This is a genomic window from Pseudomonas sp. 910_21 (assembly GCF_052850735.1).
This window is the reverse complement of the sequence record NZ_VXCY01000002.1, coordinates 227069-283887: the sequence shown is the minus strand read 5'-3', so window position 1 is coordinate 283887 and position 56819 is coordinate 227069. Positions and strand designations below refer to the sequence as shown.

58 protein-coding genes and 1 tRNA gene (2 of these 59 running past the window's edge) are annotated in these 56819 nt (G+C 60.4%); 25 read left to right on the top strand and 34 right to left on the bottom strand.

Translation table 11 applies throughout. From position 1 onward, the window contains the following. The 7 genes from hscB to trmJ form a co-directional block, all read right to left on the bottom strand. Positions 1–265, bottom strand: partial view of a co-chaperone HscB gene (gene hscB / locus FW796_RS06380; protein WP_011063215.1) — the 5' portion only. 257 nt of this gene lie to the left of the window's left edge; 265 of the gene's 522 nt are visible here — the first part of the coding sequence; the start codon lies at positions 263–265; its stop codon lies beyond the left edge, outside the window. Between the two features lie 8 nt (positions 266–273). Beyond that, positions 274–597 (bottom strand): iron-sulfur cluster assembly protein IscA, encoded by a 324-nt coding sequence (gene iscA / locus FW796_RS06375; protein WP_007929524.1) that lies wholly within the window; start codon positions 595–597, stop codon positions 274–276. A 42-nt stretch (positions 598–639) separates the two neighbouring features. Beyond that, positions 640–1026: a Fe-S cluster assembly scaffold IscU gene (gene iscU / locus FW796_RS06370; RefSeq protein WP_007929523.1), complete on the bottom strand. Its 387-nt coding sequence runs from the start codon at positions 1024–1026 to the stop codon at positions 640–642. A gap of 96 nt (positions 1027–1122) precedes the next feature. After that, positions 1123–2337, bottom strand: a complete 1215-nt coding sequence (locus FW796_RS06365; protein ID WP_123328769.1) for an IscS subfamily cysteine desulfurase — start codon at positions 2335–2337, stop codon at positions 1123–1125. A 50-nt stretch (positions 2338–2387) separates the two neighbouring features. Continuing rightward, entirely contained in the window at positions 2388–2879 is a 492-nt protein-coding gene (iscR, locus tag FW796_RS06360; protein WP_011063217.1) for a Fe-S cluster assembly transcriptional regulator IscR, read from the bottom strand. Positions 2880–3116: 237 nt separating this feature from the next. Beyond that, positions 3117–3893 (bottom strand): serine O-acetyltransferase, encoded by a 777-nt coding sequence (gene cysE, locus FW796_RS06355; RefSeq protein WP_346633954.1) that lies wholly within the window; start codon positions 3891–3893, stop codon positions 3117–3119. Continuing rightward, complete coding sequence (gene trmJ, locus FW796_RS06350; protein ID WP_123724706.1) at positions 3893–4666, bottom strand: tRNA (cytosine(32)/uridine(32)-2'-O)-methyltransferase TrmJ; 774 nt, start codon at positions 4664–4666, stop codon at positions 3893–3895. Before trmJ ends, cysE begins: the two co-directional genes overlap by 1 nt. A gap of 246 nt (positions 4667–4912) precedes the next feature. Here trmJ and suhB point away from each other — a divergent pair, with 246 nt between their 5' ends. Then, positions 4913–5728, top strand: a complete 816-nt coding sequence (suhB, locus tag FW796_RS06345; protein ID WP_011063220.1) for a type III secretion system regulator SuhB — start codon at positions 4913–4915, stop codon at positions 5726–5728. 132 nt (positions 5729–5860) lie between these two features. On the opposite strand, the gene FW796_RS06340 is transcribed toward suhB, so the two are convergent. The 6 genes from FW796_RS06340 to queA all read right to left on the bottom strand — a co-directional run bounded on the left by FW796_RS06340 (position 5861) and on the right by queA (position 11973). Further along, positions 5861–6415 carry a glycine zipper 2TM domain-containing protein gene (locus FW796_RS06340; protein ID WP_102880808.1) on the bottom strand — a complete coding sequence of 185 codons (555 nt, stop codon included), beginning with the start codon at positions 6413–6415 and terminating at the stop codon, positions 5861–5863. 122 nt (positions 6416–6537) lie between these two features. Next, a complete protein-coding gene (gene secF / locus FW796_RS06335; RefSeq protein WP_041119737.1) occupies positions 6538–7452 on the bottom strand; it encodes a protein translocase subunit SecF in 915 nt (304 codons plus the stop codon). Positions 7453–7461: 9 nt separating this feature from the next. Then, on the bottom strand, positions 7462–9330 hold the full coding sequence (gene secD / locus FW796_RS06330) for a protein translocase subunit SecD (protein WP_346633953.1): 1869 nt from the start codon (positions 9328–9330) through the stop codon (positions 7462–7464). A 62-nt stretch (positions 9331–9392) separates the two neighbouring features. Next, positions 9393–9731, bottom strand: a complete 339-nt coding sequence (gene yajC, locus FW796_RS06325; RefSeq protein ID WP_015636884.1) for a preprotein translocase subunit YajC — start codon at positions 9729–9731, stop codon at positions 9393–9395. 47 nt (positions 9732–9778) lie between these two features. Further along, entirely contained in the window at positions 9779–10894 is a 1116-nt protein-coding gene (gene tgt, locus FW796_RS06320) for a tRNA guanosine(34) transglycosylase Tgt (RefSeq protein ID WP_161799191.1), read from the bottom strand. A 14-nt stretch (positions 10895–10908) separates the two neighbouring features. Further along, positions 10909–11973, bottom strand: a complete 1065-nt coding sequence (queA, locus tag FW796_RS06315) for a tRNA preQ1(34) S-adenosylmethionine ribosyltransferase-isomerase QueA (protein ID WP_102860388.1) — start codon at positions 11971–11973, stop codon at positions 10909–10911. A gap of 108 nt (positions 11974–12081) precedes the next feature. On the opposite strand from queA, the gene FW796_RS06310 reads away from it, so the two are divergent. Continuing rightward, positions 12082–12166: transfer RNA gene (locus FW796_RS06310), tRNA-Leu, on the top strand. 87 nt (positions 12167–12253) lie between these two features. Here the strand turns inward: FW796_RS06310 and FW796_RS06305 are convergent. Then, the gene (locus tag FW796_RS06305; protein WP_446439153.1) at positions 12254–12721 is read right to left on the bottom strand and encodes a hypothetical protein; all 468 of its coding nucleotides are present in this window, start codon (positions 12719–12721) and stop codon (positions 12254–12256) included. 103 nt (positions 12722–12824) lie between these two features. Next, entirely contained in the window at positions 12825–13709 is an 885-nt protein-coding gene (locus FW796_RS06300; protein WP_346633944.1) for a LysR substrate-binding domain-containing protein, read from the bottom strand. A gap of 104 nt (positions 13710–13813) precedes the next feature. Here FW796_RS06300 and FW796_RS06295 point away from each other — a divergent pair, with 104 nt between their 5' ends. The 8 genes from FW796_RS06295 (at position 13814) to ppk2 (ending at position 23815) form a co-directional block, all read left to right on the top strand. Further along, a complete protein-coding gene (locus FW796_RS06295) occupies positions 13814–15058 on the top strand; it encodes an MFS transporter (protein ID WP_346633943.1) in 1245 nt (414 codons plus the stop codon). A gap of 141 nt (positions 15059–15199) precedes the next feature. Beyond that, a complete protein-coding gene (locus tag FW796_RS06290) occupies positions 15200–16201 on the top strand; it encodes a taurine catabolism dioxygenase TauD (protein WP_446439152.1) in 1002 nt (333 codons plus the stop codon). Positions 16202–16256: 55 nt separating this feature from the next. After that, positions 16257–17432: a pyridoxal phosphate-dependent aminotransferase gene (locus FW796_RS06285; RefSeq protein WP_346633941.1), complete on the top strand. Its 1176-nt coding sequence runs from the start codon at positions 16257–16259 to the stop codon at positions 17430–17432. 46 nt (positions 17433–17478) lie between these two features. Next, a complete protein-coding gene (locus FW796_RS06280) occupies positions 17479–19383 on the top strand; it encodes an FAD/NAD(P)-binding protein (RefSeq protein WP_446439151.1) in 1905 nt (634 codons plus the stop codon). A gap of 28 nt (positions 19384–19411) precedes the next feature. Continuing rightward, a complete protein-coding gene (locus tag FW796_RS06275; RefSeq protein WP_346633939.1) occupies positions 19412–20002 on the top strand; it encodes a cysteine hydrolase family protein in 591 nt (196 codons plus the stop codon). Positions 20003–20015: 13 nt separating this feature from the next. After that, positions 20016–20441: a cupin domain-containing protein gene (locus FW796_RS06270; RefSeq protein WP_446439150.1), complete on the top strand. Its 426-nt coding sequence runs from the start codon at positions 20016–20018 to the stop codon at positions 20439–20441. A 30-nt stretch (positions 20442–20471) separates the two neighbouring features. Further along, a complete protein-coding gene (locus tag FW796_RS06265; RefSeq protein ID WP_446439149.1) occupies positions 20472–22487 on the top strand; it encodes an aconitase family protein in 2016 nt (671 codons plus the stop codon). A gap of 437 nt (positions 22488–22924) precedes the next feature. Next, entirely contained in the window at positions 22925–23815 is an 891-nt protein-coding gene (gene ppk2, locus FW796_RS06260; RefSeq protein ID WP_446439305.1) for a polyphosphate kinase 2, read from the top strand. Positions 23816–23928: 113 nt separating this feature from the next. Here ppk2 and FW796_RS06255 read toward each other — a convergent pair whose 3' ends face one another. From FW796_RS06255 to FW796_RS06240, 4 genes are all read right to left on the bottom strand, one after another. Beyond that, a complete protein-coding gene (locus tag FW796_RS06255) occupies positions 23929–24834 on the bottom strand; it encodes a DMT family transporter (RefSeq protein ID WP_346633936.1) in 906 nt (301 codons plus the stop codon). After that, the gene (gene ectB, locus FW796_RS06250; RefSeq protein ID WP_346633995.1) at positions 24824–26146 is read right to left on the bottom strand and encodes a diaminobutyrate--2-oxoglutarate transaminase; all 1323 of its coding nucleotides are present in this window, start codon (positions 26144–26146) and stop codon (positions 24824–24826) included. Before ectB ends, FW796_RS06255 begins: the two co-directional genes overlap by 11 nt. Positions 26147–26211: 65 nt before the next feature. Beyond that, positions 26212–27555, bottom strand: a complete 1344-nt coding sequence (locus tag FW796_RS06245; RefSeq protein ID WP_402884984.1) for a SidA/IucD/PvdA family monooxygenase — start codon at positions 27553–27555, stop codon at positions 26212–26214. Between the two features lie 127 nt (positions 27556–27682). Continuing rightward, positions 27683–28306: a glutathione S-transferase family protein gene (locus FW796_RS06240; RefSeq protein ID WP_123724719.1), complete on the bottom strand. Its 624-nt coding sequence runs from the start codon at positions 28304–28306 to the stop codon at positions 27683–27685. Positions 28307–28390: 84 nt separating this feature from the next. Here FW796_RS06240 and FW796_RS06235 point away from each other — a divergent pair, with 84 nt between their 5' ends. Both FW796_RS06235 and FW796_RS06230 read left to right on the top strand, forming a co-directional pair. Then, positions 28391–29236, top strand: coding sequence for a helix-turn-helix domain-containing protein (locus tag FW796_RS06235; RefSeq protein ID WP_346633934.1), 846 nt, complete (start codon positions 28391–28393; stop codon positions 29234–29236). 51 nt (positions 29237–29287) lie between these two features. After that, positions 29288–30025 (top strand): hypothetical protein, encoded by a 738-nt coding sequence (locus FW796_RS06230; protein WP_404937599.1) that lies wholly within the window; start codon positions 29288–29290, stop codon positions 30023–30025. Positions 30026–30138: 113 nt separating this feature from the next. Here the strand turns inward: FW796_RS06230 and FW796_RS06225 are convergent, their stop codons facing one another. Beyond that, on the bottom strand, positions 30139–31479 hold the full coding sequence (locus FW796_RS06225) for a sensor histidine kinase (RefSeq protein WP_404937600.1): 1341 nt from the start codon (positions 31477–31479) through the stop codon (positions 30139–30141). Next, entirely contained in the window at positions 31476–32186 is a 711-nt protein-coding gene (locus tag FW796_RS06220; RefSeq protein WP_346633931.1) for a response regulator, read from the bottom strand. Before FW796_RS06220 ends, FW796_RS06225 begins: the two co-directional genes overlap by 4 nt. A 224-nt stretch (positions 32187–32410) precedes the next feature. Between FW796_RS06220 and FW796_RS06215 the strand changes: the two genes are divergently transcribed. Beyond that, on the top strand, positions 32411–32683 hold the full coding sequence (locus FW796_RS06215) for a hypothetical protein (RefSeq protein WP_346633930.1): 273 nt from the start codon (positions 32411–32413) through the stop codon (positions 32681–32683). 133 nt (positions 32684–32816) lie between these two features. On the opposite strand, the gene FW796_RS06210 is transcribed toward FW796_RS06215, so the two are convergent. Continuing rightward, positions 32817–33977 (bottom strand): MFS transporter, encoded by a 1161-nt coding sequence (locus FW796_RS06210; RefSeq protein ID WP_446439148.1) that lies wholly within the window; start codon positions 33975–33977, stop codon positions 32817–32819. 101 nt (positions 33978–34078) lie between these two features. Between FW796_RS06210 and gcvA the strand changes: the two genes are divergently transcribed. The 4 genes from gcvA (at position 34079) to FW796_RS06190 (ending at position 38279) form a co-directional block, all read left to right on the top strand. After that, entirely contained in the window at positions 34079–35008 is a 930-nt protein-coding gene (gene gcvA, locus FW796_RS06205) for a transcriptional regulator GcvA (protein WP_446439147.1), read from the top strand. A gap of 125 nt (positions 35009–35133) precedes the next feature. Beyond that, the gene (locus FW796_RS06200) at positions 35134–35742 is read left to right on the top strand and encodes a LysE family translocator (RefSeq protein WP_446439146.1); all 609 of its coding nucleotides are present in this window, start codon (positions 35134–35136) and stop codon (positions 35740–35742) included. 103 nt (positions 35743–35845) lie between these two features. Continuing rightward, complete coding sequence (locus FW796_RS06195) at positions 35846–37774, top strand: alkaline phosphatase D family protein (RefSeq protein WP_446439304.1); 1929 nt, start codon at positions 35846–35848, stop codon at positions 37772–37774. Positions 37775–37811: 37 nt separating this feature from the next. Beyond that, positions 37812–38279: a hypothetical protein gene (locus tag FW796_RS06190; protein WP_346633926.1), complete on the top strand. Its 468-nt coding sequence runs from the start codon at positions 37812–37814 to the stop codon at positions 38277–38279. 171 nt (positions 38280–38450) lie between these two features. Here FW796_RS06190 and FW796_RS06185 read toward each other — a convergent pair whose 3' ends face one another. From FW796_RS06185 to FW796_RS06175, 3 genes are all read right to left on the bottom strand, one after another. Further along, entirely contained in the window at positions 38451–39020 is a 570-nt protein-coding gene (locus FW796_RS06185; protein WP_404937605.1) for a hypothetical protein, read from the bottom strand. Between the two features lie 135 nt (positions 39021–39155). Next, positions 39156–41204 carry a c-type cytochrome gene (locus FW796_RS06180; RefSeq protein WP_446439145.1) on the bottom strand — a complete coding sequence of 683 codons (2049 nt, stop codon included), beginning with the start codon at positions 41202–41204 and terminating at the stop codon, positions 39156–39158. A gap of 214 nt (positions 41205–41418) precedes the next feature. Further along, a complete protein-coding gene (locus tag FW796_RS06175) occupies positions 41419–42084 on the bottom strand; it encodes an ArsR/SmtB family transcription factor (RefSeq protein WP_346633923.1) in 666 nt (221 codons plus the stop codon). Positions 42085–42191: 107 nt separating this feature from the next. Between FW796_RS06175 and FW796_RS06170 the strand changes: the two genes are divergently transcribed. Then, a complete protein-coding gene (locus FW796_RS06170) occupies positions 42192–42701 on the top strand; it encodes a DUF2938 domain-containing protein (protein ID WP_346633922.1) in 510 nt (169 codons plus the stop codon). 22 nt (positions 42702–42723) lie between these two features. Here FW796_RS06170 and vapC read toward each other — a convergent pair whose 3' ends face one another. Both vapC and vapB read right to left on the bottom strand, forming a co-directional pair. Next, positions 42724–43122: a type II toxin-antitoxin system tRNA(fMet)-specific endonuclease VapC gene (vapC, locus tag FW796_RS06165; protein ID WP_446439144.1), complete on the bottom strand. Its 399-nt coding sequence runs from the start codon at positions 43120–43122 to the stop codon at positions 42724–42726. Beyond that, complete coding sequence (gene vapB / locus FW796_RS06160) at positions 43122–43355, bottom strand: type II toxin-antitoxin system VapB family antitoxin (protein ID WP_102860368.1); 234 nt, start codon at positions 43353–43355, stop codon at positions 43122–43124. Before vapB ends, vapC begins: the two co-directional genes overlap by 1 nt. 181 nt (positions 43356–43536) lie before the next feature. Between vapB and FW796_RS06155 the strand changes: the two genes are divergently transcribed. Both FW796_RS06155 and FW796_RS06150 read left to right on the top strand, forming a co-directional pair. Continuing rightward, positions 43537–44118 (top strand): DedA family protein, encoded by a 582-nt coding sequence (locus FW796_RS06155; protein ID WP_346633920.1) that lies wholly within the window; start codon positions 43537–43539, stop codon positions 44116–44118. Positions 44119–44238: 120 nt separating this feature from the next. Further along, positions 44239–45486, top strand: a complete 1248-nt coding sequence (locus tag FW796_RS06150) for a 2-aminoadipate transaminase (RefSeq protein WP_346633919.1) — start codon at positions 44239–44241, stop codon at positions 45484–45486. A 24-nt stretch (positions 45487–45510) separates the two neighbouring features. Here the strand turns inward: FW796_RS06150 and FW796_RS06145 are convergent, their stop codons facing one another. The 7 genes from FW796_RS06145 to FW796_RS06115 all read right to left on the bottom strand — a co-directional run bounded on the left by FW796_RS06145 (position 45511) and on the right by FW796_RS06115 (position 52042). Continuing rightward, positions 45511–46095 carry a hypothetical protein gene (locus FW796_RS06145; RefSeq protein ID WP_346633918.1) on the bottom strand — a complete coding sequence of 195 codons (585 nt, stop codon included), beginning with the start codon at positions 46093–46095 and terminating at the stop codon, positions 45511–45513. 4 nt (positions 46096–46099) lie between these two features. After that, complete coding sequence (locus tag FW796_RS06140) at positions 46100–46540, bottom strand: DUF3592 domain-containing protein (protein ID WP_346633917.1); 441 nt, start codon at positions 46538–46540, stop codon at positions 46100–46102. Between the two features lie 124 nt (positions 46541–46664). Beyond that, positions 46665–47495 (bottom strand): amidohydrolase family protein, encoded by an 831-nt coding sequence (locus FW796_RS06135; RefSeq protein ID WP_346633916.1) that lies wholly within the window; start codon positions 47493–47495, stop codon positions 46665–46667. Between the two features lie 169 nt (positions 47496–47664). Continuing rightward, the gene (wecB, locus tag FW796_RS06130; protein ID WP_346633915.1) at positions 47665–48792 is read right to left on the bottom strand and encodes a non-hydrolyzing UDP-N-acetylglucosamine 2-epimerase; all 1128 of its coding nucleotides are present in this window, start codon (positions 48790–48792) and stop codon (positions 47665–47667) included. After that, on the bottom strand, positions 48785–49795 hold the full coding sequence (locus tag FW796_RS06125) for a polysaccharide biosynthesis protein (RefSeq protein ID WP_072450892.1): 1011 nt from the start codon (positions 49793–49795) through the stop codon (positions 48785–48787). Before FW796_RS06125 ends, wecB begins: the two co-directional genes overlap by 8 nt. Before the next feature lie 18 nt (positions 49796–49813). After that, positions 49814–50671 (bottom strand): dTDP-4-dehydrorhamnose reductase family protein, encoded by an 858-nt coding sequence (locus FW796_RS06120; RefSeq protein WP_346633914.1) that lies wholly within the window; start codon positions 50669–50671, stop codon positions 49814–49816. A gap of 159 nt (positions 50672–50830) precedes the next feature. Further along, complete coding sequence (locus tag FW796_RS06115) at positions 50831–52042, bottom strand: glycosyltransferase family 4 protein (protein ID WP_346633993.1); 1212 nt, start codon at positions 52040–52042, stop codon at positions 50831–50833. 567 nt (positions 52043–52609) lie between these two features. Here FW796_RS06115 and wbpA point away from each other — a divergent pair. The 5 genes from wbpA to FW796_RS06090 form a co-directional block, all read left to right on the top strand. Beyond that, entirely contained in the window at positions 52610–53923 is a 1314-nt protein-coding gene (gene wbpA, locus FW796_RS06110; protein WP_346633913.1) for a UDP-N-acetyl-D-glucosamine 6-dehydrogenase, read from the top strand. A 110-nt stretch (positions 53924–54033) separates the two neighbouring features. After that, positions 54034–54981 carry a Gfo/Idh/MocA family protein gene (locus FW796_RS06105; protein WP_346633912.1) on the top strand — a complete coding sequence of 316 codons (948 nt, stop codon included), beginning with the start codon at positions 54034–54036 and terminating at the stop codon, positions 54979–54981. A gap of 5 nt (positions 54982–54986) precedes the next feature. Further along, positions 54987–55571: a UDP-2-acetamido-3-amino-2,3-dideoxy-D-glucuronate N-acetyltransferase gene (gene wbpD / locus FW796_RS06100; RefSeq protein ID WP_346633911.1), complete on the top strand. Its 585-nt coding sequence runs from the start codon at positions 54987–54989 to the stop codon at positions 55569–55571. Continuing rightward, positions 55572–56663, top strand: a complete 1092-nt coding sequence (locus tag FW796_RS06095) for a DegT/DnrJ/EryC1/StrS family aminotransferase (RefSeq protein WP_346633910.1) — start codon at positions 55572–55574, stop codon at positions 56661–56663. Positions 56664–56676: 13 nt separating this feature from the next. Beyond that, positions 56677–56819, top strand: partial view of an NAD-dependent epimerase/dehydratase family protein gene (locus FW796_RS06090; RefSeq protein ID WP_346633909.1) — the 5' portion only. The gene runs 832 nt beyond the window's last position; only the first 143 of its 975 coding nucleotides appear in the window; the start codon lies at positions 56677–56679; its stop codon lies off the right edge, out of view.

Here is a 56819-nt window from a genome sequence, read left to right as displayed (position 1 = left end):
GCACCGTGACCTCCAGCGGCAACTCACCACCATTCAAGGCCAGGAGATAACGGGCGCGCTTGGGCGGACTCTTGAGGGTCTGGTAAGCCTCGTTGAGGCTTGCCGACTGCTCCAGGGCCAGACGCTGCTCGCGCTCGGAAGCATCGGCAAAACGGTCTGGATGAACCCCACGCGCCAACTCACGGTAGCGCGCGGCCAACTGCTCGAGATCCAGGCGGAAACTCGGTTGCAGCTCAAATAAAGCGAAATGACAAGGAGTACCCACAAGAAGCCTCAGATGTTGAAGCTTTCGCCGCAGCCACATTCACCGCGCACGTTGGGGTTGTTGAACTTGAAGCCTTCGTTCAACCCTTCCTTGACGAAATCAAGCTCGGTGCCGTCCAGATAGGTCAGGCTTTTCGGGTCGATAATCACTTTCTCGCCGTGACTTTCGAACACCTGATCGTCCTCGCCGATCTCGTCGACGAACTCCAGCACATAGGCAAGGCCGGAACAGCCTGTGGTGCGAACACCCAGACGAATCCCATCACCCTTGCCGCGCCCATTGAGGGAGCGTCGCACGTGTTGAGCAGCCGCTTCTGTCATGCTGATAGCCATCGTGACTCCTTACTTGTCGCCAAATCTGTGAAAGCCGATCGATCAGATCAGGCCTTTCTTCTGCTTGTAGTCGCGAACGGCGGCCTTGATGGCGTCTTCGGCGAGAACCGAGCAGTGGATCTTCACTGGAGGCAGGGCCAGCTCTTCAGCCAGCTGGGTGTTCTTGATGGTTTCGGCCTCATCCAGCGTCTTGCCCTTCATCCACTCAGTGGCCAGGGAGCTGGAAGCAATGGCGGAACCGCAGCCATAAGTCTTGAACTTGGCGTCTTCGATGATGCCCTGCTCATTGACCTTGATCTGCAGGCGCATCACGTCGCCGCAGGCAGGAGCGCCGACCATGCCGGTGCCGACATCCGGATCTTCCGCATTCATCTTGCCGACGTTGCGCGGGTTCTCGTAGTGGTCGATGACCTTTTCGCTGTAAGCCATGATTCTTAATCCTCACTCATCAGAGAGTCGCTCTTGGGGTTCCGTACACCGCCGTTGCCGACACGCTCTACAGAACCCGTTTGCGGCGACTTATATTCAGTGTGCCGCCCACTCGATCTTCGAGATATCGACACCATCTTTGAACATGTCCCACAGCGGCGACAGAGCGCGCAGCTTGGTAACGGCCTCGCAGACTTTCTGCGCGGCATAATCGATTTCTTCTTCGGTGGTGAAACGGCCGAAGGTGAAGCGGATCGAGCTGTGTGCCAGTTCGTCGTTGCGGCCCAGGGCGCGCAGTACGTATGAAGGCTCCAGGGATGCCGAGGTGCAAGCCGAACCGGACGATACTGCCAGGTCCTTGAGGGCCATGATCAGCGACTCGCCTTCAACGTAGTTGAAGCTCAGGTTCAGGTTGTGCGGTACGCGGGCGGTCATGCTGCCGTTGATGTACAGCTCTTCCAAGTGCTCGACCTGCTGGTAGAAACGGTCGCTCAAGGCTTTGATGCGAACGTTCTCGGCAGCCATGTCTTCCTTGGCAACGCGGAAGGCTTCACCCATGCCGACGATCTGGTGAGTGGCCAGGGTGCCGGAACGCATGCCGCGCTCATGACCGCCGCCGTGCATGGTGGCTTCCAGGCGCACACGCGGCTTGCGGCTGACGTACAGCGCGCCAATGCCTTTAGGGCCGTAGGTTTTGTGGGCAGAGAAAGACATCAGGTCGACTTTCAGCGCCTGCAGGTCGATCTCGACCTTGCCGGTGGACTGAGCACCATCAACGTGGAACAGGATGCCTTTGGAACGGGTCAGCTCGCCGATGGCGGCAATGTCGTTCACGGTGCCGATTTCGTTGTTCACGTGCATGATCGACACCAGGATGGTGTCGTCGCGCAGGGCGGCTTCAACCATGGCCGGGGTGATCAGGCCGTCTTCACCGGGCTCGATGTAGGTGACTTCGAAGCCTTCACGCTCAAGTTGGCGCATGGTGTCCAGGACAGCCTTGTGCTCGATCTTCGAGGTGATCAGGTGCTTGCCCTTGGTGTGATAGAAATGCGCGACACCCTTGATTGCCAGGTTGTCGGACTCGGTAGCACCGGAAGTCCAGACGATTTCACGCGGGTCGGCGTTCACCAGGTCAGCCACTTGGCGACGGGCATTTTCCACCGACTCTTCAGCCTTCCAGCCGAACACGTGAGAGCGGGACGCCGGGTTACCGAAGTTTCCGTCGACCAGCAGGCATTCACTCATCTTTTGCGCGACACGCGGATCAACCGGGGTGGTCGCTGAGTAATCAAGGTAAATCGGCAATTTCATGGACTCTCTCCTAAATCAGGCTGGCTGGCGTACCGCTAGCTCTTTGGCTGTCATTCGACGGCGGACGCTTCAATCTTGTCCAGGCGCGGCGCCTTGCCATTACAGCGGCGCTGGTCCTGACGCTGGGCTACTTCTTGTACCTCACGGCGAGTAACAAGATCAGCCAAGCTGATACCGCTCAGAAATTCGTGAATCTGCAGGCTCAAATCGCACCACAGGTGATGGGTCAGGCAGGTGTCGCCGGCATGGCAGTCACCCAGCCCCTGGCATTTGGTTGCATCGACCGATTCGTTCACCGCATCGATCACCTGAGCCACCTGGATCCCCTGCATGTCACGGGACAGCTGGTAGCCGCCACCAGGACCCCGGACGCTGGACACCAGATTACTGCGGCGCAGTTTGGCGAAAAGCTGTTCGAGGTAGGACAGGGAGATGCCTTGGCGCTCAGAGATATCGGCCAGGGAGACCGGGCCATGTTGCGCGTGCAACGCCAGATCAAGCATGGCGGTCACGGCGTATCGGCCTTTAGTAGTCAGTCGCATGGACAAGTACCACGGAGTTTCGGAATGGAGGCGAGTATGCAATACCCGAGTAATCGAGTCAACTATAAGACCAACTACTTTAGTCGGGTTTACCCGCAAAAGAGCGCGCGAATCATAGCAAAGTCTGCGACGTAATGGCACAGCAGGATGGCAGTAACTGACCCACGGGGCGTTTACCGGCCATCGCGACCATTTCGCCAGCGAGCCAGCCCCTGCAAGGAGCCGGCTTGCAGGACTTCAGCCGACCTGGCTGCCGTCCTTGCCCTTGACTTCAGCGAAGTCCTCTTCACGCAATTGGGGCAGATCCTTGGCGCAGTAGTCACTGCCCAGATCCTTCAGCGCGCCGCACATATCCTCCAGGCGACCATCAACTGCCTGTAAGTGATCCAGCAACTGCCCAATCGCCCGAGCCACCGGATCCGGCATGTCCTCGCCGACTCCGTAGGCATCGAAACCGAGCTTTTCCGCCATGGCCTTGCGCTTGGCTGTCTGCTCGTCGCTGGACTTCATGATGATCCGCCCAGGAATGCCCACCACCGTCGCTCCGGCCGGCACCGCCTTGGTCACCACCGCATTGGAACCGACCTTAGCCCCCGCTCCCACAGTGAAGGGCCCCAGCACCTTGGCACCCGCCCCCACCACCACACCGTCTTCCAGGGTCGGATGGCGCTTACCCTTGTTCCAGCTGGTGCCACCCAGGGTCACCCCCTGATAGAGGGTCACGTCATCGCCGATCTCAGCGGTTTCGCCAATGACAATGCCCATGCCATGGTCGATAAAGAAGCGACGGCCGACTTTGGCTCCCGGATGAATTTCGATCCCGGTCAACCAACGACCGAAGTTCGACACCAGCCGGGCCAGCCATTTCCAGCCCATGCCCCACAAGGCACCGGACAAACGATGAATCCAGATCGCGTGCATGCCCGGGTAGCAGGTCAACACCTCGAAGGCATTGCGCGCCGCCGGGTCACGATGGAATACGCTTTGGATATCTTCACGAAGACGCTCGAACATCACTGATCCTTCCGCTTCTGTAGCTCTCCACGGGCCGCTTTCTGGGTTTCCGTGAGAATGCCACGCAATATATTCATTTCCGCCCGACTGACCGAGCTGCGACCGTATAACCGACGCAGGCGCGCCATCAAGTGCCGCGGCTTTTCCGGATCGAGGAAGTCGATGGCCACCAGCGTCTGCTGCAGATGCTCATAGAACCGCTCCAACTCATCCATGGTCGCCAGTTCTTCACTGCGCGGCGAAGCCACTTCATCCTTCTCTACCTTGGTTGGCCGGCCTTGGGCCGCCAGCCAGGACATGCGCACTTCATAAGTCAGCACCTGCACCGCCGTAGCCAGGTTCAGCGAGCTGAACTCCGGATCCGACGGGATATGCACGTGGAAATGACATCGCTGCAGCTCATCATTGGTCAGGCCGGAATCTTCACGACCAAACACCAGGGCGATCTGCGCACCCTGCCCGGCTTCCTCTACCACCTTGAGGCCGGACTCACGCGGATCAAGCAAGGGCCAGGGAATGCGCCGGTCGCGAGCACTGGTGCCAAACACCAGCGTGCAACCCGCCAATGCATCCTCAAGGGTGGCGACCACCTGGGCATTGGCCAGGATATCGGTGGCGCCGGAAGCCCGCGCATCCGCCTCGTGGGACGGAAATACCCGAGGCTCCACCAGCACCAGCCGCGACAAGCCCATGTTCTTCATGGCACGCGCAGCCCCGCCGATATTGCCCGGATGACTGGTATTGACCAGGACGACACGAATGTTCTGCAGCAAGGGATGCGCTCTCGGACACGGTAAGGGGGAGCAAATCTTACAGAACAGGCAAGACTCCCGCCTCAAAAATAACCACCCGAAAGATTCCGACATTCTATAAAGGCGCCCAGCAAGCGACACAAACACTCGCCACCGGAGAACGCCACACAGCGGATCAATGCAATCAAAAGCGAACACCGACCTTCATCTGCAAAAGTTTTCTGCTAGAATGCTCGGCTTTCTTTAACAACCTTAGGTGACCTATCCATGCAGCCAATGCTGAATATCGCGCTGCGCGCCGCCCGCAGCGCCAGTGAATTGATTTTCCGCTCCATCGAGCGCCTGGATACCATCAAGGTCGACGAAAAAGACGCCAAAGACTACGTATCCGAAGTTGATCGCGCTGCCGAGCAGAAGATCATCGACGCGCTACGCAAGGCCTACCCGACCCACGCCATCCTCGGCGAAGAAACCGGCCTGCACGCCGGCAGCGGCGAAGGCGAAGACTACCTGTGGATCATCGACCCACTGGACGGCACCACCAACTTCCTGCGCGGCATCCCGCACTTTGCCGTGAGCATCGCCTGCAAATACCGTGGTCGCCTGGAACACGCTGTGGTCCTGGACCCGGTTCGTCAGGAAGAATTCACCGCCAGTCGTGGCCGTGGCGCCCAGCTGAACGGTCGCCGCCTGCGCGTCAGCGGCCGCACCAGCCTCGACGGCGCCCTGCTGGGCACCGGCTTCCCTTTCCGTGACGACCAGATGGACAACCTGGACAACTACCTGGGCATGTTCCGCGCCCTGGTAGGCCAGACCGCCGGCATCCGTCGCGCCGGTGCTGCAAGCCTGGACCTGGCCTACGTGGCTGCCGGTCGTTTCGACGCCTTCTGGGAATCGGGTCTGTCCGAATGGGACATGGCAGCAGGCGCCCTGCTGATCCAAGAAGCCGGCGGCCTGGTGAGCGACTTCACCGGCGGTCACGACTTCCTGGAAAAAGGCCACGTGGTGGCTGGCAACACCAAATGCTTCAAAGCGGTCCTGACCGCCATCCAGCCGCACCTGCCGGCTTCGCTGAAGCGCTAAACGCCAGCGACAAAAAAGCACCCCGAGGGGTGCTTTTTTTATGTCCGCAAAACCCGACCTGTAGGAGCCGGCTTGCCGGCGAAGGCGATCTCAAAGCCCATTCGCCGGTAAGCCAACCCCTACAAGCGAGGGTTATTGGCCAGGTTGATTCTGGTTCTGACCCAGAATCAGGCGACCCTCTTTATCCACCGGAATCTGATTGCCCGGATCACGATCCATGCGCACCTGGCCTTGCTTGCCGCCCAGGTCGTACTTCACGTCATAACCCACGACCTTCTCACTGATGTCATTGACCGTGTTACAGCGAGTCTGGGTGGTGGTGTAGGTGTCACGCTCCTGCATGCCTTCCTGCACCTTGTTGCCGGCATAGCCACCGCCAACGGCACCCGCCACGGTGGCGATCTTCTTGCCATTACCACCACCAATCATGCTACCCAGCAGACCACCGCCCACCGCACCCGCCACGGTACCCAGGATCTGATGCTCATCCTTGACCGGGCGCTGGCGAGTCACGGCGACGTCCTTGCAGACTTCACGAGGGGTCTTGATCTGTTGTTTGACCGGCTGTACGGCCAGCACTTGCGCATACTCAGGGCCGCTTTTAACCAGGCTGTAGGTGGCAACAGCACCCCCGGCGGTGACACCGACAGCACCCAATACCGCACCAACCAGCAACGACTTGTTCACGTGAACCTCCTGACCATACAAACGGGACTTAGCCCGCGCTTCTCCCAGCGTTGGAGCAATAAAAAAGGCGCGAGTTCAACACTCGCGCCTTTTTAACTGACAGCCGGAAAAGGGCTAGATCCTCACGGACGGTCGTCCACTTCCTTCTCGGTATTGGCCGGAGGAATCAGATCCTCGCTGTTCAGGTTCAGCCAGATCAACACCACGTTGGCGATATAGATCGACGAGTAGGTACCCGCCAACACACCGACAAACAGAGCGATGGAGAAGCCCCACAGGTTGTCGCCGCCGAAGAACAACAGAGCCACGATCGCCAGCAAGGTGGAGATCGAGGTGGCCATGGTGCGCAGCAGGGTCTGGGTGGTCGAGATGTTGATGTTCTCGATCAGACTGGCCTTGCGCAACACACGGAAGTTCTCACGCACCCGGTCGAATACCACGATGGTGTCGTTGAGGGAGTAACCAATGATCGCCAGCACTGCCGCCAGCACCGTCAGGTCGAAGGTGATCTGGAAGAACGAGAGGATACCCACCGTCACGATCACGTCGTGGATCAGCGAAACGATGGCGCCCACCGCGAACTTCCACTGAAAGCGGAAGGCCAGGTAGATCAGGATGCCACCCAGGGCCATGAGCATGCCGAGACCGCCCTGGTCCCGCAGCTCTTCACCCACTTGCGGGCCGACGAACTCGACGCGCTTGACCTGCGCCGGGTTGTCACCGCCAACCTTCTGCAGCGCTTCGGCCACCTGATGACCCAGTTGCGGGTCCTCACCCGGCATCCGCACCAGCAGGTCGGTGGTAGCACCGAAGCTCTGCACGATAGCCTCGTGATAACCGGCATCGTTCAGCTGCGAACGCACCTTCATCACGTCCGCCGGACGCTCGTAGGTCAGCTCGATGAGCGTACCGCCGGTGAAGTCCAGACCGTAGTTCAAGCCTTTGTGGAACCAGCTGAACAATGCCAGGACGGTGAGCAGCACAGTGACGCCGAACGCAACGTTGCGCACGCCCATGAAGTTAATAGTACGTAACATGGCAGCCCCTTAAATCCACAACTTCTTGAAGTCACGACCGCCGAAGATCAGGTTGACCATCGCACGGGTCAGCCAGATGGCCGTGAACATCGAGGTAAAGATCCCGAGGGACATGGTCACCGCAAAGCCTTTGACCGGACCGGTACCCATGGCGAACAGAATGCCACCCACCAGCAAGGTGGTCAGGTTGGAGTCCAGGATCGCGGTGAATGCCCGGCCGAAGCCTTCGTTGATTGCCCGCTGCACAGTCATGCCCGCGGCGATCTCTTCACGTATCCGCGAGAAGATCAGTACGTTGGCGTCCACCGCCATACCCATGGTCAAGACGATACCGGCGATACCCGGCAGGGTCAGCGTTGCCCCCAGCAGAGACATCAGGGCCAGCAGCAGCACCATGTTCAATGCCAGTGCCACAGTGGCGATGACACCGAAGAAACGGTAGATGGCGATGATGAACAGCGACACGAACAGCATGCCCCACAGCGACGCATCGATACCCTTGGTGATGTTGTCAGCACCCAGGCTTGGACCGATTGTGCGCTCTTCGGCGAAGTACATCGGAGCCGCCAGACCACCGGCACGCAGCAGCAGCGCCAGCTCGGAAGATTCGCCCTGGCCGTTCAGGCCAGTGATCCGGAACTGGCTGCCCAGCGGCGACTGAATGGTCGCCAGGCTGATGATCTTCTTCTCTTCCTTGAAGGTCTGCACCGGCACGTCTTTCTCAACACCGTTCACCACTTGCTTGGTGTAGGTGGTGGTCGGCTTCTGCTCGATGAAGATCACCGCCATGCTGCGACCGACGTTGGTGCGGGTCGAACGGTTCATCAGCTCGCCACCGTGACCATCAAGCTTGATGTTCACCTGTGGACGGCCGTGTTCATCGTAACCGGCCTGGGCATCGGTCACCTGGTCACCCGTGATGATCAGGCCGCGCTCGATCTGCGCGGGAGGACGGTTGCCCTCACGGAATTCGAAAGACTCGGAAGTCGCCTTGGAAGCACCCGGCTCGGCGGCCAGACGGAATTCCAGGTTGGCGGTCTTGCCCAGGATCCGCTTGGCTTCAGCAGTGTCCTGCACGCCCGGCAGCTCAACCACGATACGGTTGGCACCCTGACGCTGAACCAGAGGCTCGGCCACACCCAGCTCGTTGACCCGGTTACGCACGGTGGTCAAGTTCTGCTTGATGGAGTATTCGCGGATTTCCGCCAGCTTGGCCGGGGTCATCGCCAGACGCAGCACCGGTTGGCCATTGAGGTCGGCCGGTACGATATCGAAATCGTTGAAGTTCTTGCGGATCAGCGAACGAGCCTGTTCACGGCTGTCTTCATCGCTGAAGCCCAGCTGGATGGCGCCGTTGAGCTGCGGCAGGCTGCGATAGCGCAGACGCTCTTTGCGCAGCAGGCTCTTGACGTCGCCTTCATAGACTTTCAGGCGGGCGTCGAGGGCTTTGTCCATGTCCACTTCCAGCAGGAAGTGCACACCACCGGACAAGTCCAGACCCAGTTTCATCGGGTGCGCACCGAGGTTGCGCAGCCATTGCGGGGTGGTTTGCGCCAGGTTCAACGCCACCACATAGTCATCGCCCAGCGCCTTGCGCACTACATCCTTGGCCGGAAGCTGGTCTTCCTTGTTGATCAAGCGCAGCAGGCCGCCCTTGCCGTTGGCAGCAATGGAAGAAGCCTTGACGTTGATACCGGCGTCGGTGAGCGCTTTGCTCGCACGATCCAGATCCGCCTGAGTGACCTGCAACGCAGTGCTCGCACCGCTGACCTGAATGGCCGGATCATCAGGGTATAGATTGGGAGCGGAATAAATAAAACCGATCGCCAGCACCGCCAGGATCAGTAGGTACTTCCACAGAGGATATTTGTTCAGCATCACGCCGCCCGTTTATGACGCGGGGCGCCTTGCGCGCCCCGTCGATTGGTAAAAGATGAAACTTAGATGGCTTTCAGCGTGCCTTTTGGCAGCGTGGCAGCGATCGCGCCCTTCTGGAACTTCAGTTCAACGGAGTCCGACACTTCCAGAACCACGAAGTCGTCGGTCACCTTGTTGATCTTGCCGGCGATACCGCCAGTGGTCACAACTTCGTCGCCTTTCTGCAGGCTGCCCAGCAGGTTTTTCTGCTCTTTGGCGCGCTTGGCCTGTGGACGCCAGATCATCAGATAGAAGATGGCCAGGAAACCGATCAGGAAAATCCACTCGAAACCAGTGCCAGCAGGACCGGCAGCGGCAGGTGCAGCGGCGTCCGCATACGCGGCAGGGATCAAAAAGCTCATTTAACACTCCGATAATTGCAAAATTAGTGGCTTAACGTCTTTAGAACTTATTCTAAAGGCGGCACGGGCAACCCGCGTTTGGCATAGAAGGAATCGACAAAGGCGGCCAATGTACCTTGTTGAATAGCCTCGCGCAAACCAGCCATAAGACGCTGGTAATGGCGCAAATTATGGATGGTATTGAGCATACTCCCGAGCATTTCCCCGCACTTGTCCAAGTGATGCAGATAAGCACGGGAGAAGTTCTGACAGGTGTAGCAATCACAAGTTGGGTCCAGCGGCGAATCATCATGGCGATGGAACGCGTTACGGATTTTCAGCACGCCTGTATCGATGAACAGATGCCCATTGCGGGCATTGCGGGTTGGCATCACGCAATCGAACATGTCCACACCGCGGCGCACACCCTCAACCAGATCTTCCGGCTTGCCAACTCCCATAAGGTAACGAGGTTTGTCGGCAGGCATCTGGCCCGGCAGGTAGTCCAGGACCTTGATCATTTCATGCTTGGGCTCGCCCACCGACAGGCCGCCGATGGCCAGGCCGTCGAAGCCGATCTTGTCCAGGCCTTCCAGGGAACGCATGCGCAGGTCCTGGTGCATGCCGCCCTGGACGATACCGAACAGCGCCGCCGTGTTGTCGCCATGGGCGTTCTTGGAACGCTGGGCCCAGCGCAGGGACAGCTCCATGGAAATCCGCGCCACGTCTTCATCGGCCGGATACGGGGTGCACTCGTCGAAGATCATCACGATGTCCGAACCCAGGTCGCGCTGCACTTGCATCGACTCTTCCGGGCCCATGAACACCTTGGCACCGTCCACCGGCGAGGCGAAGGTCACGCCCTCTTCCTTGATCTTGCGCATGGCGCCCAGGCTGAACACCTGGAAACCGCCGGAGTCGGTGAGGATCGGGCCGTTCCACTGCATGAAGTCATGCAGGTCACCGTGAGCCTTGATCACCTCGGTGCCCGGGCGCAGCCACAGGTGGAACGTGTTGCCGAGGATGATCTCGGCGCCGGTGGCGACGATATCCCGCGGCAGCATGCCCTTGACCGTGCCGTAGGTGCCCACCGGCATGAAGGCCGGGGTTTCCACCGTACCGCGGGGGAAGGTCAGGCGACCGCGACGAGCCTTGCCATCAGTGGCCAGGAGCTCGAAGGACATACGACAGGTGCGACTCATACAGTTTCCTCGGGGGCCAGATCCTTGGGAGCGGTTGGCGCGGGATTACGGGTGATGAACATCGCATCACCGTAGCTGAAAAAGCGGTATCCATTTTCCACCGCGGCGCGATAGGCGGCCATGGTCTCGGGATAACCGGCGAACGCCGAAACCAGCATCAACAGCGTGGATTCCGGCAGATGGAAGTTGGTCACCAGGGCATCGACCACATGGAACGGCCGGCCCGGGTAGATAAAGATATCGGTGTCGCCGCTGAACGGCTTGAGCACGCCATCGCGCGCGGCACTTTCCAGGGAACGCACACTGGTGGTGCCCACCGCCACCACCCGACCACCGCGAGCACGGCATGCGGCAACCGCATCCACCACGTCCTGGCCGACTTCCAGCCACTCGTGATGCATATGGTGATCTTCGATGCGCTCGACCCGCACCGGCTGGAAAGTGCCGGCGCCGACATGCAGGGTCACGAACGCTGTCTCCACGCCCTTGGCAGCAATGGCCTCCAGCAGCGGCTGGTCGAAATGCAGCCCCGCCGTGGGCGCCGCAACAGCCCCCAGACGCTGGGCGTACACGGTCTGATAACGCTCACGGTCCGCGCCCTCATCCGGGCGGTCTATATAAGGAGGCAACGGCATGTGCCCGACCCGATCCAGCAGCGGCAGCACCTCCTCGGCGAAGCCCAGCTCGAACAGCGTGTCGTGGCGCGCCAGCATCTCGGCCTCGCCACCGCCGTCGATCAGGATCTTCGACCCAGGCTTGGGCGACTTGCTGGAGCGCACATGGGCCAGCACCCGATGGCTGTCCAGCACCCGCTCGATGAGGATCTCCAGCTTGCCGCCGGAGGCCTTCTGGCCAAACAGACGGGCCGGAATCACCCGGGTATTGTTGAACACCATCAGATCGCCCGGACGCAAATGCTCCAGCAGATCGGTGAATTGACGGTGGGCCAAGGCGCCGGTTGGCCCATCCAGGGTCAACAGACGGCTGCCGCGACGCTCGGCCAAAGGATGGCGGGCGATCAGCGAATCAGGAAGCTCGAAGGTAAAGTCAGCAACGCGCATGATGGGGTTCGTCTAGCAGGGCCGGAAAGTTTAGCGGAATAACTAAAAATTGACCACGAAAGCCGATTGACCAACGGTAACCGCCTCTCTATACTTCGCCGCCATTGAGCCCTGATGGCGGAATTGGTAGACGCGGCGGATTCAAAATCCGTTTTCGCAAGAAGTGGGAGTTCGAGTCTCCCTCGGGGCACCAAGTACATATCTCAAGATGCCGCTCAATGCATCTTGAACCCAAAAAAACCGGCCACTTGAGCCGGTTTTTTTGTGCCTGTCCGAATCCTCATTCGATCTGAATCGCCCCCTTGGTTCCAGCATCGCTATCCATCCAGACGTCTTCATTCTTCAGGCGTCGATCACCTTGAATGGTGAACAGCAGCGTGCCCTGGCGAAATTGCAGGGCGCCATCCGTGCGTTTGGCTTTGACCTCTTTGCCGTTCACCCACACATGCTCTTTGGCATCGATACGAATGGTGGCCACTGTCGCGCCAGTAGCGCTTTTGGCCGTCCACTGTCCGGCGTAGGGGGTCTGTTCCTTGGCGCTGTCAGCAGCGGCGGCGGGTGTGTAAGGGTCGGCAAATCCGGCCTGGGCGTTTTCCGCCTTGCTCTTGTGGATGTCGCACCCCTGAAGCTCGGTCATCTGGGTACAGCCCGACTGCTCAAGCTGCTGGCGATACTTTTCATTGATGGCGTGGGCCGGTGACTGGGTAAACAGCAAAACAACCAGTGCCGGCCAAACGAACTTGTTCATCGTGCGCTCTCTGCTGATCGAATCTCTGTACTCAACAATAGCCCCGCTGCAAACCCTTGCTCCGCGATATCCGCTCGGCAAGGCCGCGCTCAAAGCATCCCCGTCAGTAAACGATCTCACTGCGGATGGCCTGTATCACGATGTTCGATAGCCGTTCGGTCAGCGGGTCTGGGGTTGCCTCTCGGCGATGCAGCGTGAGGGCGATTGAGGGCAAGGCTGGCAAGCCGCGGTCGCCGGCCTGCAGAAGCTCGGTGCCTGGTTGCAGGCCCAGGGCCGTGCGGATGGTGTAGCCCAAGCCGGCTTCGGTTGCCGCGGATAGGCCATTGAGGCTGGAGCTGGTGAACGACAGCAACCAGGGAATCCCGTCACGGTTGAGGGCTTCAGTGGCCATCGAGTGAAATGGACAAGGCGCGTCGAACGCAATGATCGGCAACGGCGTTCCCGACTCGACGCGCCAGTCGAGGTATTGATGCGATGAGCCGATCCACTGCATGGGCAGGTCCGCCACCACTTCCTGATACCCGGTGGTCCGCTCTGCCCCCCAAGCCACGGCGAGATCCAGGGAGCCGTTTTCGATGCGGCTGAGCAGATCGCCATTGCGCGCGATGCGGGCTTCGACCCGAACATCCGGATGGGCCCTGGCGAAGCGGCCCAACACCGTGGGCAGGAAGCTGCCCAGGTCTTCCTGAAGCCCCAGGCGCACCCAGCCTTTGAGCTTGAGCTCGGACACCGCGGTGATGGTTTCATCGTTGAGGCTTAAGAGCCGCCGGGAGTAGTTCAGTAGCACTTCCCCGGTGTCCGTCAGTGCCAGCCTGCGGCCGGCCTTCTTGAACAAGGGCGAACCCGCCTGGGCTTCGAGTTTCTTCAACTGGGCGCTGATGGCCGATGTCGAACGAGCGAGCTTTTGCGCCGCCTTGGCAAAACTGCCCAATTCAACCCCTGTGACGAAACTGCGCATGACATCCAAATCGAAATTTACTGGTCTCATGACAATCCTGTTTTTTGGGACTAACACGCAAAATTATTTGATATTCGAGACGATACTCCCATGAGAGTCTTTTGACCCACAACTATTTAACTAGTGGGATTCTTATGCCTGTAGATAACGGTCACCGTTGGAAAGTGCTCGGCGTCGGCGTTGCGGCCAACGCCAGCTTTTCCAGTGTGGTGGGGGGACTGCCCGCTACAGCGGTCTATATGCGCGCCACCTATCAGCTGGACAACGCCGAGCTGGGGCTGGTCCTGGGGGTGCTCGGACTGGGCATCGCCATCAGCGAGATTCCGTGGGGGCTGCTCACCGATCGCTGGGGGGATCGTCCGGTTCTGTTGACCGGGCTTCTGACCTCCGGCATCGCCTTGCTGATCCTGGCCATGCTGGCCTTTTATGCCCCCACGGTGGTCCTGCTGGCGGCGGGGCTGTTCACCGTGGGCCTGCTGGGCAGCAGCGTCAACGGCGCCAGCGGCCGGGCCATCATGGCCTGGTTCAAGGAAGGCGAGCGAGGGCTGGCCATGAGCATTCGGCAGACCGCTGTACCCGGGGGCTATGCCTTGGGCGCGGTGGTGTTGCCCTACCTGGCTCATACCTACGGTTTTATCGAAGTATTCACGGCGTCCGCCCTGTTCTGCCTGGTGGCCGCCCTGTTTGCCTGGTTATGGCTGTATGAGCCGGACTTCTCCAGCAGCGCAGCAAAAAAACAGAGCCTGGAGAGCAGCAACAGCCCATTGAAAGACCCGAGAATCTGGCGAATCGTCTTGGCCATCGGCCTGCTCTGCGCCCCGCAATTTGCCATCCTCACCTATGCGGCGGTGTTCTTTCATGACTTTGGCAACATCAACATCACCCTGGTTTCCGCGACCTTGGCGGTGATCCAGATTGGCGCAATCGTCAGCAGGATCTGGAGCGGACGCTGGACCGACAAAAACAAAAACCGCCGCAGCTACCTTAAAGCCTGCGCCTGGTTGAGCACCCTGACCTTTGTGGCCTTGAGCGCAACGGTATCGGCCGCCAGCTTCTATGGCATCAGCCAGACCCCGCTGGCCAGTGCCCTGATCATCGGTGTGATGGTCATCGCCGGGATCAGCGTGTCCGCCTGGCACGGTGTTGCCTACACCGAACTGGCCACACTGGCCGGCGCCAGTCGGGCCGGTACAGCCTTGGCCATGGGCAATACCTGCGTGTTTGTGGTGCTGTTCGCGACCCCCATCGCCGCGTCCGCGCTCATGACTCACTTCTCCTGGAGCCTGGTGTGGCTGGCAGCCGCCTTTTGTGCCCTGTTGACCGTACCGCTGTTTCCGCGCGTTGAAAAAAACTATGCGCTGGAACTTGGCTCGGCTTGAAGTTGCTCCTTTACAAACGTGTCACAACTAAAGCGCGTGCTGCATAACTTGAAGAGCGGCACGCGTCGCACTCTGACTTACATACGCTAACAACCTAACCACTCGATTAACTAGTCCGATCTTATTCCATGGAGGAAACCAATGATCCCGCTATTTATTTTTGAAGCCGGTGAAAAGGCGCAACTACTGAGTCTTCTTGAACACGTCCAGCTATCGCCCTACAAGAACTACAGCGACTTTTCAGAAGAAATACGAGAGCTGCATTCCCAGGTTCCACAGCGTTTTGTAAAGGCCTGCCAAACCATCAGCAATGAACGAGCCCGTCACCAGCAAAAGATCCACGTTATACGTAACTGCCCTATGGACAAGGTGATCCCCGAGTTGGACCCCGACGATCCAGTCAGTGACAAACACCTGAAAAAGAACAAGTTCATCAGCGAAGCCTTTCTCGAACTGTTCGCCCAACTGACAGGCACTCCGCTGCTGTCCTACGAAACCAGAAACCAGGGTGACTTCTTTACCGATGTCATCGCGATCAAGAAATACAGCGGGCAGCTCACCGGGTTCAGCGACAGCGAGCTGGTGTTTCACAACGACCGCACAGCACACAAAGTCCGGGCCGACTACATCACCCTGCTGGGCATGCGCTGCCCCGATGATGACCTGATCTACACCGGCTACATCGACGGCGCGGACATCGTCAGCAACCTCGAGCCCAAGCACATCGCCTGCTTGCGCGAGCCACACTTCTATACGGTTTTCGATGTCTTCTCACGGGACATGAACAAACAACTGAGCACCTCCGAGAAACACCCGATCCTGAGTAACGCTCACTCCATTCGCTTCCTTGACACCATGACCTGTGTCGCTGAAGAAGCGCCGCTCGAAGCACGGGATGCCTTCATTGCCTTCAAAAGTGCGATGACCCGCTCTCAATGCAAGCGCCACCGCATTCTCACCGGCGACCTGCTGACGTTCGCCAATCAGGATGGCCTGCATAACCGGGAAAAGATCGACATCCTCAATCCTGACAGTGCCGCTGCGCGCTGGCTGTTGAAGACCTATGCCTTCAAGGACTCCCGCACTGCCGAAAGTTACGAAGCGTACTGGGCCAATAACCGGGCCGGCTGCGTCATCGACTAAGTTCACCGCTAAAACAATAACTTCATTATCAGCATGACCAGTCAGGGTGATTTAAATGCGCCTACACGCATTCTCCAAACGGGTTGAAAACCTTGAGCTTTCGGAAACTTACGCCATTTTGGATATGGTGCGCAGCCTGCGTGAGCAGGGGGAAGATATCGTCGATCTCGGCGGTGGTGAACCTGACTTCAGGACGCCCGATCATGTCGTAGATGCTGCCGTTGAAGCACTGTCAGACGGTGACACTCATTACACACCCAGCCGTGGCACCAAGGCACTGCTGGACGCCGTGGCCCATAAATACAAGACCGAGCACGGGCTCGATCTGGTGGCCGACAAGAACATCATTGTCACGCCATCGGCAAAGCACGCGCTGTTCATCACATTGATGACCTTGCTGGACCAGGGCGATGAAATCATCATCCCAACCCCCAGCTGGGTGAGCTACAAGGCCATGGCGGCCATGGCCGGTGCCACCGTCAAGGCCGTGCCGCTGGACGGCAAAAACGGCTTCATGCTCGAAGCCGACGCCCTGGAACAGGCGATCACGCCACGCACCAGAGCCATTCTGATCAACAACCCCAACAACCCCACCGGCCGCGTGCTGACCCGCGAAGAGGTCACCGGGGTGGTCCAGGTGGCGCTGAAACACGGGCTGTACATCATTTCCGATGAGATCTACGAAAAGGTCATCTACGGCCAGGCCCGCCATATCAGCATTGCCAGCATCGAAGGCGCCCAGGACATCACCGTCACCATCAGCGGCTTTTCCAAAGCCTACGCGATGACCGGATGGCGCCTGGGGTACGTCGTCAGTTCCGAGCGCATTTCCAATGAGCTGCTCAAGGTCCATCAGCATACCGTCGGCTGTGCGGGCTCCTTCATTCAACGCGGCGGCGTCGCTGCCCTCAAAGGTTGCCAGCACCGAATAGCCGACATGGTGACCTCCTATCAAAAGCGCCGCGACCGGCTGATCGAAGGCCTTGAGAGCATTGCCGGCATCAAGTGCATAGCCCCCGAGGGCGCACTGTATCTGTTTGCCTCCATCGCCGACCTGGGTTTTGAAAACTCCCTGTCGTTTACCCGCTGGCTGCTCAGCACCGCGAAAGTCGCCGTCACCCCAGGCACCGCCTTTGGTGAGGGGGGCGAAGGCTATATCCGACTGTCCTTTGCCGGTAGCGATGAAGCCATCGACGAGGCCGTCAGGCGCTTTCATCAAGCCTTCAAATAATTGCCCGCCCCTCTAGAACCGTCATCACATACAAACAGGAGTTAGTATGTCTCTACGACACATCACGCCTTCGTCGCCTGCACACCGTATCGCTATCATTGGCAGCGGCCCCCGTGGTCTGTCTGTGCTGGAGCGCCTGGCCGCACTGATGCTCATGGACGCCCCGATCAAGCCAGTCATTGTCTATCTGATCGACAGCGCGCAAATGGGCTCCGGCCGGGTATGGCGCACCGATCAACCACGCCACTACGTGATGAATACCGTCGCCGAGGAGGTTTCGTCCTTCTCCGGGCCGTTGGACGACGGCCCGATCAGACCGGGCGCCGGGCCGTCGCTGGCACAATGGTGGAGCTCCGTGGACCCGGCCTACCCGGGGGCCAATGCCTATGCTCCGCGCGCGGTACATGGCGAGTACATGCAGTTCGTCCTGGCGACCATCGAGGCCAGCTTCACGCCGAACATCTCGCTGCAGCGCGTACCGGAGGTGGTCGTCGATCTGGTCAACGATGAAAACATCCAGACCCTGGAACTGGATAACGGGTCTTTTCTCCAGGTCGACAAGGTGGTCATCGCCACCGGGCACCCCACCCCCGAGTTGATCGGCTGGGAAAAGCAGCTGCAACAGTTCGCCCAGCAGACTGCCGGGCTGGAGTTCTTTCGCGGCGACTCCGCAGCCGACATGCCGCTGTCGCGAATCCAGTCGGAGCAGCAGGTGGGGATCGTCGGCCTGGGCCTGGCGTTCCACGACATCGTTGCCGCCCTCACGGTCGGTCGTGGTGGCCGCTTCAGCGTTGTCGACGGTGTTACCACCTACATCCCGTCGCACCGTGAACCCAAGCTGTTCGCCGGGTCCCGCAGCGGTATGCTGATCCCCGCCAGGGGCCGCAACCAGAAAGGTCCGAACTTTCAATACCAACCGCTGTGCATCACCCGGGACAAGATCGATGCGCTGCAAAAACGCGGTCACATCGACTTTGCTGCCGAAGTGCTTCCGCTGCTGCTGGTTGAAATCAACATCGTCTACTTCGCCACCGCCCTACGGGCCAAGGCGGGGCAGGCAGCCGAGCAGCAGTTCAAGCAGCGCGTGGCGCAACAGCAACTGTTCTCCTTGCCGGCCCTTGTTGCCGCGGCCGCCGACTTCGGCGTGAGCGACCTTCCGGTCCTGGAGCTGGACCGACTGGCCAGGCCGTTCCGCGCCCAAGAGTTCCACAGCCCGGCAGACTTTGCCCAAGCCCTGGATCGGGTACTGGAAGATGACTTGTGCAGCGCCCGCGAGGGCAACGTCGACAACCCGATGAAAGCCGCCCTGGATACCATTCGCGATACCCGCGCCCTGATCAGAAGCGTGGTGGATTTCGGCCGGCTCACCCCGCGCTCGCATCAAGAAGACTTCCTGCAGTACTACGCCCCTACCAGCCTGTTTCTCACCGCAGGACCGCCCCTTTACCGCACCGAGCAAATCCGCGCCCTGATCGCGGCGGGGGTACTGACGCTGGTGGGACCTGAAACGGTCTATGGCATCGATACCCAGCACCACAAGTTCAGCATCCAGTCCCCCAGGGTCCGTCACTCCAGGCAACTGATCGATGTGGTCATCGACGGGCGCATCCCTTCGCCAGACTTGCTCCGAGACCCGTCACCGCTGACCAGAAACCTGGTGCGGCGCGGGTACTGGACCAACTACATCAACCAGGGGATCGACGAGGACTTCGTCACCGGCGGCGTCGCCGTCACCCCCGGTCCTTATCACCCGATCGACCGCTCGGGCCAGCCCATCAAGGGGCTCTATGTACTGGGCCTGCCTTCCGAGCACACCCGCTGGTTCATGCAGGCCGGCAGTAGCCGCCCCGGCTTCTGGACCGACTTTGCCCAGGATGCCCACTACGTGGCCTTCGATGCACTGCAGTCGGCCTACGCCCAAGCGCCTGTGGCAATCACTGAAGTGGCCTGATCGCCCCCCTCATTTAAAGGAATGAATGATGTCTGCAAAGAAAGCACTGCTGGTCATGGACTTCATCAATGAAATTGTCCATCCCGAAGGGGTTTATGCCCGTGAAGGCTATTACCAACAGACCGAGGAACGTCGGGTGGTGGAAAAGGCCGCATCGGCCTTGAACTACGCCCGCAGCAATCAACTGCCGATCATCTTTATCGTCGTCGGTTTCAACGCCCACTATGAAGGCTTCCCCCCGCACTCCCGAGTGTTTGCTCCCGCCAAGGAACATGGCGTCTTGAAGTTGCAGACCTGGTCCACCCAGGTGCATGACGACCTGCGCCCCCGCGAAGACGAAATCGTGATCGCCAAGAGCCGGGTCAGCCCGTTCTATCAAACCAACCTGGAATTGATACTCCGGACCCAAGGTATTGAAGAGTTGGTATTGACGGGGGTATCGACCGAACACGTCATCCTCGCCACGACCCTCGACGGACATGACAGGGACTTCAAGATCACCGTGCTGGAAGATGCCTGCGCGGCGGTGACCCAAGAGCGTCACCTGGCGGCGATAGAAAGAATCTCCCGCACGGCGACCATCAGCTCGACCTTCAACTTCATCACCTCTTCTCTATAACAGGCGCACATCCATGAACCCGACAGTCTTCAATCTGCTGAATGTATCCAGCGAGCCGGATTCGATCCAATGGTCGACTCATCAACAACTGGGTCGCAGCGGCGCCAGCATTCACACGCTGTTCGAATGCCAGGAGAGTGCCCAGCGGATTGCCTTGATCCGTTGCGACGCGGGCGCCAGTGCCCAAGCTCACCACCATCACGGCCATGAAACCTTTCTGATCCTGGACGGTGACTTTGAGGATGAAAACGGTATTTACCTCAAGGGCGATCTGGTGATTTACCCGCCAGGCAGCACCCACGCCTGGAAGTCCTCCAAAGGCGCGTTGATCTATGCCACCTGGGGAGGCGCCGTAACCTCGAAACCAGCGCCAGCCGCCGAGGCTGCCAACCATGCCGCCTACGACAACAGCGTCTATGACGGTCGGCACTTGATCTGAAACCGTCGGCCATTTCTTTTGGGGTGAATCATGGGTTTCAAGCTTGACGCAAAGCTGCTTTTTCTCAGCAGCGATCCTTTGAAAGTGTCACGGCAGTTGGGGGGGCAAACACTGACCCTTGAGGAGGCACGGCCCCTGCGCGATGACATTTCAACAGACGAAATAACACCGATCCCGGTGCTGGCTTTTTTTGACCACCGGCTGGGTTCATACCCCTATGTCGGCCTCAAGACCGGCCCGGTACTGCCTATCGGCAAGGACGATGTCGCCGCCGCAGGGTTTACAGTGACCGTGGCGGGTACCCGCTACGGCAAAGGCTCTTCCCGCGAGCACAGCCCGCTGGCGGAGAAAAAAGCCGGCATCCGCCTGGTCATCGCCGAAAGCTTCGAGCGCATCTACCGACAAAACGCCGACAACATCGGCCTGCTGACCTCCACCGACTTGTCCTTGGTGCCGCGCTTGCAGGCCGGCGAAGAGCTGTCGCTGGAGGAACTGATTGGCACCAGGGATGCGCTGTCCACGGCAATTCTGCGCAGCGGCGGGCTGCTCAACTACGGTCGCGAGCATTTGCGTCAGCAGCCGGACCAGCCCGGGGAGCCGTCGCCGCAGCTGCCCACCGGGCCCCTGACCTTTGCCGAAAAAATCATTCATCGGCATTTGATCAAGGCCCGCGGGGCCGAGCGCGTCGAACAGGGCGCCGGCATTCTGCTGAAGGCCGACTGGCGCTTTATCCACGAGTACTACACCGGGCTTTGCGCCCATTTGCTCGACGATGCCTTCGGCGAAAACTTCTCTGTGTACCAGCCGGAATCGATCCTGGCGTTTGAGGACCACTTGTCCTACAAGCGCCGAAGCCCGGCGCACCTGCAACAGAGCCTGGTCGGCGAACTCGATGGCTTGTCTCAGGCCCATCGGGACTTCGTCGCCAAGCATCGACTCAGCGCCCACGGCTATCTGCCGGCAGAAGGCAGCGAGGGCATCTCCCACGCGATGATGGCCGAGCAATATGCCCTGCCTGGACAAGTGGTGGTCGGCACCGACTCCCATACTCCTCACAGCGGTGCACTGGGTTGCCTGGCGTTTGGCGTGGGCACCACCGACATGGCCAACGCCTTCATGACCGGCTCGGTCAGGACGGTGTATCCACAGGTGCTGCGCATTTCCCTGGTCGGCCGCTTGTCCGCTGGCGTGACCGCCAAGGATCTGGTGCTGGCCCTGTTGGCCGATGGCCGGATCAAGGCTGGCCACGGTGTCGGCAAGATCTTCGAATTCGGTGGCCCGGCCCTGGCGTTCCTGTCCACCGACGAACGCACCACCCTCACCAACATGACAGCGGAGCTGGGTGGTTTCAGCGGAATCGTCGTACCCGATCAGGAGACCGTTCGTTTTCTCAAGGAGCGGCGCCACCTCGACTTCGTGCTCGAGCCCTGGATGACCAGCGACCCCGAGGCGAACTACGCCGACACGATCGTCCTCGACTGCGATCAGATCCTGCCGATGATTGCCTCTCCGGGCGACCCCGGCAACGGACAGCGCCTCACCGATCTGACCGAGCGGGTCATGGTCGATATCGCCTATGGCGGCTCCTGCACGGCCGGCAAGCGCGATGACTTCGATCATTATTTCGAGGTGATCAACTGGGCACTGGAAAACGACCTGCGGCTGCATCCCGAGGTCAAACTCTATTTGCAGTTCGGGACCGTGGATGTCCGCGACTACTGCGAGGAAAAGGGCTACCTGCCGGCCTTCGAAACCTTTGGCGCGCAGCTGCTGCAACCGGCCTGCGGAGCCTGCGCGAACTGCGGCCCTGGTTCATCGACCCATCAGGAGCAGGTCACCGTCAGCGCCATCAACCGGAATTTCCCGGGGCGCTCCGGTCCAGGTCAGGTCTGGCTGGCCAGCCCACCGACGGTGGTCGCCAGCGCCATCGCCGGTTACATCACCTCGTTCGGCGCCCTGCAAACCCGGCACAGCGCCACCCCCTCGGCGCCCGCCAAGCCCGGCCAGCGTGATCCTGCGGATAGACGCCCGGCCCTGGCTCACTGAAAACGACAGGCGGCGGGTTGATATCCGCCGTCCTTTCACACCCCCGCGCATCGAGATCCTGCGGCGCAATTGCCAGTGGTGATGGTCTCCGCCTCAGGTCAGATAGCTCCCGAGCGAGCCGCCGAAAAAATCTTAACTGATTACCGACTTTTCCTTATTACAAACTTGATCGAGATCAACGGCCGCCAACTGCCCAGCCCTAAAAATGACCGGAGGACATTGAACGTAACTACAGGCCCCCTCCCATGAGTGAAGAATCCACCGCCCTGCCCCTGCCACCTGCTCCAGTGAAAAAAGCTCCGGCCAGCAGCACCCCGGCCGCCAAGACCGCTGTGCGTAAAACCACCGCCCCCCGGACCCGTCGCCCACGCACCGCCACCCAGGCGGCGCCGGCGAAAACCGCCGAAGCCGACATCAGCGCCATCAGCCAGAAACCCATGGCCCTGCAAGTGGCCAGCGCCCCGCGCGGCTCCAATGAAGACAGCGTTTCAGCCTCGCTGCCGGGTAGCTACCCCTACCGCAACCGGATGCGCCGGGCCGAGTACGAAAAGGCCAAGAACGAGCTGCAGATCGAGCTGCTCAAGGTACAAAGCTGGGTCAAGGAAACCGGGCAGCGCATCGTGGTGCTGTTCGAAGGCCGGGACGCGGCCGGTAAAGGCGGCACCATCAAGCGCTTTATGGAACACCTCAACCCCCGTGGCGCACGGATCGTGGCCCTGGAGAAACCCTCGGAACAGGAAAAGGGCCAGTGGTACTTCCAGCGCTATATCCAGCACCTGCCCACCGCCGGGGAAATGGTCTTCTTCGACCGCTCCTGGTACAACCGCGCCGGGGTGGAACGGGTCATGGAGTTCTGCTCGCCCCTGCAATACCTGGAATTCATGCGTCAGACCCCGGAGCTGGAGCGCATGCTGTGCAACAGCGGCATCCTGATGTTCAAGTTCTGGTTCTCGGTGAACCGCGAAGAGCAACTGCGGCGCTTCATCTCGCGCCGGGACGACCCGCTCAAGCACTGGAAACTCTCGCCCATCGACATCAAGTCCCTGGACAAGTGGGACGAATACACCGCCGCCAAACAGGCGATGTTCTTCCACACCGACACCGCCGATGCGCCGTGGACGGTGATCAAGTCCGATGACAAGAAGCGCGCGCGGATCAACTGCATCCGTCATTTCCTCCACGAGCTGGACTACCCGGGCAAGGACCTGAAAGTCGCCCACGCCCCGGACCCGCTGCTGGTAGGCCGCGCCTCGCGGGGGCTGGAAGAGGATGAACGGACCCAGGCGACGGCGGACGCCGGCGCGACACGCCTGGCACTGACGGCCTGAATTGCGGGCAAAAAAAACTGCGCGCAGACAGGCGGGTCTGTGCGCAGTAAAAGTCGAGCGGAACTATGAGTTGAAGGGAGCTAACAGCTGGCCCCCTGCATCAGGTCGAGGCCTCAGGCGGCCTCGGTCACCGGCGTTACCTTCTCCGGCGGTTTGATCGAACCGATGTACACCGCAAAGATGGTCAGCAGCGCGCCAGCGATCTGCAGCGCCGAACTGGCCTTGCCGAGAAACGCCACGTCGACGAAGTAGGTGATCACCGGCTCCAGCAACAGGATCAGCCCCGCCAGCCCCAGGCTGATGGCACCGATGGAACGATTGACCAGCAACCAGCCGACGAACTGCACCATCACCCCGTAGATGATCAGCATCACCAGGGTCTGCCCATCGACAATGGCCAGGCTTTCCCCCATGGCCAGGGCGTAGACCAGCAGCACCAGCGCGGCCCACAGGCTCAGGTTGAGCATCTGTGCGATCTTGTCGCCACCGCCGTCAGGCAGTTGGGTGTTGACCTTGAGGAAATACACGCAGATGGCGTAAGCCAGACCCGAGAGCACCCCATACACCACGCCCTTGATGCCCACTGCGCTGGTCATTTCCGGCAGCAGCAACAGGTAGAGGCCGACGAACGCCAGGGTGATGGAGATCAGGAAGTAGATCGACGGTTTTTCCTTGAGCAGGTACAGACCCAACAGGGTCATGAAGAACACCTGGCAGTTGGTCAGGATCGAACCGATGCCCGGGCCGACGATGTAGATGCTCTGGTGCCAAAGCACCAGATCGATGGCCAGGAACACCCCGGCCAGGGCCGTGTACAGCTGCGCCTTGGCGCTCTTGAGCAACACCGGGATGCGGCGCACCTTGAGCAGCAGGAAAAACAGGATCGAGGCGAACAGCATGCGGTAGAACCCCGCGCCGCCGGCACCGATATGCGCGAAGGCCACCGCCAGCGCCGACAGGCTGAGCATCAGCCCGCCGATGGTCAGTTCGATGATGGCGCGGTTGGTATTAGTCGACATGCGCGACTCCATTGATGAAGACCAGAGGATCAACGTCCTGGTCCGGGTCACTTAGCGTGCCCTGCTCCAGTACCTGTTGCATGGCATCGAAAATACTCGCCAGGCCGACCTGCAGCGTTTCGCTGCTGATGGTCAGCGCCGGCATCAGCTTGAGCACCTGGTCCACCGGACCGCAGCGCTCGATAATCAGGCGACGAGCGAAACAGGCACGCATCACCGCAGCGGCCAGGGCCGGATCGTGGAACTCGATGCCGTAGAACAGACCGCGGCCGCGCACGTCCTTGATGTGCCCGGCAAAGCGTTCGGTGACTTCGGCCAGCCATTCCTTGAGCTGCGCTTCGTTGGCCTGGATGTGCTTGACCAGACGGTCGTCGCTCCAGAACTCCTGCACGGTCTTGGTGGCCGCGACAAAGGCCAGGGTATTGCCGCGGAAAGTGCCGTTGTCCTCGCCGGGGGACCATTGGTCCAGCTCCGGACGATGCAGCAACAGGGCGAACGGCAAGCCGTAGCCACTGAGGGACTTGGACAGGCAGACCATGTCCGGGGTGATGCCCGAGGGCTCGAAGCTGAAGAAGGTCCCGGTACGGCCGCAGCCGGCCTGGATGTCATCGACGATCAGCAGGATGCCGTGTTCGGTGGTCAGTTGCCGCAGACGCTGCAGGAACTCCGCCGAGGCCACATTGATCCCGCCTTCGCCCTGGATGGTTTCCAGGATCACCGCTGCCGGAAGGTCCATGCCCGAGCTGTTGTCCTTGAGTAAGCGCTCGAAGTACTCGATGGAATCCAGACCCGCCAGGTAACCGTCGAAAGGCATGCGGAACACATAGGGATCGACACCGGGCTGGCGATTGTCGCGGTTGCCGGTCAGGCCCAGGGAGGTGTTGGACATGCCGTGGAAACCGTTGGTGAAGGCCACGATGTGCCGGCGTCCGGTGACCTTGCGCGCCAGTTTGACCGCCGACTCCACCACGCTGGTGCCGGTGGGCGAGGTGAACTGCATTTTGTAGGGCAGGGTCCGTGGCGTGAGGATGATCCTGCGGAAGTTGTAGATGAACTCCTGCTTGGCCCGGCTGTGCATGTCCAGGGCGGCCTGGATGCCATCCCGTTGCAGGTAGTCGATCACCGCGGCCTTGACCGCCTTGGGGTTGTGTCCGTAGTTGACTGAACCGGCGCAGCTCAGGAAATCGATATAGGCCTGGCCTTTCAGGTCATACAGATGACTGCCCTGGGCCTGGTCGAATACCACCGGGAAGCTGCGGCAGTAACTGCGCGCCGAAGACTCCACATCCGCAAATACACCCAACTCATCCATTTCTGAAATATCCATTGCTGCCTGCTCACATAAAGGGGTCGAGGTTCAGGGTTCGATGCAGCGGCTCAGGCGATCTTTTCCGCCGCCTGGGCCAGGCCCAGTTGCTGGTTCAGGGAGTTGAAAATGTCCCGCGAGCGCAGCGACAGCAGGCTGAAGGAGCCGGCATCGCCATAACCGTGGGAGGATTCGCACAGGCCATTGAGGTACAGCGCCGGCAGATGGCTGCCCTTGGCGGCGGCCAGGCTGTAGTCGCGACCGATGCGGATCACGCCCTGGGCATCGCAGTCCAGGTGCTCGGCCAGGTCCTTGAGAATCGCCGGGTAGCGTTCTTCCTGGGGGCCGGTGCCGAGGTTGCGAAAGCCCGTGGCCAGGACCACGGCATCCAGCCCGCCCAGCTCTTCGGTGGCGTGGGTGTTGCTGTTGCGCAGCGACAGGCGATAGCCCTCGCCGTCCGGGGTGCAGCCCTGGATATCGCTGTGGCCTTTGATGATCACGCGCTCACGGCCCTGCAGTTTGTCCTCATACATGCCCACGTAGAGTTCCTTGATCACGTCGGCATCGGCAGCGGAGTAGTTGGTGTAGTGCAGGTGGCGGTTGATGTTCTTCTTCGCTTCGGCGGAGCTGTTGTAGTACTGGTCGACGAAGGACGGGAAGTACACATGCTCGCTGAACTGGCTGGTGTCCTTGAGGCGGAAACCGTAGCCGCGCTGCACGTTGACGATTTCCAGGGTCGGATAGGTGTGGCGCAGGTGCAGGATGATCTCGATGGCGCTCTGGCTGCCGCCCACCACCGCCACCCGCTTGAGCTCGCCCTTCTGGGCCAGGTTGGCCAGGCGGCCCAGGTACTGGGTCAGGTGGAACACCCGATCCGCTGCGGCATTGGCGAACACCTGCGGAATCACCGGGGTGCGGCCCGGGGCCAGGACCACGGAGCGGGCCTGGTACTGCACGCCGGCCTGGGTGGTGATGGTGTAGAGGTTGCTGGCCGGGTCGACCTGGATCTGCGCCACGCTCTGGTTGTAGGCCACGTCCCGGGCGAAGAACCCGGCGACCCAGCGCACGTACTCGGCGAACTCGCTGCGCAGCGGGAACTCCAGGCCCAGGTTCAGGTGTTCGAACAGCCGGTCGTTCTCGAACAGGAAGTTGGTGAAGGTGTAGCGGCTGCGCGGGTTGCGCGGGGTCACCAGATCGCGGCTCGGGTGGTTCTGGATATCGCTGCCGGAGAGCATCATCTCCGGCTGCCATTGAGTGCTCGCGTGACGCTCGAGAAACAGCCGGGTGCCGGCAAACTCCATCTCTTCCATGGCGATGGCCAGGGCGATGTTCGCCGGGCCAAAACCGATGCCGATCACGTCGTAAACTTGCCCATCACGGCCAACATCCTTGGCAGTCACTTTATGAACACTCATAAATTCCCCTTTTCGCAACAAAAGTCAGACTCGAAAAAGCAGAAAAAACACCAGGGTCTTTTCTGCCTTCAGTCAAATAATCATTAATTTTTAGTTAGCGTTATTCGTTATAACTACTTGGCTTTTTTCAAACTTCTGCTGCAGCCAACTTCAGCCACTTCTGTACTGGCGGATAGGCCAGAACTTGTTCGACATAGGCTTGAAGTTGCGTCGGCACCGCGATGCCATAACGACGGAAGCGGAACACCACCGGTACGAACATCGCATCGACGATGCCGAAGTCGCCGCACAAGAACTGCTTGGAGCCGCTGGCCTCGCGCAGGTTGTTCCAGATGGCGAAGATCCGCTGGATCTCTTCCTGGGTGTCGGCCGTCAGGGGCTCGGGGGTGTCACCGGTGTTCAGGCCGAAGGACATCTGGGTGCGCAGATTGACGAAACCCGAGTGCATCTCGGCCGCAGCGGCACGGGCCTGGGCCTTGATCAGCGCGTCCTGGGGCCACAGGTTGGCCGACGGATAGGCACCGGCGACGTACTCGCAGATGGCCAGGCTGTCGTTGATCACCACCTTGTCCAGCAGCAGCGCCGGCACCTTGCCCGACGGCGAATAGCGCAGGATCTGCTGACGGGTGTCGTCCTGTTCCAGCTTGACTTGAAGGGTCTCGAAGGAGACGTCTGCCGTTACAAGAACCAGCCATGCACGAAATGACCATGAAGACTTTTTGTAATCCCCAATAACTAGTTTTGTAGGCATCACTTCCCCTAGCTTGCGTTATGAAATGGGTGCTAAATTTAGCGGCCCATTTTTCCAACGTATTGCACAAAACTGGACAAACTCATGGATGAGCACAAACCCGGCAAAGTCTTTAGGCCAGACAAGGATTTCGTGCAGTTTTGGCGAATACCCGAAGGCGACTGTGAGTTGTTATCTGCGCGTTACAGCACTCAGTCTTTTGGCCGGCATTCACATGATCGATATGCAGTAGGGGTTATAAGCAGCGGGGTTGAAAAACTCTTTTATCGGGGCAGCTACTACTTGGGGAGCGCCGGTAGCGTCGTCACCATCACCCCGGGGGAGATTCACGACGGCTTGCCCGGGCATGACCAGGGCTGGATGTACCGCATGCTTTACCTGGACCCGGGCTGGGTCAACCGGGTGATCTTTCAAGGACGCTTCGGCGCCGAGCATATCCATCTGTTCCAGAGTGCATTGAACCTCGACCCCAGCTTTGCCCTGACCTTCCTCCAGCAACACCAGATCATCGAAAACTCCCCACCCAGCCTGGAGCGCGAATCCATCCTCCTGGACCTGGTGACCCAACTTTTCGAACGCAGCGGCGCCCCCATTGCCGCCATCGCCAGCGCCGAACGCAGCGCGGTCAAGTTCATCAAGCAAAAACTCGAAGACGAATACGCCCGGCACATCCCCCTGGAGGAACTGGCGCAACTGGTGGACATGGACCCGCTGTACCTGATCCGCGTGTTCAAGAAGACCGTGGGCGTGTCGCCCCACAGCTACCAGATCCAGAAACGCGTGGCCCAGGTGCAGAACCTGCTGCGCACCGGCGCCAGCCTGGCGGAAGCCTCCTTCAGCTGCGGCTTCTTCGATCAGAGCCACATGACCCGCGCCTTCAAGAAAGTCGTGGGCATCACTCCCGGCAGTTTCCGCAACAGCCGCGCCTGAAGCGTGCGGCCTTCTTTCCCTGTCATTCCCGTTTGTTCAAGGACCCGCTGCATGCCCGCAATCCCAACCCCGGAACTCACACAACTGCCTGCCGGCGCCGTCGCCTACCCCGACGCCCGTGAGCTGTTCGTCGCCGACCAGCAGGAACTGGCCGAACACCTGCTGCCCCTGCTGTCCATCGATGCCAGCCAGATCAACCCCGAATGGTCCGGGCGCCTGCACCTGCTGAGCCCCATCGAACCCGATGAAGGCCTGGTGGGCGAACTCACCCAGGACGAAGGTTTTGGCAGCGAGCTGCTGAAGACCAACTGGATCGGCTTCAAGATCGAGAACGGTCGCTACCGCCTGTGCGGTGATCCACGCTACTTCTTCCTGCACCCGGACAATGCCCAACTGCCCGAATCGCGGCGCAACCAGCGGGCCCAACTGCAAAGCCATTACGCCCTGGAGCACGCGGCTTACCAGACGGCGCGCCAGCGTTACCAGGAACTGGGCTATCTGACCTGGCCGGAAGATGACGAGCAGCGCCTGACTTTTATCAATGAAATAGGCGGCGTGGCCGAGGGTTACGGCAACTGGGTGGAAACCGTGGAATTCCCCATGGATATCGTTGAAGCCACAGACGACAGCGGCGATATCGACGTCTGGCCCCTGAGCCCCGCGGGCCGGCGCTTCCAGCACGTACTGGGGGTGCCCGCCAGCCACTACGGCATCAGCGGCGCCGACCTGATCGTGATGTTCTATGAGCCGGTGGAGGGCCTGGTGCTGTTCTGCTTCGACTGGTCCTGATATGACCCGGTAGCCACCTCAGGCCGTGATCGGTTGGGCGGCGTTGCCTCTGCAACGCCGTCCTGCAGAAGCTCGCCAAATCCTGCAGGTTTTTGTTGGCCGCAGAGTCCTGACTACACCGGCAATTCCACCCGTGCTTCCAGCCCGCCCCCCTCACGATTGAGCAGCCGCAACTCGCCACCATGCTCGCGGACAATCGCCCGCGCTGCCGACAACCCCAGGCCCACGCCGCCGGTGCTCTTGTTGCGCGAGGACTCCAGCCGGAAGAACGGTGCAAACACCTGCTCCAGTGCCTCGGCGGGAATCCCCGGGCCACGATCCAGCACCCGCACGCGCAATTGATGCGCATCGTGTTCCAGCACAATGGCCGGCTCGCCCCCGTACTTGACCGCGTTGTCCAGCAGGTTGGTCATCACCCGCTTGAGCCCCAGGGGCCGGCCGCAATACACCAGACGCGGCGGGCCGCTGAAAACGATCGGAATCGACTGGTCGCGATAGTCGTCCACCAGGGTCTGCAACAGTTCGGCCAGATCGAAATGGGTGGCCTGTTCCAGCCGCGCATCGTCGCGAAAGAACTCCAGGGCGGAATTGATCATGGCTTGCATTTCGTCCACATCGCGGAACAGGCGCTGCTGCTGGTCGGCATCCTCGATGAACTCGCCGCGCAGGCGCATGCGGGTCAGGGGCGTGCGCAGGTCATGGGAAATGGCCGCGAGCATCTGGGTGCGGTCCTTGATGAAGTGCTGCAACTGCGCCTGCATGGCGTTGAAGGCCAGGATTGCCTGGCGGATCTCGTGGGGCCCCACCGGATCGATGGGCGGCGCACGAAAGTCCACGGCGAAGCGCCGCGCGCCCTGGGCGAACTGCTGCAGCGGCTTGGCCAGCCGGCGCGTGGCGATCAAAGCCACCAGCCCGGTGGAGATCAGCACCAGGGCGATCACGATCAGGTTGCGTGTGCCCTCCTCCAGCCCCCAACTGCGGGACGCCGAGGAAAACATCAGCCAGCTTTGATCGGTCAACTGCACCAGCAGCGCGTAGCGCCCGTCCGGGCCCGACCAGTCGCTGGGCTGGTAAGCCTCGATATGCCGCTGGGGCGGTTGCAGCATGGCGCGGATGCCTTCCGAGCCGACCCGATACTCCGGGTCGTCCAGCTCAGGCAGGGCAAAGCCCTGGCGCGTCGGCCTCCAAGAGATGCTCAGGTGGTCACTGCTGACGGCCTCCGCCAGTCGCGGGCGCTGGCCCGGTTCCGAGGCTTCGATCATGCGCACGATGGCCGCGGACTTTTCCAGCAACCCGGTTTCCGCCAGCGGCGGATAGGCCCAGACCCCGGCCAGTTGCACGAACAGCGCATTGAAGGCCAGGGCGGTGAGCATGGCCATGATGATGGTCAGGGCGATCCAGCGCGCCACGGTGTCCCGCAGCCGATAGCGCCACAACGGCTTGATCAGCTTCACTGGCGGGTCACGCTGGGGGTGAACAGGTAACCGCCGTTGCGCACGGTACGAATCATCGCCGGGCGCTTGGTGTCGAACTCCAGCTTGCGCCGCAGGCGACTGACCTGGACATCGATGCTGCGATCGAAGGCGTCATGGGCCTGGCCCCGGGCCAGGTCCAGCAACTGCTCGCGGGTGAGGATGCGTTGCGGGTGCTCGACAAACACCAGCAACAGGTCGAACTCCCCCGCCGACAACGGAATCATCACCTGGTCCGGCGAGCGCAGTTCACGGCGAGTCAGGTCCAGCTGCCAGTCGGCGAACTTGATCAGGGGCCGCGGCACGTCCGCGCTCACCGGCCGGACCTCTCCGGCCCGGCGCAGCACCGCCCGCACCCGGGCCAGCAGCTCGCGAGCATCGAAGGGCTTGCTCAGGTAATCGTCGGCGCCCATCTCCAGGCCCACCACCCGATCGCTCAACTCGCCCATGGCGGTGAGCATGATCACCGGCGTGGCGTGCTGCTGGCGCAAGCGCTGGCACAGGGTCAGGCCGTTGTCGCCGGGGAGCATCAAGTCGAGGATGATCAGGTCCGGCACCTCCCGCTCCAGAGCCGCCCACAGCGAAGCGCCATCGGTGGCCACGGCCACCTGATAGCCCTGTTGGACAAAAAATTTCTTCAGCAGCGCGAGGACTTCAATGTCGTCGTCCACGATCAACAGGCGGCTCACCAGCGGGCATCACTTCAAGTCGGAAAGAGCCTTTATCTAAAACCATTCGCCGCCCTGCGTCATATATTTCAACGCAGTAACAAACCTTCACCCGCGCAATAAAGCAGACATCTTTGCGCAAGGTTCGCCTGCCAGCATCGGCTTCCCCCTGCTGGAGAACCCTGACCATGCACCTGATCAAGTCCGCCTCGGCCCCAGCCCCTCTAGTCGCGAAGGAGCTGCCCATGTCCACCTCCGATCAACACGCCCTGATGCTCCTGCAACGCGTGACCAAACTCGACGACGCCAGCCTGCATTGCCGCGAAGTCAGCCTGCGCATGTCCGAAGACCAGAATCATCTGATCCTGACCCGCTACAGCGAGCACTACAGCCCCGAAGGCATGGAGTGGGTGGAGCGCAAACACCGGGTATCGGTGACCGAACTGTTGCGCTGGGTGATAGAGCAAGGCCAACCGCAGAGTGTGGAGCGCGGCGAAGAACACAAAGCCTCGGCCTGAGGCCTGCAGGAGCGAGCGTGCTCGCGATGGACGTCAACGATGACACCTGTTCACAGGGAAGAATGCGGCGCTCCTACAGAATTTCCTTAACTGATCTGACTTGCTGGGGCCCGCAGAAACTCTTCAAAAACCCTCAAACCTCTTCGGCAGGCGCCGGCTTAACCTCGTCCCCACGAATACGAACCTCCCGACACGCCAACGCACTCAGCGCCAAACACCCCGCCGCCAGCGAATACACCCACACCGTCGATGCCACCGGCAGCAGCAACCCGGCGATCAACGGCCCGATCCCGGCACCGATATCCCGCCACACCGCATTGGCCGCCAAGGCCCGCACCCTTCCCGCCCCCGGATGCCGCTGGGCCACCACCGTGACCACCAGCGGCAGTTGCAGGGCCCGCAACACCAGCACCAGGGCGCCGCCGACAATCAGCCAATGGCAACCAAAACCCACCAGGGCCACAGAGGTCAGCAGGGAGAAGACGATCAACATCCGCGTCGCGCCCCAGCGTTGTGCGGCGATACCGCCCAGGGGGCTGAGGAGCATTTCCGAGACGTAGCGCAGGGCCAGAAGCCCGCCCGCCACCAGCACCGCATTACCCGCCATCAGCTGTTCAGCCAGCAGTGAAAGACCAATGATGAACAGACCATCCAGCACCAGCCCTTCGATAAAGGACCACAGCGCCACACTGTCGGGGCGCTGGAAACGGCGGCTGGAGCTTGCCAGCGGATGGGGCTTGGCCGGCAGGCCGAACGCCAGGAGCATGGCGATCAGCGAGGTCAGGGCCATCAGCAGGAAGATCACCCGCGGGCCGTATTCGACGCTGACCAGGGCGCCCAGGGGCAAGGCCAGCATCGGCCCGGTAGCGATCAATGCTCGGGAACGACCGGTGCGGCGAGCGGCGCCGCTGGGCTCGGCGGTGGCCATGACCTGGGTCGAGAGGTTGAGGGCGGCGTAGGTCAGGCCCCAGCCCAGACGCAATAGCAGCAGCCACCAGAAACCGGACAAGGTGGCGTAACCCAGGGCGCACAACGCCGCCGTGAAGGCGGCCAGCACGCAGACCGGGCGATCACCGCGGCGGGCGTAGAAGCGCATCACATGGCTGTAGCCGAAGATCCGCACTAGGCGGTTGGCTGCCAGCAGCAGGCCGGCTTCGGCCAGGGTCACGCCGAAGGCCTCGTGCTGCATCGGCAGCAGCAGGTAGAGCAAGGTGTCGCCGGGCAGGCACAGGCCGAGGATCGAAGCAGCGCGGGCGGAAGCTTGATCGGTGGTGCGGGCATGGGTATCGGGCATGGCAGGCAAACCGGCAGGTCACGAATGGTTTTCAGCCTGACGTTCTGCTGTGGCACTGACAAACGCTTTTATTGCGCCGCATAGGTGACTAAATTAGACGCATGATCACTGACCTGCCGCCCCTGAACGCCGTCCGCGCCTTTGCCGCCGCCGCTCGCCACGAGAGTTTCAGCCGCGCGGCTGAAGAACTGCACGTGAGCCACAGCGCGGTAAGTCGCCATATCAAACTTCTGGAAGAGCACCTGGGAGTGCTGCTGTTCGAGCGGCGCATTCGCCAGTCGGTGCTCACCCCCGCCGGGCAAGCTTTCTATGAACAGGTCAGCGTGGCCCTGACCCAGATCGCCAATGCCGCCGCGTCCCTGCGCCGCGGTGCGGCCCTGCGCAAGGTGACCCTCAATGTGCGGCCGTCCTTCGCGGTGCGCTGGCTGATTCCGCGCTTGCCGCAGTTCATGGCGCTGTACCCGCAGATCCAGCCGGAGGTGGTGACCAGCACCCAGCTCCCTGACCCGGCCCGGGAAACCTTCGACCTGGTGATTCGCCGCGGGCGTTCGGGCTGGGCGCCAGCGCTGCAGCCTCAGCGCTTGCTGGAGGATGAAATCCTGGTGGTGGCCGCGCCATCGCTGTTGCAGAGCACAGCGCTGAACAGTGCCAAGGATCTGGGACGCCATACCCTGCTGGTCAGCCGCACCCGCGCCAACGACTGGCAGAAATGGCTGGAACATTGCGACCTGAAGCCACTGCGTCAGCCACCGAGCTTGCATTTCGACCATCTGCACTTCGTGCTCCAGGCCTGTGTCGACGGGCTGGGCCTGGCGCTGTGCCCGGCCTCGTTGCTGGCCAAGGATCTGACCAGCGGCCGCCTGATCTGCCCCTTGCCGGAACTGCGTCAGCCACTGACCCGCTATTACTACGCCGTCGCCGCGGATGCCGCCCCCGAAGCCCAGGTGTTTATCGACTGGATGCTGGCGCAGATTCAGCAGGACGCGGTGACTCATCTGAGCCAGTTGCCCGCCCGGGCCAGCGGCGCCTGACAGGCTTTGTAGAGCCTGTGCATGGTTCTGATTTAGGCACATCAGCCGTGCAATTAAAGCGTTTGTCAGACCGCCAACCGCGGAGCAGGCTGCGCCCCTTCAATGGCTCGTTTCTGGAGTGTTGCATGGCAAGTTATGGAGTGTTTTTACTGCTGGCCACCCTGACTATCCTCAGCCCCGGCCCCGGGGTGGTGCTGACCCTGTCCAACGCCCTGCGCCACGGCTGGAGCGGGGCACTGCCGGGCATTTTCGGTATCGCATTGGGTGCCTTTGTGGTGGCGGGAATTTCCGCCAGCAGCCTGGGTTTGGTCCTCGCGGCCTCGACCACCGCCTTTACCCTGCTCAAGTACATCGGAGCCCTGTACCTGCTGTATCTGGGGGTAAAGATGTGGCGCACTCAGAGTTTTATTCCACCGATCAAAGACAACCAGGCCCGCCCAGGGCGGCGCTTTGTCGAGGCCCTGTCGATCCAGTTGCTCAACCCCAAGGCCGGTTTTTTCTTTCTCGCGGTGTTCCCGCAGTTCATCCAGCAGCAAGGCGATTACTACAACCAGTTCTTTATGCTGGTGGCGTCCTACAGCCTGTTGGTGATTGCGCTGCACAGCGGTTATGCGCTGATGGCCAACGGCGCCCGGGGCTGGCTGTCCAGCCGCCGGGGGGCTCGGATCGTTGGCAAACTGTCGGGGATTACCTTTCTCGGGTTCGGCGTGATGCTGGCCAGCGCTAATAAATAATCGGATACAAAAGCCTTGCTTGAGCCCCCACAGCCGACGTTTCTTCGACATCGGCTGCGCTACCATTGCGCGCCCTTTGCAACCGCCAGAGATCTCGCTGCAGATGCCACAGACTACGCCCACCCCTGCCCTGCCCCCTGTTCTCGCCGGCCCGCTGCTGCGCCGCCTGGAACCGACGCGGCTGGTGCTGTGGCTGGTGGGTTCAAGGGCGTTGCCGCTGACCCTGCGCCTGAAACCCGCTGACGGTCTCGTCGCGGAACTACCCCTCAATCAGCAGCAATGCCAGGTCATTCCTGTGGGCCGTCAGGCCTTTATCCATCTCATCGATGTGCCCCTGGACGCCGCCCTGCCCCAGGACGTGACGATTGCCTATGACTTGCTGATCAATGACGCCGAGGACGGCGCCCGAGCCATTGCCGACTGGGCGCCGCACCTGCTGTATGGCGATGCCAGGACTCCGGAGTTCGTGCTCCACAGCCGCATCGACAACCTGCTCCACGGCTCCTGCCGCAAGCCCCATCACCCGTCCACTGATGGCCTGCTCTGCGTCGATCGCCTGCTGGCGCAACAGCCCGAGCCCGCACAGCGCCCCGCCTTGTTGATGATGAGCGGCGATCAGGTGTACGCCGACGATGTGGCCGGCCCCATGTTGCGGGCAGTTCACGCCCTGATCGAGCGCCTCGGGCTGTTCGATGAAGAGTTGGAGGGCGCGGTGGTGGCCGACAGCCAGGCGCTATACCGCCATGGCGCCAGCTACTACCAGCGGGCCGAATTGCTCCCGGCGCTGAAGAGCAATGAAACCCTGCGCGAGCGGTTTTTCGGCGGGGTGAAAAAACCGATCTTTACCAGCAGCAACGCCGACAACCATCTGGTGACGTTCGCCGAGGTGCTGGCCATGTACCTGCTGGTGTGGTCACCGCTGCCCTGGACCCTGATCGCGCCACAGCCGCCGCAACTGACGCCGGAACAGCAAACCCGCTACACCCGGGAGCAGCAGCGCATCGACGATTTTGTCCTGGGCCTGAAGGGTGCCGCGCGGGTCTTCGCCCACCTGTCGTGCCTGATGATCTTCGACGACCACGACATCACCGACGATTGGAACCTCAGCGCCCAATGGGAAGAAACCGCCTACGGTCACCCCTTCTCCAAACGCATCATCGGCAACGCGCTGCTGGCTTACATGCTGTGCCAGGGCTGGGGCAACAACCCGGATGCCTTCGTCCAACTGCTGGAGCAGACCCGCGCCTTGAGCACCACAGCACAAACTCCGGAACGCATGCTGGAATGTCAGGCCCAAAACGACCTGATCGACCAGTTGCTGGGTTTCCAGCAGTGGCAATACGTATTGCCCAGCACCCCGGCCCTGGTGGTGCTGGACACCCGCACCCGGCGCTGGCGCAGCGAGTCCAACCTGGGCCAGCCCTCGGGCCTGCTGGACTGGGAGGCCCTGTGCGAACTGCAACACGAACTGCTGGATCACCCCTCGGCGATCATCGTTTCACCGGCACCGATCTTCGGCGTCAAGCTGATCGAGACGGTGCAGAAAGTCTTCAGTTGGTGCGGTTACCCGCTGCTGGTGGACGCGGAAAACTGGATGGCCCATCGCGGTTCGGCCCAGGTGATCCTCAACATCTTCCGCCACTCGCGTACCCCGGGCAGCTACGTGATTCTCTCCGGCGATGTGCACTATTCCTTCGTCTACGAAGTGCTGATCCGTCACCGCCAGGGCGGCCCGCGCATCTGGCAGATCACCAGCAGCGGCATCAAGAACGAATTCCCCGCCGCCCTGCTGGAATGGTTCGACCGCCTCAACCGCTGGCTCTACTCGCCGCGATCGCCGTTGAACTGGTTCACCAAGCGTCGGCGGATGAAGGTGATGCCCCATGTGCCCGAGCATGCCGAGGCCGGGGAGCGGCTGTGGAACTCGTCGGGGATCGGCCAGGTGTTTTTCAATGAGCAAGGGCAGCCCGTGGCGATCTATCAGCACAATGCCAATGGCACGGCGCCGACACGGATGATTGCGCCGAGATAGAATCCGCTGTCGCCGGCCACCAGGAAGGACTAGCCCGATGGAAAAACAACCCTTGTACCGCAAGGTCAACACCCGGACCCGGGGCGTGGGACACAAGAACTCACCGTCCTACGCCAAACAGCGCCACAGCAAGGCCCTCCTGGCCAGGGAACAGCAACGCGGCAGCATGCACTCCGACAAGCGCCTGGGGCTGGATTACACCCCTCTGTTCCGTTTTCTGCTCAGCCGGGTCGGCCAGCCGTGGGATGGGGTATTCAGCGAAGCGAAAGGCCGGCTGGATCGGGAAGAGCCGATTTTCTGGTTGGTGGCCCTGCATGAGCACGAACGACAGGATTACGTGGGGCTCAGTGGTTGCGCCTATTTCAGCGGTCTGTACGTCGATACCCAGGGCCTGCTGCAGAAGGTCAATGCCCAACTGAGCGCAGCCACCATGAGCCCCAATTGCCCTTGCTGCACTCACACCTTGAACGGGGTTCCCTTCGGCCAACCCTATCGTCGCTGGTGAGCCCGTCGCAGCGCCTCATCCGGCGCGGAGAACATCGAGGACAGTCTGGATCGGCGGCCCTACGGCCGCTGGCAGACGTTTCGCAACCGTGTGTTGATCCGCTGGATCCGCTTACGCGGAGCCTCTATCTGGGAGGAAATCTGCGAGCACTATGCGCCCTAGATTCGCGCTCTATCGGGCATCGGCGCTGCAATAATCGGTAGGGCGCAGCGGCACCCGCTCTGGCAGCATCTCGCCCTGATCGTCGATCTTGCGCAGCATCGCTGTGCACATCTGGTCCTGGAGAAACACCATCTGATAGGTCGCGCCGGCCTCGGGCACGAAGGTCACGCTTTGTTCGCAGACAAAGCGGTAGTCCTTATCCATCCCGGGTTCGGTGTTGTAGAACATGAAGGCGAACGGACGATTGGCCGGGATCTTCAGCTCGTTGGCGCCAAAGCCTTCCTGACGGCGCATGCGGTCGGTGGCGGCCGTCATGGGAATGCCCAGGTTGCGGAAGTTGGGATTGGCGATGCCACGATGGGGGCGAACCATCAGCCCCGACGCCGGTTTGCGCCAGTCGATGCAATCGCTGTAGGGCACGCCCCGCACCAGCCCCTGGGCAACGATGCGGATCAGCGCGGTGTCACCGGCATCGGCCGGCACCCGGTAGCTCACGGTGGTGGCTTTGAGGGTGGAGACGAAGGTACAGCCACCGAGCACCAGGGACAGGCTCAGCAACAGGATCGAGGGGAGCCGCATGATTCATCCTTGAGAAACCGACAGCGAAGGCTGACGCAAAGGATGGCAATCTTACCTCGGCGCCACGCAGCGTCGGCAGATTTTTCTGCGGGGCCTGTAGCCGCAGCCAAAGGCGGCGACTACAGGATCAAGCCCTCAGTAACGGGCGTCCGCCGGGCGGCCACCGTTAGGCCAGTCCTTGACCTTGTCCGGGAAGTCCGGACGCGGTTGGTGGGAGAAATACTCGGCCACGTCCAATGCCTCCTGATCCGACAGGCCGCCCTGGCCCAGGGGGAATTTCTCGTGGAAGCCAATCGGCATGTTGCGTTTGACGAACGCCGCCGCGGTGTAGGTGCGGGCCATGCCGGCGCCGATGTTGAAGGATTGATCGCCCCACAGCGGCGGGAAGATCAGGCTACCGTCGGCACGTTTCAGACCTTCGCCATCAGCGCCGTGGCACACCGCGCATTGCTTGGCGTACACCTGCTTGCCATTGTCGGCGTTGGGCTTGAGGGCCGGGTCGATCTTGCCCACGCCACGTCCGGCCACCTTGTCTTCGGGGCGAGTGTTCATTTTCATCCACTCGAAGTAGGCCACCATGGCTTGCATGTCGGCACCGTTCACCGGCAGCGGCTTGCCGTGCATGGAGCGGCGGAAGCAGCCGTTGATGCGCTCTTCCAGGGTGATGGTCTTGCCCGCCCGCGGCGCGTAGCCGGGGAAGAACGCCGAGACGCCGACAAAGGGTGAACCGTCGGCCACGGTGCCGGCGTTGAGGTGGCAACTGGTGCAGTTCAGCGAGTTGCCGACGTTGTCCGGCAGCAGGGCCTTGGTTTCCAGGTGCAGGCGCATGCCACGCACCACTTGCTCGGCATTCGGCGCCGCCAGCAGGTTGGCCAGGCGCGGGGTTTCGAACAAGGTGTTTTCCACTTGCGGGCTCAGTTGCGCACGCATCTTTTTCACTTGCTCGGCGCTGATGGCCGAACCATTGTTACCCCAGCTGCTGCGGACAAAACTGAGGATCTCGGCAATCTCGCCATCCGCCAGTTGGGCAAACCCGGGCATGGTGTAGACCCGTGGATGAGCCGCGGTCTGCGCGGTCTGCCAGCCGGTCAGGGTGATGTGCAGCAAGGAGGTCGGGTTGGCCGAAGCGACGCTGGGGTTGCCCGCCAGGGACGGGAACATCTGCGGCACCCCAGCGCCATCCTGGCGGTGGCAGTCGGAACAGAATTGCGCGTAGCCCAGGCCGCCACGGGAGGTGAACAGGTTGTTCGGCGGGGCCGCCGGGGTCAGTGCCACCGACGGCATGGGCAGGTCATCTTTGCCGGCCGGCAGGGATTTGAGGTAGGCAGCGATGGCGGTCAGGTCGGCGTCGGTGAAGTGCTGGGTGCTGTGGTGGATCACGTCGGCCATGTTGCCGGATACCGTGGCGAAACGGTTCTGTCCGGTCTTGAGCAGTTGCACCGTGTCTTCCACGGTCCACAGGTTGCGCAGGCTCAGGGCTCGCCACTCTTCCACCGTCTCGCCGGCCAGGTAGTGCCGGCCGCCGGACTCGGTGTCGCTCATGGCCTTCTCCTGGAAGGCAATGCCTCGTGGGGTGTGGCAGGAGCCGCAGTGGCCCAGGCCCTGGACCAGGTAGGCGCCGCGATTGAGCTGCTCGTCCTTGGCCGGATCAGCCTTGAAGGGTTGCTTGTCGACGAACGCCAGGTTCCAGAACCACAGGCCCCAGCGCTGGTTGAAGGGGAAGCCCATGTCGGTTTCCAGGTTGCCCTGGGCCACCGGCTCCACGCCATGCATCAGGTAGGCGTAGAGGGCGCGCATGTCCTCTTCGGTCATCTTGGCGTAGGACGGATAGGGCATGGCTGGGTAAAGATGGCTGCCATCGGGGGTTACGCCTTCGCGCATGGCGCGGTCGAATTCTTCGAAGCTGTAGCGGCCGATGCCGGTGCTTTTGTCCGGAGTGATGTTGCTGGAGTAGATGGTGCCCATGGGCGTCTTCAACTCCAGGCCACCGGCCATGGTGGCCCCGCCCTTGGCGGTGTGGCAGGCGATGCAGTCACCCAGCTGGGCCACGTACAGGCCACGCTGGATCAGCTCGGCGTCGGGTGGGGTAACCGCCGTTGCCGGGGTCGGCTCACTGGCTTGCAGAGGGGGTACGCAGAGCAGAGCAGCGCCTAGCAGGCACAGGCGCGACAGAGAAAAAGCCATCAGGTTATTCCTTTAAAATCCGCCTGGGGTGGTCCCCTCGGCCGATATCCACAAAGGTTTTTATTGGTTATTCCGGCCTTCACGGTGCAGGCCAGAGGCTCGATACCTTGTGAGTCCGAGCCTGATGCCCTTGTAGCGGATTTTTCTGAAAACCCTGTTGATATGGATCATGGCGCTGTAGGCAATGTCCTGTATGCCCGCCTGCGTGACGCTTTTACTCGCTGGTTTCCACTCCCAACCCCGCCGCTTGCCAGTCGCTGAAACCCTCATCAAGGCGTCGCACCTTGAAGCCCTTGGCCCGCAGCAGGGCCGCAGCATTCTGTGACAGCACACAGTACGGGCCACGGCAGTAAGCCACCAGTTCCTGATCGGCGGGCAGTTCGGCCAGACGCTGTTCCAGGTCGTCCAGCGGAATGTTGATTGCCCCGGGTAAATGCCCTTGAGCGAACTCCTCCGGGGAGCGCACGTCCAGCAGGGTCATGCCACCTTCCTGCAAACGCTGACGCAACTCTTCCCGGGAAATGCCCTCCAGTCGCGCCGGTTGCTGCTCGCTGTCGGCCAACAGTTGGCGAATCAGTCCATGGTTGTACTCCACATACTCACGCAAGGCGCCCAACAGGCTCACCAGCGGCCCCGGGCTCAGGCTGTAGAGCACCCGTTTGCCATCACGCCGGGTCTGCACGAAACCGCCCCGCCGCAGCTGCTGCAGGTGTTGCGAAGTGTTAGCCACCGAGAGCCCCGAGGCTTCCACCAGGCGTTCCACCGGCTGCTCGCCGCGAGCGATGTGCTCCAGCAGGATCAGGCGATGGTGGTGGCCGAGAACACGCGCCAGCTCAGCCATGTCGGCCAGAGGCTGCTGAGAGGAAATCGAATCGGTCATTGACAGCTCCTGCTGCTTTATTGATCATTCAATCACTTAATTGAATGAAATTCTAACACATCAAAGCACAGCCTGAACCCCAGCGCAGCGTGCTTCAAGGAGTCTTTATGCATGAAGTCATGGCGGTGATTGTGCCGGCGCTGCTGATCGGTATCGGTGCGACCCTGATCCTCGACCTGTGGACGTTGTTTCTGGCCAGGGTATTGAATATTCCTGGGCCTAACTGGGCCATGGTCGGACGCTGGATCGGCCACTTTCCTCGAGGGCAATTTGTGCACCAGAGCATCGCCCAGGCCGCTGCCATCTCTGGGGAACGGGCCTTGGGCTGGGTGGCCCATTACCTGATCGGCGTGATCTTTGCCGTACTGCTGCTATTGATCTGCGGCCTGGACTGGGCACGGCAACCGACCCTGGCACCCGCGCTGATCATGGGCGTGGCGACGGTAGCCGCCCCCTTCTTCCTGATGCAACCGGGCATGGGCGCAGGCGTCGCGGCGAGCAAGATGCCCAAACCGAATGTGGCCCGGCTGCGCAGCCTGATTGCGCATTCGGTGTTCGGGTTGGGGCTGTATGGCGCGGGGGTGTTCTGGGTGCAGGTACTGGGGCAGGCTGCGTGACCGGCCATTCAGTCAATGTCGACTAGACCCAATCCTCAACCCGCAAGCCAGGAACACGTTCAAATTCCCGAAGGTTGTTGGTAATCAGCGTCAACCCCAAAGATCGAGCGTGTCCAGCTATCAATTGATCGTAAGGACCTATCTGCTTGCCCTGTCGGGCCAGCTCAGCATGCAACTGGCCGCTATGGATGGCGGCGGCATCGTCATAATCAAGCACCTGCAACCGCGCCACAAAACCCTCGACGCGGCTGAGATTTCTTTCGGGGATGGCAGATTTTTCCGCACCGTAAATCAGCTCCATCAAGGTGATGGTGCTGATGCACAAACGCCCCTGATGACGCCTGAACGCGTCGCGAACCTGTTCAGGTTTGTTCTTGATGGTAAAGATGCAGATATTGGTATCCAGCATGTACTTGAGCATCAGAACTCCTCGCGCACTTGCTCGGCTGGCTGGTCCCGTTCATTCATGAAGTCAGCGCTTACACGGTCGTCCTCGTCGAACCAACTGTCCCAGGACTCCCCCGCCGGGGTAATGATACGGGTGCGACCAATCGCGACGATGTCTACCCGTGTGACATCATCCGGCAGCGCCACAGCTTTAGGCATGCGAATGGCCTGGCTGCGATTACTTTTGAACACTGAACCGGTTTCCATAGGATCACCTGTCGAATGGGCCAAAGGTATCCTGAGTCTAACGACACAACGGGATATGTCCAAGGTATATCCCCGGCTACTTGAACTGTAAATGCCAGCCGGCACATCAGAAAAAAGGCACTCAAAGCCAAGATCGAGACTCGAAGTCATGGCGCACTTCACACATTGAACAGGGATCTCCATGCTCGAACACCTCGACCTCAACGCGCTGATCGCCGCCTACGGCTATTGGGTGATCTTCATCGGTTGCCTGCTGGAAGGCGAAACCGTGTTGATCCTCGGCGGCATGGCGGCGCACCAGGGCAGCCTGCAATGGCCGCAAGTGATCGGTTGGGCCACCCTCGGCGGCATCCTCGGTGATCAGCTGCTGTTCTGGACCGGCCGCTATGGCGGGGCGCGCCTGCTGCCCAGGCTCAAACGTCATCAGGCGGCCATCGAACGGGTCCAGGGACTGATCCAGCGCTACCCCTCGACCTCGGTATTCGCCGTGCGCTTTCTTTATGGCATGCGCCTGGTCGGCCCCATGGTGATCGGCGCCAGCGGCCTGGCCCCCTGGCGTTTCGCCCTGCTCAATGTGCTGGGCGCGGCAGTGTGGGCCTCGCTGTTCGTCGGTGCCGGTTACTGGGCCGGAGAAGCCCTGCAACATTTCCTCGGGGACCTGAAACCCTATCGCCTGCCGATCTTCGTTGCCGTGGTGGCACTGGTCGCCGTTGCCGCGCTGATCCGTCACCTGCGCAAACGGCGCAAGACCGGGGATCGTTGACACGACGCTTTCGGCACATCGGGAATTTTCATACTGACCCGACGACTTTATTTCGTTTGTCCCACCCCCTTGAGGTTGGCTTAGATAAGGGCTCGTTTCCGGCACCCAGAGCCCGCATCCATGAGCCACGAGAACATCAGCCGTTCGCTTTCCACCGTCCACCCGATCCGCCTCAGCCACGGCCGCAACGCCGAAGTCTGGGACAGCGAAGGCAAGCGCTACATCGACTTCGTCGGCGGCATCGGCGTGCTCAACCTGGGTCACTGTCATCCGCGGATCGTGGCGGCCATCCAGCAGCAGGCCACCCGGCTCACCCACTACGCCTTCAACGCCGCGCACCACCAGCCCTACATTGAGCTCATGCAGCGCCTGACGGACTTTATCCCGGTGAGTTACCCGGTCAGTGGCATGCTCACCAACAGCGGTGCCGAAGCCGCGGAAAATGCCTTGAAGATCGTCCGCGGCGCCACTGGGCGCAGTGCGGTGATCGCTTTCGACGGCGGTTTTCATGGCCGCACCCTGGCCACCCTCAATCTCAATGGCAAGGTGGCGCCCTACAAGCAGAAAGTCGGAGTACTACCCGGGCCTGTGTACCACCTGCCCTACCCCAGCGCCGACAACGGCGTCACATGCGACGAAGCGCTGAAGGCCATGCAGCGCCTGTTCAGTGTGGAAATCGATGTCGAGGAAGTGGCCTGTTTCATCCTCGAACCGGTGCAGGGCGAAGGAGGCTTCCTGGCCCTGGACAGGCCATTTGCCCAGGCCTTGCGGGCCTTCTGCGACACCCATGGAATCCTGCTGATCGCCGATGAAATCCAGTCCGGCTTCGGCCGCACCGGGCAGCGTTTCGCCTTCTCCCGGCTGGGTATCGAGCCGGACCTGATCCTGCTGGGCAAGAGTATTGGCGGTGGGCTTCCGTTGGGCGCGGTGGTGGGTCGCAGGGAGTTGCTGGACGTGCTGCCCAAGGGTGGCCTGGGCGGCACCTATTCAGGCAACCCGATTGCTTGCGCCGCCGCCCTCGCCACCCTGGAGGAAATGACCGACGCACATCTGCATGCCTGGGGCGAACGCCAGGAACAGGCCATCGTGCAACGTTATGAGGGCTGGAAAGCCGATCGGCTGAGCCCGTATCTGGGACGCTTGACCGGCGTCGGCGCGATGCGCGGCATCGAGTTGGTCGATGCCCGCGGCGAACCGGCGCCGGAACAGTTGAGCGCTCTGCTCAGCAATGCCCGCGAGGCCGGACTGCTGCTGATGCCCAGCGGCAAGTCGCGGCACATCATTCGCCTGCTGGCGCCCTTGACCACCGAGCCTGAAATCTTCGAAGAGGGCCTGGATATTCTCCAGGAGTGCCTGGCGCGCCTGTGATTCCCGGCGCGCCTCAGGGCGAGGTTAGAACAGGTAGCCCATGTAGGCGGCAATGCCGCCACCGGCCTGTGGTCCGACGTTCATGCCAGCCATGACCACTGCGCCCTTGGCCGAACGCAGCAGCTGCTCGTTGACCTTGATCGAAGCCATCATGGTCGCCGGGTTGCTTCCCAAAACGACGGCCAGGGCCAGTAGCTTGGGGTCCAGGCCGAACAGCAGGGCCGTGGCCGAACCGCCCACCACCAGTCCGCCCCCGACTTCGGTATAGAAGCAAGGCCCGGTGATGTCGTCCTCGGTCAGGTCCCGGCTGCGAAGGGCATCGCTGACAAAGACCTTGCCGGTGCTGGGAAAAGCCTCCGCCGCACCGGCACCACTGACGCTCTTGCCCTTGACCTGGATATTGACTTTGCCGAAACGCGGCAGGCGCCCACCAAAGCCGGCGCCCACCCCCAGACCGCCGTAGCGATAGCTGACGTCCTTGCCCTGGGGCGAACGCAGGGTGATCGATCCACCACCGCCGGCCACGAGAGCGATGGTCAGGCCGCCGCCGCTGGCGGTCTGGTACAGCCATTTACTTTCGTTGACCGGAATCGGAATGCTGAGGTTCATGGGGTCAAAGTCCTTTTGCTCTTTGTGAGGCTCGTCCGCGCTGGCTGATGACACCCACCAGGCCGGCCAGGGTAAATACCAAACCGATCAGGCCGAGCACACCCGGGGTGGCCCAGAGTGCTGCCGGGTCGTCGATGATGGCGCTGTTGGCCGGCCGCTCGGGCTGGTAATACACCCGCACCGGCTGGTCCTTCTGGTAGCCGAAGATAAAGCCGCCTTGGGGGTAGGAAATTTTCTCACCGCTGCCGGTGGTAAAGGCGATCTCGGGGTGCGAACCACCAGCGTTCAGGTCGCTGACGATACCGTCGGCGGTCTGGGCACTGGCGAGGAATTCGCGACGATCGAGGGTGAGATTGACAGCAATGGCCAACAGGCCGATGCCGATCAGAACAAACAGCAGACCCTGAAGGATCTTGCCGAGGCGTGACGGGGTGGAGTTAGCCATGGGCTGTCTCGATATTCGTCCGTGAAAGAGGGAGGCCACGATAGCAAGAAACCTACCCCCAGAAAAACCGCCGCAGCGGCGTTCAGGCGCCCAGGAGATCCGCTTGAGCGCCTGCTGCCAGCGCTTACAAGCCGAATACCCGACGGGCATTGCCCTGGAGGAATTTGTCCGCAATCGCCGGCGGAAGTTCCAGCCCCCGGACCTGCTCCAGGCATTTTTTCAAAGACAGCTGGGGAAAGTTGCTGCCGAACAGCACCTTGTCCTGGCCGTAAGTGCGGATGAAGTGCAGCAATTGCGCAGGGTAATAGGCAGGCAGGTAGGCCGAGGTATCGATGTGGATATTGTCATGCTTCCAGGCCAGGCCGATCATCTCGTCGGTCCAAGGATGGCCGATGTGCCCAGCGACAATCACCAGTTCGGGGAAATCCAGCGCCACCTCGTCCAGATAAGGCACCGGGCGCCCGGTTTCAGAAGGCATCAACGGCCCGGTATGACCCACCTGGGTACAGAAGGGAATACCCAGTTCGACGCACTTCACATACAACGGGTAATACCAACGGTGATTGGGTGGCAGTTTCCATAACCAGGGCACGATGCGCAGGGCCTTGAAGCCCAGCTCGTTGACCGCCCGATCCAGCTCGGCCACAGCCGCCACCGGCCGGCTCAGGTCCACCGTAGCCACGCCGACGAAACGCTCGGGAAAAGCCCGGGTGTAGGCTGCAATCTCATCATTGCTGAAAACCCAGCCTTCAGGCCGGCACCAGGCCGAGAGCATGAGCGTCTCCACCCCGGCCTGATCCATCAGCTCCACGGTCTGTTCAATGCTCAGGGCCTGGTCCAGCAGGTGCGCCGACCCGGACTTCTCGAACAGCCGTGCAACTTCCGGCAACAGCGCCCGGGCACGGCCGTTGGCCGGTTGCGCCCAGGCATCGATGACTGCGAATGCTGACCTCATGGCGCTGCTCCTGCGCTAGTTATTGAAGCCCCAGCCTAGGTTTGACGGTTGGCCACAACAATGTTCCGAGCGCTCGATGGAATTGACCGATTCCATCAGGGTGAAGAGCCGCAGGACAGATCAACTCCATGACCGGTGCCGTCACCGGCCCCGGTCAACGTCGTTGGTTTCAGTCTTTACGCCACACCGTGCGGTTGATGTAGTCGGTGTAACTCAACACCACCCGCACCACCTGAACTGAGACAGGCCCACCTTGATAGTCTTGCACCAAAGGCACTTTGCGCTGATCGCGAGAATGCTGGCTGGTCACAACTCGCACAGCGTCCATGACCGACTCTCGCTTGAGACCGCTCATGATCAGCGTGCCTTCGTCCATCCCTTCGGGACGTTCATGGGCATTGCGCAAGGTCACCGCCGGCAGGTTCAGCAGGGAAGCCTCTTCGGTGATGGTGCCGCTGTCGGAAAGCACACAGAATGCCGACATTTGCAGCTTGATGTAATCCAACAGGCCGAACGGTTTGACGAAACGAATCAGCGGATGGTCAAGGCTCTCACCCAAGGCCTCCAGACGCTTGCGCGTACGGGGGTGGGTGGAGACGATCAACGGGAATCCGTAATGATCGGCCAGCGCTCGCAGGGTATCCAGCAGGTCGCGCAGGTTATCGGCGGTGTCGACGTTTTCCTCGCGGTGTGCACTGACGATGAAGAACTTGTCCTGCTCCAGGCCGCTGCGCTCCAGCACGTCAGAGCTTTCAATCCCCGGCATGTAGTAGTCGAGGACTTCCTGCATGTGCGAGCCGGTCTTGATGATGGTTTCCGGGCGGATGCCTTCGGCGATCAGGTAACGACGGGCATGTTCAGTCAATACCATGTTGATATCGCTGAGGTGGTCGAGCACCTTGCGGTTGAGCTCTTCAGGAACGCGCTGATCGAAACAGCGGTTGCCCGCTTCCATGTGGAACACCGGGATCTTGCGCCGCTTGGCAGCAATCACTGCCAGGCAGGTGTTGGTATCGCCATACAGCAGCAGCGCATCGGGTTTTTCAAGCTCGAAGATCGCATCGGACTTGGCGATCACCTCGGCAATGGTCTGCGCGGCTGTCTCGCCGGCAGCGCCGAGAAAATGATCCGGCTTGCGGATCTGCAGGTCATCAAAAAAGACCTGATTGAGTTCGTAATCGTAGTTCTGTCCCGAGTGCACCAGTACGTGGTTGACCTGACGGTCCAGCTCGGCAATCACCCGACTCATCTTGATCAGCTCGGGGCGGGTACCGACCAGGGTCATGACCTTAAGCATCGAGTTGCTCCTTGATGTAGTCGAGCTTGAGCAGCAGCTCCTTGATGCCTGGTACGTCGAGGCGGGAGGTGTTGTGAGAGGTGTAGTCGTCGAGTTCGGAAATACGCTGCTCACCTTCAACAAAATACTTTTTGTAGTTCAGGTCACGATTGTCCGCAGGAATCCGGTAGTAACGACCCATGTCCTCGGCCTTGGCCATTTCCTCTCGGGAGACCAGCGACTCGTACAGTTTTTCACCATGACGAGTACCGATGACTCTGACTTCATTGCTTTTACCGAACAGCTGCTTGAGTGCCTCGGCCAGGTCGCCAACGGTGGACGCGGGGGCCTTCTGGATAAACAGGTCACCCTGCTGTGCATGTTCGAAGGCGTGCAGGACCAGGTCCACCGAGTCTTCCAGCGACATCAGGAAACGGGTCATTTCCGGGTCGGTCACCGTCAAGGCTTCATCGGAGCGCAGTTGATCGACAAAGAGAGGGATCACCGAGCCTCGAGAGGCCATGACGTTACCGTAACGCGTTGCACAGATGATCGGCCCCTTGGCTGGAATCATCCGCGATTTGGCAACCATCAGCTTCTCCGCCATGGCCTTGGAAATGCCCATGGCGTTGATCGGATAAACGGCTTTGTCGGTGCTGAGCACGACGACCCGCTGGACTCCGGTAGCGATGGCCGCATTGAGCACATTCTCTGTACCCAATACGTTGGTACGCACAGCTTCCATCGGATAGAACTCACAGGACGGGACCTGTTTCAGCGCCGCGGCATGGAAGATATAGTCGACGCCAACCATGGCCTGGGCCAGGCTGTCGTAGTTGCGAACATCGCCTATGTAGAACTTGACCTTGTCATTGGCCAGGGCGATACGCATGTCTTCCTGCTTCTTCTCATCGCGACTGAAGATGCGAATTTCACGCACGGCGGTATTGAGAAAACGCTTGAGGACCGTATGACCGAAAGAACCGGTTCCACCGGTGATCATCAATACCTTGTCGTCGAACATGTACACCTTCCAAATTTTTTAGCGATTGGCATGCATCAGCTCAATGAGCTGAGGCCAGGATGGAGCCTTGTACCCAGTAGCGTGAGTGAACCGATCGCTGTTGAGCGAGCGATCGATCACTAGTTTGGCATCTGGATGTATATCGATTGTCTTTTCATATTGCCGGGCAATCAGCGCCAGCAGGTCGGACTTGGCAATCGGCTCCGCGGCAACATGATACAGCCCATTAAGTTGCGGATGCGGCAAGACGAAGTCTTTCATGACTCGAGCCAGCTCCACGGTAGGCAAACCGGAGAAAATGGCACGGGTGAAGCCCCGCACGCTGCCCTGCTGCTTCAGGAACCAGTCCACCAGGGAATGATCGGAGTTCAGTTCGTGCCCGATAATGGAGGTCCTCAAGGTAATTGCATGAGGCTCATCATGCAGCTCCCCGATGTACTTGGACTTTCCGTACAGATCTTCGGCATCGGAAGTATCCGTTTCCAGGTAGCCGCCCTTGGTTCCGGAGAACACGCAGTCGGTGCTGACGTGAATCAGGCGTGCGCCGCTCAAGGCACACAGCTGTGCCAGACGATGGGGCAACATGGCATTGATCGGGAGCGCGGTTAGCGGGTCCTTGGCATCTGCAAGTTGCTTGATCAGGCCTACGCAGTTGATGACCACATCCGGATGGACCTGGACCATTGCCGCCGTCAGGGCATCCTGATCCAGCACGTCAACGCCTGACAGGACCCGCGCGTGGTCAGGTAGAGAAGAGTGCTTCAGGGCGGACAGACTGCGCGCCGTCCCCCAGACCTCATGCTGTGGATCCTGGCTGAATACTTTAAAAACAGTACTACCGAGCATGCCGGTAATACCCAATACCAATACCTTCATAAATATGACTCAGATCCGGACCTTGAATGTATCCCATGCACTACAGACTGGGACCGAGGGGCTATTAGCCCCTTCAAAAATGGCCGTATTGTCCAGCAACAGGAAAAAAATAGCACTGCTTGGAAAACCACCGCGAGCCAGGCAAGCAAGCGATACATCTCAAGCCTTCAACAACTCCACCAGGCTGCGGACCTGCTGGCCCATTTCGAAATGCGCGGCAAAGTAGGTCCGTCCACACCGCCCCATTTCCTCCCGCAGTGCATCGTCCAGGCTATACATCTTCCTTATGTTGGCGACCAATGGCGCCACTTCTTCCGCCGGACTGGTGAGTCCCGCCCGGGCTTCTTGAACTACTCGCGCGCCTTCGCCGTTCAGACTGGCAATGATTGGCTTGCCGGACGCCAGGTAGGATTGAACCTTGCTGGGGATGGTCTGGGCAAAGATGCTTTCATCATTAAGTGACACCAGCAATGCGCTGGACTGGGCAAAAACTGCAGGCATTGCCACCGCCGGAAAGCGCCCAGGAAGTATCAGATTATCCAGTGAATGAACTTGCTTCTGCTCCTTGAGCCATTCCAGCCGGCTGCCACTGCCCACCAGAACCAAGCGAATGTCCGGCTCGTCACGCAGTTGTTTCGCAGCCTCAACTAACGTCTCCAGTGCCTGGGCAGTTCCAAGATTGCCAGCGAACACTACACAGAAATGCGCCTTCAAGACCTGCAACAGCTGCTCGTCAACTTCTACTTCTGCATTAAAAGCCTGGGCATCCACAGAGTTGGGATAATAGGTAATCTTCTTTCTGGGCGCGTAGCGGGCCACTGAATCGACAAAAGCATGAGATTGAACCAGCAGCCGATCACAACCTGCATAAATCCCACGGACCATCCAGCCAACCATTTTCAATAGATAGGGTTTTTTCACGAATCCAGTGGCAGCAAGACTCTCTGGCCACAGGTCTTGTATCCACAAGGCCAGCCGCGCCCTCTTCAACCACTTGATAGGAATCGCCGGAATGGCCTGGGTGATGGGCGAAGGAGCGAATACCAGAATCGCATCGAACTCGCGCTTGCGTAACATCCATGGAAAAAATATCAGTCCGGCTACAACAAATGACAGGTAGTTAAGAACCATGTTCTTTGCACCACCGTCGCCGCGCGGCCATAACGGCACCCGCAGTACATCAATAGAGTCCAGATAACGCTCGTAGTGACATCCCCATGCACGATAACCGGTAAATATTCGACCATCTGGATAGTTAGGTTTGCCAGTAGCAACTACTACCTCATGTCCCTGGGCAACAAGAGTCCTGGCTATATCGTTGATGATGAAATTTTCAGGACTAAAGTACTGAGAAAAAATTAATAACTTCAAAAAATTCACTTTCTATTCGGTGAAAACAATACTGTCCGCGCGACCACTTTACTCATTCACGGGGCCTCAGGACGGCGCCTCATATACGCCTATTGCCATTCATCGGAAGCAGCAATCATTGACGTGAGCCGGCAGTAACCTGCCGGGAGCACAGGTGCCCGGTTGATTGACGCGATGGGACCACAGCCACTTCCATAGCGGCAAGGAGATTTTACTTTTCCTGATTGGCAAGGCTCGGCAGCCGGCTTGACCGGGGGCGGGGAAGCTGGAATCGAGTAAATGTGCCCGGCCTGTCGCCCGAGGCGCCTTGCCAGTGTAGAATCGCCGCCAATTTGGCCGCATACACAATGAATTCGCCCTCCGATCACACCGCTGTCGGATGACGGAGCATTCTGTTTCTCAACGGCTTGACGCGTGGACTCTAATGAGTCGCTCGCCTGTTGATCGCATCCTACGATAGGTCTGATACCCAGGTGTGTAAGAACAAGAACTAGTTCACACGCTCTTGCCGAAAAAGTAACGGAAGGCCTGCTGCATGCATCGAACCTGTATTACATCGGAGCTAAAATGCCTGACCAAAAACAAACCTGCATCGCCAAGTTCAAGAACAAGGAAGCCCTGATTGGCATCGTAGGGCTCGGCTATGTGGGCTTGCCGCTGATGTTGCGTTACAACGCGATCGGCTTCCGGGTGCTGGGTATCGATATCGATGATTCCAAGGTAGCCAAGCTCAATGCTGGCACCAGCTATATAGAACACATTGCCAGCGAGCACATCAGCCAGGCCAGAAACTCGGGATTTGAAGCGACCACCGACTTTCGCCGTGCCGGTGAGTGTGACGCACTGATCCTTTGCGTACCGACGCCACTGAACAAGTATCGCGAACCTGACATGAGTTTCGTGATCAACACCACCAATGCACTCAAGCCTTACCTGCGTGCAGGACAAGTGGTTTCCCTGGAAAGCACCACCTACCCGGGTACAACAGAAGAAGAACTGCTGCCCCGAGTACAGGAAAACGGCCTGATCGTTGGCGAAAACATCTTCCTGGTGTATTCACCGGAAAGGGAAGATCCGGGCAATGCCAACTTTGAAACCCGCACCATTCCCAAGGTAATCGGTGGTCACACCCCCAACTGCCTGGACGTGGGTATCGCGCTCTACGAGCAGGCAATCGACCAAGTAGTGCCTGTCAGCTCAACCAAAGCGGCGGAAATGACCAAGCTGCTGGAGAATATCCACCGCGCGGTCAACATCGGTCTGGTCAACGAAATGAAAGTCGTTGCCGACCGCATGGGCATCGACATCTTCGAAGTCGTCGATGCCGCTGCAACCAAACCTTTCGGCTTCACGGCCTATTACCCTGGCCCTGGCCTGGGTGGCCACTGCATTCCCATCGACCCCTTCTATCTGACCTGGAAGGCTCGCGAATACGGTTTGCACACGCGTTTCATCGAGCTCTCCGGCGAAGTCAACAAGGCAATGCCCGAGTACGTCCTGAGCAAGCTGATGGATGGCCTGAACAACAGTGGCAAGGCACTCAAGGGCTGCAAGGTCCTGGTCCTGGGCATCGCTTACAAGAAGAACGTGGATGACATGCGTGAATCTCCATCCGTGGAGATCATGGAGCTGATCGAGGCCAAGGGCGGCATCGTGGCCTACAGCGACCCTCATGTTCCGGTGTTCCCGAAAATGCGCGAGCACCACTTCGAACTGAGCAGCGAGCCGTTGACCGCAGAGAACCTGGCCGCATACGACGCGGTGGTCCTGGCGACAGATCATGATAAGTTCGATTACGAACTGATCCAGAATCACGCGCAATTGATCATCGACAGTCGCGGCAAGTACCGTGCTGCAGCGAGCAACGTCATCAAGGCCTGATCGACCACGAGACATCGCAGCGAGTTGCATGAGACAGGGGGCCATAGCCATACGGCCTCTGTTTCATGCCTCCTGCCACAGGCAGCTGAAACTCTTCCCCGAGGAACTCCATGAAACGCTTTGCCCTGATCGGCGCCGCCGGCTACATCGCCCCGCGCCACATGCGTGCCATCAAGGACACCGGCAACGAGCTGGTTTGTGCCTACGACATCAACGACTCCGTCGGCATCATCGACAGCCTTTCGCCTCAAAGCGAATTCTTCACCGAGTTCGAGCGCTTCTACGATCACGCCTGGCGTCTCAAGCGGGATCCGGCAACCGCCCTGGATATCGTTTCGATCTGCTCGCCCAACTACCTCCATCACGCTCATATCACTGCCGGCCTGCGCCTGGGGTGTGACGTGATCTGCGAGAAGCCGCTGGTACCCAGCGCAGCACTGCTGGACGACCTGAGCCTGACTGAACGCGAAACCGGCAAGCGCCTTTGGAACATCCTGCAACTGCGTCACCATCAGGCGATCATCGACCTGAAGAACCGTGTGCAGTCGCAACCCAGCGCCCATAAGCACGAGGTGGAACTGACGTACATCACCAGCCGTGGCCGCTGGTACATGGAAAGCTGGAAAGGCGACCCTCGAAAGTCCTTTGGTGTCGCGACCAATATCGGCGTGCACTTCTACGACATGCTGCACTTCATTTTCGGCAAGCTGCAGCGCAACGTTGTGCACTTCAGCAATGCCGACAAGGCCTGCGGCTATCTGGAGTACGAGAATGCCCGGGTACGCTGGTTCCTTTCCATTGATGCCAACGACCTGCCTGAATCGGTCAAAGGCAAGAAACCTACCTACCGCTCGATTACTGTCGACGGCGCGGAAATCGAGTTTTCCGAAGGTTTCACCGATCTCCATACCGTCAGCTACCAAGCAGTGCTCGACGGCAAGGGCTACGGTATCGAGGATACCCGGCACTGCGTGGAAACCGTCGAGACCATCCGGACCATGAACCCTGTCAGAGCTCAGGACAACGAAGGCCATCCCTTCCTGTCCCGCCTGGTCTGACAGTCATGAGCCATTACCAGCACCCTAGCGCCATCGTCGATGATGGTGCACAGATCGGCGAAGGTTCACGGGTCTGGCATTTCGTGCATGTATGCCCAGGCGCACAGATCGGCAAAGGGGTCTCCCTTGGCCAGAACGTCTTCGTCGGCAACAAAGTGGTCATCGGTGATCATTGCAAGATCCAGAACAATGTCTCGGTATATGACAACGTGACCCTGGAAGAGGGTGTGTTCTGTGGTCCAAGCATGGTCTTCACCAACGTCTACAACCCACGCTCATTGATCGAGCGCAAGGACCAATACCGCGACACCCTGGTGAAAAAGGGTGCCACGCTGGGCGCAAACTGCACCATTGTCTGCGGGGTCACCATCGGCGAATACGCCTTCGTCGGCGCAGGTGCTGTCATCAACAAGGATGTACCGGCCTACGCACTGATGGTTGGGGTGCCCGCACGACAGCTGGGCTGGATGAGCGAGTTTGGTGAACGCCTGGAACTGCCGGTCAAGGGGGAAGCCGAATGCCTCTGCCCACATACCGGCGCCCGCTATGTGTTGCGTGGCAACAACCTGAGCAAAATGGACGCACAGTAAATGATCGAATTCATCGACCTGAAGACCCAGCAAGCCCGCCTCAAGGACAAGATTGACGCGGGAATCGCTCGCGTTCTGTCCCACGGCCAGTACATCCTCGGCCCTGAAGTGGCTGAACTGGAAGAGCGCCTGGCCGCCTATGCAGGGGCAAAGTACTGCATCACCTGCGCCAACGGCACCGATGCCCTGCAGATCGCGCTCATGGCCCTGGGCGTAGGTCCAGGCGATGAAGTCATCACTCCTGGCTTCACCTACATAGCAACGGCGGAAACAGTCGCCCTGCTGGGTGCCAAGCCGGTCTATGTGGACATCGACCCGCAAACCTACAACCTGGACCCGGCCCTGCTGGAAGCGGCGATCACTTCACGCACCAAAGCCATTATTCCGGTCTCCCTGTACGGGCAGTGCGCCGACTTCGACGCCATCAACGCCATCGCCGGCAAGCACTCTCTTCCAGTTATAGAGGATGCTGCACAGAGCTTCGGAGCCAGCTACAAGAGCAAGGCCTCCTGCAACCTGAGCACCATTGCCTGCGCCAGTTTCTTCCCCAGCAAACCCCTGGGTTGCTATGGCGATGGTGGTGCGATCTTCACCAACGACGAAGAGCTGGCGACAATCATTCGCCAGGTCGCCCGACACGGCCAGGACCGTCGCTACCATCACATCCGCATCGGCGTAAACAGCCGCCTGGACACTCTGCAAGCCGCCATTCTGCTGCCCAAGCTGGAGATCCTCGAAGAAGAGATTCAATTACGCCAGCAAGTCGCGCAGAATTACGCACGACTTTTGACGCAAGCAGGAATCGTCGCGCCCTATATTGAATCCCACAATATCAGCGCCTGGGCACAGTTCACCGTACAGGTGGACAACCGCGATGCCGTGCAACAGCACCTCAAGCAATGCGGAGTGCCGACGGCTGTTCACTATCCGATTCCGCTAAATCTCCAACCGGCGGTCAAAGACGAGCACGCACAGCTTCCTGTGGGTGACGTTGTGGCAACACGAGTCATGAGTCTGCCGATGCATCCTTACCTGACTGCATCAGATCAGTCGCACATTGTCGAAGCGCTGGTCACCGCTAGCAAAATTTGATTGGAGTACACGCATGAAAATTGAAGGTTCAAAAGTTCTGGTCATCGGCGGCGCCGGATTCATCGGCAGCTTTGTGATTTCGGAACTGCTCAAGGCCGGCGTGGCCGAAGTTGTGGTTTATGACAACTTTGCCCGGGGCAAGCTCAGCAACATCTC

Coding starts and splice junctions, on each gene's coding strand:
- iscA (WP_007929524.1), bottom strand. CDS start 597: ATGGCTATCAGCATGACAGAAGCGGCTGCTCAACACGTGCGACGCTCC.
- iscU (WP_007929523.1), bottom strand. CDS start 1,026: ATGGCTTACAGCGAAAAGGTCATCGACCACTACGAGAACCCGCGCAAC.
- FW796_RS06365 (WP_123328769.1), bottom strand. CDS start 2,337: ATGAAATTGCCGATTTACCTTGATTACTCAGCGACCACCCCGGTTGAT.
- iscR (WP_011063217.1), bottom strand. CDS start 2,879: ATGCGACTGACTACTAAAGGCCGATACGCCGTGACCGCCATGCTTGAT.
- cysE (WP_346633954.1), bottom strand. CDS start 3,893: ATGTTCGAGCGTCTTCGTGAAGATATCCAAAGCGTATTCCATCGTGAC.
- suhB (WP_011063220.1), top strand. CDS start 4,913: ATGCAGCCAATGCTGAATATCGCGCTGCGCGCCGCCCGCAGCGCCAGT.
- secF (WP_041119737.1), bottom strand. CDS start 7,452: ATGTTACGTACTATTAACTTCATGGGCGTGCGCAACGTTGCGTTCGGC.
- secD (WP_346633953.1), bottom strand. CDS start 9,330: ATGCTGAACAAATATCCTCTGTGGAAGTACCTACTGATCCTGGCGGTG.
- yajC (WP_015636884.1), bottom strand. CDS start 9,731: ATGAGCTTTTTGATCCCTGCCGCGTATGCGGACGCCGCTGCACCTGCC.
- tgt (WP_161799191.1), bottom strand. CDS start 10,894: ATGTCCTTCGAGCTCCTGGCCACTGATGGCAAGGCTCGTCGCGGTCGC.
- queA (WP_102860388.1), bottom strand. CDS start 11,973: ATGCGCGTTGCTGACTTTACCTTCGAGCTTCCTGATTCGCTGATCGCC.
- FW796_RS06305 (WP_446439153.1), bottom strand. CDS start 12,721: ATGAACAAGTTCGTTTGGCCGGCACTGGTTGTTTTGCTGTTTACCCAG.
- FW796_RS06300 (WP_346633944.1), bottom strand. CDS start 13,709: ATGAGACCAGTAAATTTCGATTTGGATGTCATGCGCAGTTTCGTCACA.
- FW796_RS06295 (WP_346633943.1), top strand. CDS start 13,814: ATGCCTGTAGATAACGGTCACCGTTGGAAAGTGCTCGGCGTCGGCGTT.
- FW796_RS06290 (WP_446439152.1), top strand. CDS start 15,200: ATGATCCCGCTATTTATTTTTGAAGCCGGTGAAAAGGCGCAACTACTG.
- FW796_RS06285 (WP_346633941.1), top strand. CDS start 16,257: ATGCGCCTACACGCATTCTCCAAACGGGTTGAAAACCTTGAGCTTTCG.
- FW796_RS06280 (WP_446439151.1), top strand. CDS start 17,479: ATGTCTCTACGACACATCACGCCTTCGTCGCCTGCACACCGTATCGCT.
- FW796_RS06275 (WP_346633939.1), top strand. CDS start 19,412: ATGTCTGCAAAGAAAGCACTGCTGGTCATGGACTTCATCAATGAAATT.
- FW796_RS06270 (WP_446439150.1), top strand. CDS start 20,016: ATGAACCCGACAGTCTTCAATCTGCTGAATGTATCCAGCGAGCCGGAT.
- FW796_RS06265 (WP_446439149.1), top strand. CDS start 20,472: ATGGGTTTCAAGCTTGACGCAAAGCTGCTTTTTCTCAGCAGCGATCCT.
- ppk2 (WP_446439305.1), top strand. CDS start 22,925: ATGGCCCTGCAAGTGGCCAGCGCCCCGCGCGGCTCCAATGAAGACAGC.
- FW796_RS06255 (WP_346633936.1), bottom strand. CDS start 24,834: ATGTCGACTAATACCAACCGCGCCATCATCGAACTGACCATCGGCGGG.
- ectB (WP_346633995.1), bottom strand. CDS start 26,146: ATGGATGAGTTGGGTGTATTTGCGGATGTGGAGTCTTCGGCGCGCAGT.
- FW796_RS06245 (WP_402884984.1), bottom strand. CDS start 27,555: ATGAGTGTTCATAAAGTGACTGCCAAGGATGTTGGCCGTGATGGGCAA.
- FW796_RS06240 (WP_123724719.1), bottom strand. CDS start 28,306: ATGCCTACAAAACTAGTTATTGGGGATTACAAAAAGTCTTCATGGTCA.
- FW796_RS06235 (WP_346633934.1), top strand. CDS start 28,391: ATGGATGAGCACAAACCCGGCAAAGTCTTTAGGCCAGACAAGGATTTC.
- FW796_RS06230 (WP_404937599.1), top strand. CDS start 29,288: ATGCCCGCAATCCCAACCCCGGAACTCACACAACTGCCTGCCGGCGCC.
- FW796_RS06215 (WP_346633930.1), top strand. CDS start 32,411: ATGTCCACCTCCGATCAACACGCCCTGATGCTCCTGCAACGCGTGACC.
- FW796_RS06210 (WP_446439148.1), bottom strand. CDS start 33,977: ATGCCCGATACCCATGCCCGCACCACCGATCAAGCTTCCGCCCGCGCT.
- gcvA (WP_446439147.1), top strand. CDS start 34,079: ATGATCACTGACCTGCCGCCCCTGAACGCCGTCCGCGCCTTTGCCGCC.
- FW796_RS06200 (WP_446439146.1), top strand. CDS start 35,134: ATGGCAAGTTATGGAGTGTTTTTACTGCTGGCCACCCTGACTATCCTC.
- FW796_RS06195 (WP_446439304.1), top strand. CDS start 35,846: ATGCCACAGACTACGCCCACCCCTGCCCTGCCCCCTGTTCTCGCCGGC.
- FW796_RS06190 (WP_346633926.1), top strand. CDS start 37,812: ATGGAAAAACAACCCTTGTACCGCAAGGTCAACACCCGGACCCGGGGC.
- FW796_RS06185 (WP_404937605.1), bottom strand. CDS start 39,020: ATGCGGCTCCCCTCGATCCTGTTGCTGAGCCTGTCCCTGGTGCTCGGT.
- FW796_RS06180 (WP_446439145.1), bottom strand. CDS start 41,204: ATGGCTTTTTCTCTGTCGCGCCTGTGCCTGCTAGGCGCTGCTCTGCTC.
- FW796_RS06175 (WP_346633923.1), bottom strand. CDS start 42,084: ATGACCGATTCGATTTCCTCTCAGCAGCCTCTGGCCGACATGGCTGAG.
- FW796_RS06170 (WP_346633922.1), top strand. CDS start 42,192: ATGCATGAAGTCATGGCGGTGATTGTGCCGGCGCTGCTGATCGGTATC.
- vapC (WP_446439144.1), bottom strand. CDS start 43,122: ATGCTCAAGTACATGCTGGATACCAATATCTGCATCTTTACCATCAAG.
- vapB (WP_102860368.1), bottom strand. CDS start 43,355: ATGGAAACCGGTTCAGTGTTCAAAAGTAATCGCAGCCAGGCCATTCGC.
- FW796_RS06155 (WP_346633920.1), top strand. CDS start 43,537: ATGCTCGAACACCTCGACCTCAACGCGCTGATCGCCGCCTACGGCTAT.
- FW796_RS06150 (WP_346633919.1), top strand. CDS start 44,239: ATGAGCCACGAGAACATCAGCCGTTCGCTTTCCACCGTCCACCCGATC.
- FW796_RS06145 (WP_346633918.1), bottom strand. CDS start 46,095: ATGAACCTCAGCATTCCGATTCCGGTCAACGAAAGTAAATGGCTGTAC.
- FW796_RS06140 (WP_346633917.1), bottom strand. CDS start 46,540: ATGGCTAACTCCACCCCGTCACGCCTCGGCAAGATCCTTCAGGGTCTG.
- FW796_RS06135 (WP_346633916.1), bottom strand. CDS start 47,495: ATGAGGTCAGCATTCGCAGTCATCGATGCCTGGGCGCAACCGGCCAAC.
- wecB (WP_346633915.1), bottom strand. CDS start 48,792: ATGCTTAAGGTCATGACCCTGGTCGGTACCCGCCCCGAGCTGATCAAG.
- FW796_RS06125 (WP_072450892.1), bottom strand. CDS start 49,795: ATGTTCGACGACAAGGTATTGATGATCACCGGTGGAACCGGTTCTTTC.
- FW796_RS06120 (WP_346633914.1), bottom strand. CDS start 50,671: ATGAAGGTATTGGTATTGGGTATTACCGGCATGCTCGGTAGTACTGTT.
- wbpA (WP_346633913.1), top strand. CDS start 52,610: ATGCCTGACCAAAAACAAACCTGCATCGCCAAGTTCAAGAACAAGGAA.
- FW796_RS06105 (WP_346633912.1), top strand. CDS start 54,034: ATGAAACGCTTTGCCCTGATCGGCGCCGCCGGCTACATCGCCCCGCGC.
- wbpD (WP_346633911.1), top strand. CDS start 54,987: ATGAGCCATTACCAGCACCCTAGCGCCATCGTCGATGATGGTGCACAG.
- FW796_RS06095 (WP_346633910.1), top strand. CDS start 55,572: ATGATCGAATTCATCGACCTGAAGACCCAGCAAGCCCGCCTCAAGGAC.